The 56,466-nt window shown below is 66.7% G+C and carries 53 protein-coding genes (2 of these 53 only partly in view); 22 read left to right on the top strand and 31 right to left on the bottom strand.

The features are described 5' to 3' along the window. From xylB to BMW87_RS09530, 11 genes are all read right to left on the bottom strand, one after another. Positions 1-265: the 5' portion of a xylulokinase gene (xylB, locus tag BMW87_RS09480; protein WP_093075934.1), read on the bottom strand. The gene continues 1,208 nt to the left of window position 1, outside the view; only the first 265 of its 1,473 coding nucleotides appear in the window; its start codon is at positions 263-265; its stop codon lies beyond the left edge, outside the window. Between the two features lie 29 nt (positions 266-294). Continuing rightward, entirely contained in the window at positions 295-1,251 is a 957-nt protein-coding gene (locus tag BMW87_RS09485; RefSeq protein WP_093048397.1) for an AraC family transcriptional regulator, read from the bottom strand. Between the two features lie 14 nt (positions 1,252-1,265). After that, positions 1,266-2,240 (bottom strand): carbohydrate kinase family protein, encoded by a 975-nt coding sequence (locus BMW87_RS09490; protein ID WP_093075936.1) that lies wholly within the window; start codon positions 2,238-2,240, stop codon positions 1,266-1,268. A 17-nt stretch (positions 2,241-2,257) separates the two neighbouring features. Next, positions 2,258-2,929: a transaldolase family protein gene (locus tag BMW87_RS09495; protein ID WP_093075937.1), complete on the bottom strand. Its 672-nt coding sequence runs from the start codon at positions 2,927-2,929 to the stop codon at positions 2,258-2,260. A gap of 1 nt (position 2,930) precedes the next feature. Beyond that, positions 2,931-3,722, bottom strand: a complete 792-nt coding sequence (locus BMW87_RS09500) for an L-iditol 2-dehydrogenase (protein WP_093075939.1) — start codon at positions 3,720-3,722, stop codon at positions 2,931-2,933. After that, positions 3,719-5,107: a D-arabinitol 4-dehydrogenase gene (gene dalD, locus BMW87_RS09505; protein WP_093076085.1), complete on the bottom strand. Its 1,389-nt coding sequence runs from the start codon at positions 5,105-5,107 to the stop codon at positions 3,719-3,721. Before dalD ends, BMW87_RS09500 begins: the two co-directional genes overlap by 4 nt. An 82-nt stretch (positions 5,108-5,189) precedes the next feature. Then, on the bottom strand, positions 5,190-6,230 hold the full coding sequence (locus tag BMW87_RS09510; RefSeq protein WP_093048388.1) for an ABC transporter ATP-binding protein: 1,041 nt from the start codon (positions 6,228-6,230) through the stop codon (positions 5,190-5,192). Positions 6,231-6,247: 17 nt separating this feature from the next. Further along, positions 6,248-7,084 carry a carbohydrate ABC transporter permease gene (locus BMW87_RS09515; RefSeq protein ID WP_093075940.1) on the bottom strand — a complete coding sequence of 279 codons (837 nt, stop codon included), beginning with the start codon at positions 7,082-7,084 and terminating at the stop codon, positions 6,248-6,250. Positions 7,085-7,097: 13 nt separating this feature from the next. Then, complete coding sequence (locus tag BMW87_RS09520; protein ID WP_093048382.1) at positions 7,098-7,955, bottom strand: carbohydrate ABC transporter permease; 858 nt, start codon at positions 7,953-7,955, stop codon at positions 7,098-7,100. A gap of 147 nt (positions 7,956-8,102) precedes the next feature. After that, complete coding sequence (locus BMW87_RS09525) at positions 8,103-9,413, bottom strand: ABC transporter substrate-binding protein (protein ID WP_093048379.1); 1,311 nt, start codon at positions 9,411-9,413, stop codon at positions 8,103-8,105. 175 nt (positions 9,414-9,588) lie between these two features. Further along, positions 9,589-10,518 carry a LysR family transcriptional regulator gene (locus BMW87_RS09530; protein WP_176928685.1) on the bottom strand — a complete coding sequence of 310 codons (930 nt, stop codon included), beginning with the start codon at positions 10,516-10,518 and terminating at the stop codon, positions 9,589-9,591. A gap of 92 nt (positions 10,519-10,610) precedes the next feature. Here BMW87_RS09530 and BMW87_RS09535 point away from each other — a divergent pair, with 92 nt between their 5' ends. Together BMW87_RS09535 and BMW87_RS09540 are read left to right on the top strand one after the other, a co-directional pair. Continuing rightward, the gene (locus BMW87_RS09535; protein ID WP_093075942.1) at positions 10,611-11,588 is read left to right on the top strand and encodes a Bug family tripartite tricarboxylate transporter substrate binding protein; all 978 of its coding nucleotides are present in this window, start codon (positions 10,611-10,613) and stop codon (positions 11,586-11,588) included. Between the two features lie 44 nt (positions 11,589-11,632). Then, the gene (locus BMW87_RS09540; RefSeq protein WP_093076087.1) at positions 11,633-12,694 is read left to right on the top strand and encodes a 4-hydroxythreonine-4-phosphate dehydrogenase PdxA; all 1,062 of its coding nucleotides are present in this window, start codon (positions 11,633-11,635) and stop codon (positions 12,692-12,694) included. A gap of 55 nt (positions 12,695-12,749) precedes the next feature. Here the strand turns inward: BMW87_RS09540 and BMW87_RS09545 are convergent, their stop codons facing one another. The 3 genes from BMW87_RS09545 to tal all read right to left on the bottom strand — a co-directional run bounded on the left by BMW87_RS09545 (position 12,750) and on the right by tal (position 15,734). Beyond that, a complete protein-coding gene (locus BMW87_RS09545) occupies positions 12,750-13,082 on the bottom strand; it encodes a DUF805 domain-containing protein (protein WP_093048371.1) in 333 nt (110 codons plus the stop codon). A gap of 139 nt (positions 13,083-13,221) precedes the next feature. Continuing rightward, a complete protein-coding gene (pgi, locus tag BMW87_RS09550) occupies positions 13,222-14,775 on the bottom strand; it encodes a glucose-6-phosphate isomerase (RefSeq protein ID WP_093075943.1) in 1,554 nt (517 codons plus the stop codon). A gap of 2 nt (positions 14,776-14,777) precedes the next feature. Beyond that, positions 14,778-15,734, bottom strand: a complete 957-nt coding sequence (gene tal / locus BMW87_RS09555; RefSeq protein ID WP_093075945.1) for a transaldolase — start codon at positions 15,732-15,734, stop codon at positions 14,778-14,780. Between the two features lie 242 nt (positions 15,735-15,976). Here tal and BMW87_RS09560 point away from each other — a divergent pair, with 242 nt between their 5' ends. Next, entirely contained in the window at positions 15,977-16,645 is a 669-nt protein-coding gene (locus tag BMW87_RS09560; RefSeq protein ID WP_093075946.1) for a lipocalin family protein, read from the top strand. Here the strand turns inward: BMW87_RS09560 and BMW87_RS09565 are convergent. From BMW87_RS09565 to BMW87_RS09580, 4 genes are read right to left on the bottom strand one after another with little or no spacing between them, the layout of a single operon-like run. After that, a complete protein-coding gene (locus tag BMW87_RS09565) occupies positions 16,591-17,253 on the bottom strand; it encodes an HAD family hydrolase (protein ID WP_093075948.1) in 663 nt (220 codons plus the stop codon). The genes BMW87_RS09560 and BMW87_RS09565 overlap by 55 nt on opposite strands. Positions 17,254-17,265: 12 nt before the next feature. Further along, on the bottom strand, positions 17,266-18,315 hold the full coding sequence (locus BMW87_RS09570) for an ABC transporter ATP-binding protein (protein ID WP_093075949.1): 1,050 nt from the start codon (positions 18,313-18,315) through the stop codon (positions 17,266-17,268). Then, entirely contained in the window at positions 18,312-20,588 is a 2,277-nt protein-coding gene (locus tag BMW87_RS09575) for an ABC transporter permease (RefSeq protein WP_093075951.1), read from the bottom strand. The genes BMW87_RS09570 and BMW87_RS09575 overlap by 4 nt, the downstream gene beginning before the upstream one ends. Further along, positions 20,589-21,602, bottom strand: coding sequence for an ABC transporter substrate-binding protein (locus BMW87_RS09580; RefSeq protein ID WP_093075952.1), 1,014 nt, complete (start codon positions 21,600-21,602; stop codon positions 20,589-20,591). 165 nt (positions 21,603-21,767) lie between these two features. Here BMW87_RS09580 and zwf point away from each other — a divergent pair, with 165 nt between their 5' ends. Next, on the top strand, positions 21,768-23,240 hold the full coding sequence (gene zwf, locus BMW87_RS09585) for a glucose-6-phosphate dehydrogenase (RefSeq protein WP_093048351.1): 1,473 nt from the start codon (positions 21,768-21,770) through the stop codon (positions 23,238-23,240). An 18-nt stretch (positions 23,241-23,258) separates the two neighbouring features. Here zwf and ygiD read toward each other — a convergent pair whose 3' ends face one another. The 10 genes from ygiD to BMW87_RS09635 form a co-directional block, all read right to left on the bottom strand. After that, positions 23,259-24,179, bottom strand: coding sequence for a 4,5-DOPA-extradiol-dioxygenase (ygiD, locus tag BMW87_RS09590; protein WP_093076088.1), 921 nt, complete (start codon positions 24,177-24,179; stop codon positions 23,259-23,261). A gap of 75 nt (positions 24,180-24,254) precedes the next feature. Next, positions 24,255-25,760 (bottom strand): monocarboxylate uptake permease MctP, encoded by a 1,506-nt coding sequence (gene mctP / locus BMW87_RS09595; RefSeq protein WP_093050277.1) that lies wholly within the window; start codon positions 25,758-25,760, stop codon positions 24,255-24,257. Beyond that, complete coding sequence (locus tag BMW87_RS09600; protein ID WP_093075954.1) at positions 25,760-25,939, bottom strand: DUF3311 domain-containing protein; 180 nt, start codon at positions 25,937-25,939, stop codon at positions 25,760-25,762. The genes mctP and BMW87_RS09600 overlap by 1 nt, the downstream gene beginning before the upstream one ends. Positions 25,940-26,033: 94 nt before the next feature. Continuing rightward, positions 26,034-27,029: an ABC transporter ATP-binding protein gene (locus tag BMW87_RS09605; protein WP_093075955.1), complete on the bottom strand. Its 996-nt coding sequence runs from the start codon at positions 27,027-27,029 to the stop codon at positions 26,034-26,036. Next, entirely contained in the window at positions 27,026-28,096 is a 1,071-nt protein-coding gene (locus tag BMW87_RS09610) for an ABC transporter ATP-binding protein (protein ID WP_093075957.1), read from the bottom strand. Before BMW87_RS09610 ends, BMW87_RS09605 begins: the two co-directional genes overlap by 4 nt. 25 nt (positions 28,097-28,121) lie before the next feature. Beyond that, on the bottom strand, positions 28,122-29,033 hold the full coding sequence (locus tag BMW87_RS09615) for an ABC transporter permease (RefSeq protein WP_093075958.1): 912 nt from the start codon (positions 29,031-29,033) through the stop codon (positions 28,122-28,124). A 71-nt stretch (positions 29,034-29,104) separates the two neighbouring features. Next, entirely contained in the window at positions 29,105-30,688 is a 1,584-nt protein-coding gene (locus tag BMW87_RS09620; protein WP_093048336.1) for an ABC transporter substrate-binding protein, read from the bottom strand. Between the two features lie 31 nt (positions 30,689-30,719). Continuing rightward, positions 30,720-31,991, bottom strand: a complete 1,272-nt coding sequence (locus tag BMW87_RS09625) for a M20 aminoacylase family protein (protein ID WP_093075960.1) — start codon at positions 31,989-31,991, stop codon at positions 30,720-30,722. Position 31,992: 1 nt separating this feature from the next. Next, entirely contained in the window at positions 31,993-32,973 is a 981-nt protein-coding gene (locus BMW87_RS09630; protein WP_093048330.1) for an ABC transporter permease, read from the bottom strand. Between the two features lie 176 nt (positions 32,974-33,149). Then, a complete protein-coding gene (locus BMW87_RS09635; protein WP_093075961.1) occupies positions 33,150-34,412 on the bottom strand; it encodes a porin in 1,263 nt (420 codons plus the stop codon). 282 nt (positions 34,413-34,694) lie between these two features. Between BMW87_RS09635 and coq7 the strand changes: the two genes are divergently transcribed. Beyond that, positions 34,695-35,324, top strand: a complete 630-nt coding sequence (gene coq7 / locus BMW87_RS09640) for a 2-polyprenyl-3-methyl-6-methoxy-1,4-benzoquinone monooxygenase (RefSeq protein WP_093075963.1) — start codon at positions 34,695-34,697, stop codon at positions 35,322-35,324. A gap of 10 nt (positions 35,325-35,334) precedes the next feature. Here coq7 and BMW87_RS09645 read toward each other — a convergent pair whose 3' ends face one another. Next, complete coding sequence (locus BMW87_RS09645) at positions 35,335-35,784, bottom strand: OsmC family protein (RefSeq protein ID WP_007834112.1); 450 nt, start codon at positions 35,782-35,784, stop codon at positions 35,335-35,337. A gap of 271 nt (positions 35,785-36,055) precedes the next feature. On the opposite strand from BMW87_RS09645, the gene BMW87_RS09650 reads away from it, so the two are divergent. Next, positions 36,056-37,279, top strand: coding sequence for a porin (locus BMW87_RS09650; protein ID WP_093075964.1), 1,224 nt, complete (start codon positions 36,056-36,058; stop codon positions 37,277-37,279). 106 nt (positions 37,280-37,385) lie between these two features. Here BMW87_RS09650 and BMW87_RS09655 read toward each other — a convergent pair whose 3' ends face one another. Beyond that, entirely contained in the window at positions 37,386-38,516 is a 1,131-nt protein-coding gene (locus BMW87_RS09655) for a hypothetical protein (protein ID WP_093075966.1), read from the bottom strand. Positions 38,517-38,566: 50 nt separating this feature from the next. Between BMW87_RS09655 and ilvA the strand changes: the two genes are divergently transcribed. After that, positions 38,567-40,177 carry a threonine ammonia-lyase, biosynthetic gene (gene ilvA, locus BMW87_RS09660; protein WP_093048314.1) on the top strand — a complete coding sequence of 537 codons (1,611 nt, stop codon included), beginning with the start codon at positions 38,567-38,569 and terminating at the stop codon, positions 40,175-40,177. A 50-nt stretch (positions 40,178-40,227) separates the two neighbouring features. On the opposite strand, the gene BMW87_RS09665 is transcribed toward ilvA, so the two are convergent. Beyond that, complete coding sequence (locus tag BMW87_RS09665) at positions 40,228-40,860, bottom strand: type II secretion system protein N (RefSeq protein ID WP_093075967.1); 633 nt, start codon at positions 40,858-40,860, stop codon at positions 40,228-40,230. Positions 40,861-40,910: 50 nt separating this feature from the next. Here BMW87_RS09665 and gspG point away from each other — a divergent pair, with 50 nt between their 5' ends. The 15 genes from gspG to BMW87_RS09735 all read left to right on the top strand — a co-directional run. Beyond that, positions 40,911-41,351 (top strand): type II secretion system major pseudopilin GspG, encoded by a 441-nt coding sequence (gspG, locus tag BMW87_RS09670; protein ID WP_093048308.1) that lies wholly within the window; start codon positions 40,911-40,913, stop codon positions 41,349-41,351. Beyond that, positions 41,326-41,838 (top strand): prepilin-type N-terminal cleavage/methylation domain-containing protein, encoded by a 513-nt coding sequence (locus BMW87_RS09675; RefSeq protein ID WP_093048305.1) that lies wholly within the window; start codon positions 41,326-41,328, stop codon positions 41,836-41,838. Before gspG ends, BMW87_RS09675 begins: the two co-directional genes overlap by 26 nt. After that, positions 41,835-42,218, top strand: coding sequence for a type II secretion system minor pseudopilin GspI (gene gspI / locus BMW87_RS09680; protein ID WP_093048303.1), 384 nt, complete (start codon positions 41,835-41,837; stop codon positions 42,216-42,218). Before BMW87_RS09675 ends, gspI begins: the two co-directional genes overlap by 4 nt. After that, complete coding sequence (locus BMW87_RS09685; RefSeq protein ID WP_093048300.1) at positions 42,218-42,904, top strand: PulJ/GspJ family protein; 687 nt, start codon at positions 42,218-42,220, stop codon at positions 42,902-42,904. Before gspI ends, BMW87_RS09685 begins: the two co-directional genes overlap by 1 nt. Further along, a complete protein-coding gene (gspK, locus tag BMW87_RS09690; protein ID WP_093048298.1) occupies positions 42,901-43,887 on the top strand; it encodes a type II secretion system minor pseudopilin GspK in 987 nt (328 codons plus the stop codon). The genes BMW87_RS09685 and gspK overlap by 4 nt, the downstream gene beginning before the upstream one ends. A gap of 126 nt (positions 43,888-44,013) precedes the next feature. After that, positions 44,014-45,225 (top strand): type II secretion system protein GspL, encoded by a 1,212-nt coding sequence (gspL, locus tag BMW87_RS09695; protein WP_093048295.1) that lies wholly within the window; start codon positions 44,014-44,016, stop codon positions 45,223-45,225. Beyond that, positions 45,222-45,770, top strand: coding sequence for a type II secretion system protein GspM (gene gspM, locus BMW87_RS09700; RefSeq protein ID WP_093075969.1), 549 nt, complete (start codon positions 45,222-45,224; stop codon positions 45,768-45,770). The genes gspL and gspM overlap by 4 nt, the downstream gene beginning before the upstream one ends. Positions 45,771-45,792: 22 nt before the next feature. Continuing rightward, on the top strand, positions 45,793-46,593 hold the full coding sequence (gene gspN / locus BMW87_RS09705; protein ID WP_093048289.1) for a type II secretion system protein N: 801 nt from the start codon (positions 45,793-45,795) through the stop codon (positions 46,591-46,593). A 5-nt stretch (positions 46,594-46,598) separates the two neighbouring features. Further along, a complete protein-coding gene (gspD, locus tag BMW87_RS09710; RefSeq protein ID WP_093075970.1) occupies positions 46,599-48,899 on the top strand; it encodes a type II secretion system secretin GspD in 2,301 nt (766 codons plus the stop codon). 16 nt (positions 48,900-48,915) lie between these two features. After that, on the top strand, positions 48,916-50,307 hold the full coding sequence (locus BMW87_RS09715; RefSeq protein ID WP_093048284.1) for a GspE/PulE family protein: 1,392 nt from the start codon (positions 48,916-48,918) through the stop codon (positions 50,305-50,307). Between the two features lie 18 nt (positions 50,308-50,325). Continuing rightward, entirely contained in the window at positions 50,326-51,564 is a 1,239-nt protein-coding gene (gene gspF / locus BMW87_RS09720) for a type II secretion system inner membrane protein GspF (protein WP_093075972.1), read from the top strand. Positions 51,565-51,589: 25 nt separating this feature from the next. Further along, the gene (locus BMW87_RS09725) at positions 51,590-52,489 is read left to right on the top strand and encodes a 5'-nucleotidase (RefSeq protein ID WP_056509256.1); all 900 of its coding nucleotides are present in this window, start codon (positions 51,590-51,592) and stop codon (positions 52,487-52,489) included. Between the two features lie 202 nt (positions 52,490-52,691). Continuing rightward, a complete protein-coding gene (locus BMW87_RS35065) occupies positions 52,692-52,868 on the top strand; it encodes a hypothetical protein (protein ID WP_177142251.1) in 177 nt (58 codons plus the stop codon). 20 nt (positions 52,869-52,888) lie between these two features. Continuing rightward, positions 52,889-55,174: a phosphocholine-specific phospholipase C gene (locus BMW87_RS09730; RefSeq protein WP_093075973.1), complete on the top strand. Its 2,286-nt coding sequence runs from the start codon at positions 52,889-52,891 to the stop codon at positions 55,172-55,174. 108 nt (positions 55,175-55,282) lie between these two features. After that, a protein-coding gene (locus tag BMW87_RS09735; protein WP_093075975.1) for a phosphocholine-specific phospholipase C crosses the window boundary here: on the top strand, positions 55,283-56,466 show its 5' portion. It continues 1,060 nt past the right edge of the window; the window shows 1,184 of its 2,244 coding nt (coding positions 1-1,184); its start codon is at positions 55,283-55,285; its stop codon lies off the right edge, out of view.

A 56,466-nucleotide genomic window follows, 5' to 3' on the forward strand; every position in this document is an offset into this window, starting at 1 on the left:
CCGCTTCGTCGAGCAGCGTGGCGCCGTGCATCTGGCCCGACAGGCCGATTGCACGCACCGCCGCAAGCTCTTCGGGATGCGACTTGCCGAGCGTGCGCATTACCTCTTCGAGCGCATGCCACCACTGCTGCGGCGCCTGCTCCGACCACAACGGTTGCGGCCGTTCGACCGTGAGCGGTGCGCGGGCCACGCCCACGATGCGGTGGTCGTCGGCGAGCAAAAGCGCCTTGAGCTCGGACGTGCCGAGGTCGAGTCCCAGATACAAGATGAGCCCCCTGGTTTTCTGCTGCGTGCTCAGGAAGAGACGCCGCTGCCGAAGCGCGTGTCGGCCTGCCGGCGGAATTCGCTCGGCGTCATGCCCTTGATTTCAAGGAAGCGCCGGTTGAAGTTCGCCACGTTGTTGAAGCCCACCTGGTAACAGATGTCGGTCACGTAGTGATCGGTCTGCATCAGCAGGTGGCAGGCGCTGTTGATGCGCACGCGGTTGACGAAATCGGTAAAGCTGTTGCCGGTGGAGCGCCTGAAGAAGCGGCTGAAGCGGCTCTCGCTCATGCCCAGCTCGGCCGCCACGTCCGACATCGAGATCGGGTCGGCCATGTTGTTGGTGATGCGGTTGACGATGCCGTTGATCTGGTCGACCTGCGCGTCGCCGTCTGCGCCCTGTGCGCCCTGCATCTGCACGCTCGACAGCAGCCGGTAGTCGGTGCATTGCGCCAGGTCGGCCATGAAGTCGAGGAACAGGCTCAGGCGCCGCACGCCGCGCGCGGCCTTGATGCTGTCCCAGTGCGCCTGCGCGTTCTCCGACATGCCGAAGAATTCGATGCCGTGGCGCGCCCGCTCCAGCAGGTGCATTACCTCGCGCAGCTCGGGAATCTGGGATGCCGCGTGCTCGATGGGCTCGTGTCGGAACTGGATCACCCGGTCGCGTCCCGCGGCGCCGCCTTCGGGCACGTCGAGCGAGATCCAGTTGTGCGGCAGCCGCGGCCCGCACAGCACCAGGTGCCCGGGCTGGAACGGCCCGATCCAGTCGCCGATGAAGGCCTTGCCCGATGTCTCGGTGATCAGGTGCAGCTCGTAGTCTTCATGGAAGTGCCATCGCACCAGCGGGCTCGGAAAGCCGTGCGCGAGGCAGCGCACCAGGCCGGTTTCTTCGGGGGTCTCGTAACCCAGCGAGGGGGAACGCGTGAAGTCGCGCTCCAGCTCGGGCTGGCGCTGACGGGGAATCGAACGCTTTCGGGTGGACGTCGTCATGATGGCAGCCCGGCTCAGGGCCGGGAAGCAGCAGCAACAGCGGTATTTTGTGCCTTCGCCAGCGCGGCGTGAACCGCCTCCAGCGTCGGTGGATCGGCACCCTCGCGGGTGCAGTTGAGGGCGGCGGCGGTGGCGGCAAAGCTCATCACTTCGCGCCATGCGTCGTCGCCCAGCTCGCCGAGCTGCGCCGGCCGCTCCACGCCATGCGCGAGCAGCGACACGGACAACCCGGCCGTGAAGGTGTCTCCCGCGCCGATGGTGTCGACCACCGTGACGCGCGGCGCGGCCACGGTCAACGGCTCGTGCCCCGTGCGCCAGAGCGTTGCGCCGTCGCCGCCGCGCGTGACGATCACGGCGCGCGCGCCGGCCTTCAGGCACTCGGCGGCCAGCGCGTCGACCTGCTGGCCGGGCGCGAGCAGCGCAGCGTCTTCGTCGCTGAGCTTGACCAGGTCGGCCATGGTGAACCAGCCGGTGACGCGCGCGCGGTACGCCGCCATGTCAGTGATCAGGCTGGGCCGTACGTTGGGGTCGAACACGATCACGCAACGCTCCCTGTTCGCGGCGACCAGGTCGGTGATGCGCGTGGCGGCCGGGTCCTGCAGCAGCGAGATCGAGCCGAAGTGCAGAAAGCGGCATTCCGCCGGCAACTGCGGCAGCGGCTCGGGCGCCCAGGTGGCGTCGGCGCTGCCGCGTGTATAGAAGGCGTAGCGGTTGGTCTGCGGCGTGCGCTCGACAAAGGCCAGCGTCGAGGGTGCGTTGCTTCGCAGAATGAAGCTGGTGTCCACGCCGTTGCGCTGCAGGAAGCCCATCAGCCGTTCGCCAAAGAGGTCGGTCGACAGCTGCGTGAGAAAACCGGTCGGCTGCCCGAGCCGCGCGCAGGCCACTGCGGTGTTGAGCGGCGAGCCGCCCTCGTGCCCGAGGAAAGCCAGGGTGCCCGCCTCGCTGGCGGTGAAATCGATGAGGGCTTCGCCCGTGAGTGCAATGCGCATGGTGTCTGGATTCTGGATCACGGCAAGGCGCGCGCATCGGCCAGGAAGCCGCGTTCGGCGGCCAGCGTGGCGGGATGGTCGAGCAGTTCGGCAAAAAGGCGCGGCGGGACGGTGATGGCCCCCACGCCGAGCCCCAGCAATGAAAGATAAGCCTCGCGCGAGCGGATGCTTGCTACCAGCAGCCGCGTGCCCGACGAGGGCCGCCGTGCGACCAGCGACTGCATCTGCCCGATCAGCGCCAGGCCGTTGATGCCGGAGTCATCGAGCCGCCCGAGGTATGGCGCTGCGTAGGCCGCACCCAGTTGCGCCGCGAAGTGCGCCTGCTCTGGCGCGTACACGGCTGTGAAGGTGACGGGTACGCCTTGCGCGATGAGCCGCGCACCGGCATCGAGGCCCTGGCGCGTGGCGGGAATCTTGATGACCAGTTGGCCGCTGTCGAATTGCGGAAGCAGTGCTTGTGCGTCTTCGAGCATGGCGTCGACTTCGCTCGAATACACCTGCGCCTGCACCTGGCGCGCGCCCAGTTCGATGCAGCGCTTGAGCAGGCCTGGCACTTCGGCGCGGCCGATGCCTGCGCGTTGCAGCAACGTCGGGTTCGTTGTCACGCCGTGCACTACGGGGTGCGGCAGGCAGGCCTTCAGCTCTGTCAGGTCGGCGCTGTCGAGGTACAGGTGGAAGTCTTCGCTCATCTCAGCTCATCACGTTACCGCCATCGACATTCAAAGTCTGCGCAGTGATGTAGCGCGCCTCGTCGCTGGCAAGAAATACCGCCGCCCCCGCGATGTCGCTCGGCACGCCCATGCGCCCGAGAGGCACCGCCAGCCCGACCTGCCGCTTCTTCTCTCCGGGCGGCAGCCCTTCGGCCTTGGCGAACAGGCTGTCGACATGGTCCCACATCGGCGTATCGACCACACCGGGTGCAATGCCATTGACGCGGATGCCGTGCGGCGCCATGGCCAGCGCAGCGCTCTGCGTGTAGCTGATGACGGCCGCCTTGGTCGCGCAGTAGTGCGACACCAGCGCCTCGCCGCGGCGCCCTGCCTGCGATGCCATGTTGATGACCGATGCACCCTGCGTGCCGGCTTCGACCATGTGGCGCAGCACGGCCTGCATCACGAAGAACATGCCCTTCACGTTGACCGCGAAGAGCCTGTCGAATGACGCTTCATCGCTGTCGAGCAGCGGCGCCAGGTCGAACACTGCCGCGTTGTTGAACAGCGTGTGGATGGGTCCGAAGGCCACCTGCGCCTCGGCCAGCATGTGCGCAATGGCCTGGGTGTCGGTGACGTCGGCCGCGATGTAGGCGAGCTTGTCGGGGTGCTCTTGCTGCAGCACGCGCACGGCTTCCGGCGCGGCGGTGGCGCGGTCGATCACGGTGCAGCGCGCGCCTTCGGCGATACAGGCCTGCGCCACGGCCAGGCCGATGCCGCCGCCCGCGCCGGTCAGCAGCACATGCCGGTCCTGCAGGCGCCCGCTCGTCATGGTCGGCTTTCCGCAGCGACGAAGCGCGCAACGCGTTCGGCGGCCCGGCGCACGGCATCGATCAGCCGGGCGTCGGCGGCGATGTTTCCCCACAGGCCCGCGTCCGAGCACAGTGCAGCGACCGGGTCGGCCGCATCGCAGATCGCGTGAGCCACGGCCTCGTCCATGCCCTGGTCCTGATAGACGTAGGGCAGCGCGCCCTTGTGCCAGCGCTGCAGGAACGCGAGGAACAGCGCCGGCAGCATCGCCACGCTGTCGACGGGCTGGCCCGCCGCCAGGCGCTCGCGCACGGTCGGTGCGATGAAGCCCGGGATCTTCGAGAAGCCGTCCGCCGCCACGCGCTGGTTGGTGTCGCGGATGGCGGGGTTGCCGAAGCGGTCGAGCACCACGTCGCGGTACGCCGCGAGGTCGATCGGGCTCGGGCTCAGGCAGGGAATGACGTCGTCGGTGACGTAGTCGAACGCCATCTTGCGAATGGCCGCGTTGTGCGTGCCTTCGTGGATGAAGTTCAGCCCCACCAGCGTGCCCGCCCAGGCGATGCAACTGTGCGTGGCGTTGAGGATGCGGATCTTGGCCTCTTCGTAAGGCTGCACCGATTCGACCAGCTCCACGCCCACGCGGCCCCAATCAGGGCGCCCGGCCGCGAAGTTGTCTTCGATGACCCACTGGATGAAGCTCTCGCCGGTAACGGCTGCCGCATCGTCGCGGCTCGTGGCGGCCTTCACACGTGCGCGCAGTTCGGGCGGCGGGCGCGGGGTGATGCGGTCGACCATTGCGTTCGGGCAGCGCGTGTTCGCGTTGACCCATGCCAGCAGATCCGCATCGCCCGCCAGTTCGATGAACTCCAGCAGCCCGGCGCGGAAGCGGTCGCCGTTGTGGCGCAGGTTGTCGCAGTTCAGCAGCGTGACCGCGCCGGCATTGGCGGCCTTGCGCGCGCGCAGGATCGCGCAGACGGCGCCGTAGATGGTCACTCCGTCGCCGCCGGACTCGCCACGGCGCGCACGTTCGACATCGGCTGCCAGGTCGCCGAATGACAGGTCGAGCTTGCCCTTGTCGTCGAGGTAGTAGCCCGCCTCGGTCACGGTGAACGACACGATGCGTGTTGACGGCGCCGCACCGCGCGCGATCACGCCGACCAGCGAGCGCTCCCACGGCAGCACTTCGCGGATGGCTTCGATCTCTTCGTAGCGGTACTCGCCTGCCGGCGACACGGTTTCGAGCGTGTAGCGCCCGCCCTGCGCCTGCAATGCAGCAACCACATCGGCCATGTCCGGCCGGATGTTGGCGCCCGAGAGCGACCAGCGGGTGTCGCCCGCGTCGATCAGCCTCTGCAGGTACACCGCCTGATGAGCGCGGTGGAATGAGCCAAGGCCCAGGTGAAGCACCGTGAACTCCGTGAGAGCCGGTGGAATTTGCGCGATGGTCACGGGAATGTCCGTTGAAAAGACGGTAGAAGAAAAATGAAGGTCACGCGGCGACCGAACGGCCTTCGCGGTTGAAGAGATGCAGCACCGACGGGTCGAGCTCCACGGCCACGTCGTCGCCGGCCTGCAGCGGCGTGCGGTCGTTCTGCCGCGCGATGAGCGGCACGCCGCCCACGTCGACGTGGATGAGCGTGTCGGCGCCCAGCGCCTCGATCAGCTCGACGCGGCCCTGCACGTCGCTCACCGGCGCGCCCTGCTTCGGATGCACGCGCAGGCCCTCGGGCCGCACGCCCAGGAAGCCGTCGGCTGGCAGCTTGCCGCCGGTGGCGGCCGAGAAGCTGGGAATGGCATTGGCGGCCACCATGTTCATCGACGGCATGCCGATGAACTGCGCGACGAACTGGTTGGCTGGGTGGTCGTACAGCTCCAGCGGCGTGCCGACCTGCTCGATGAGCCCGTCTTTCAGCACCACCACGCGGTCGGCCAGCGTCATGGCCTCGACCTGGTCGTGCGTCACGTAGATGGTGGTCGCACCGAGTGCGCGGTGAAGCTTGTGGATTTCGACCCGCGTGTTGCCGCGCAGTGCCGCGTCGAGGTTCGACAGCGGCTCGTCGAACAGGAACACCTTGGGCGCGCGCACGATGGCGCGGCCGATGGCCACGCGCTGGCGCTGGCCGCCCGACAGGTCCTTGGGCGTGCGGTCGAGGTACTGAGTGAGGTTGAGCGTCTTCGCCGCATGATCGACCTTGGTCTTGATCTCGCTCTTGGACACACCCGCGAGCTTCAGCGCGAACGACATGTTGTCGTACACGCTCATGTGCGGATAGAGCGCATAGCTCTGGAACACCATCGCAAGGTCGCGCTTGCCAGAAGGCGCCCAGGTGATGTCCTTGCCGTCGAGCAGCAGGTTGCCGCTGGTGATGGGCTCGAGCCCGGCAATCAGCCGCAGCAGCGTCGACTTGCCGCAGCCCGAAGGCCCGACGAAGACGATGAACTCGCCCTTCTGGATCTGCAGGTCGACGCCCTTGATGATGTTGACTTCACCAAAGCTCTTCTTGATGTTCTTGAGTTCGAGGTAGGCCATGAGATGTCTCCCTTTCTTTACTTGACGGCGCCGAAGGTCAGGCCTTGGACGAGTTGCTTCTGGCTGAACCAGCCGAACACGACGATGGGCGCAATGGCCATCAGCGAGGCGGCCGACAACTTGGCCCAGAACAGGCCCTCGGGGCTGGAGTACGAGGCGATCAGCGTGGCCAGCGTGCCGGCCTTGGCGGAGGTGAGGTTCAACGCCCAGAAGGCCTCGTTCCAGCTCAGCACCAGGCACAGAAGGCCGGTCGATGCGAGCCCACCCACCGACAGCGGCATCACGACGTGGCGGAACTCGGTCCAGAGGTTGGCGCCGTCCATGCGCGCGGCCTCCAGGATCTCGGGCGGGATGTCCTTGTAGGCGCTGTAGAGCATCCACACCATGATCGGCAGGTTCGACAGCGTGAACACGATGGTCAGCGCGGTGAGCGAATCCAGCATGCCCGCGGTCTGCGCGATCACGTAGATGGGCACCAGCGCGCCCACGGCCGGCATCATCTTGGTGGAGAGCATCCACATCAGGATGTCGCGCGTCTTCTTCGTGCGGAAGAAGGCCATCGAGTACGCGGCAGGCGCCGCGATCAGCAGGCCGAGGATGGTCGAGCCCAGGCTGGTGATGAGCGAGTTGCGCGCGTACAGCAGGTAGTCGCTGCGGCGCTGCACTTCGCTGAAGTTGCCGAGCGTGGGCTCGAAGATGAACAGCGGCGGCACGTGGATGGCCTGCAGCTCAGTCTTGAAGGCCGTGAGAAACAGCCAGCCGAGCGGAAAGAACAGCAGCAGCGTGACGGCCCACGCGCCCACGGTGCGAATGGCCTGGGGCAGGAAGTTGCTGGGGGCTTGTTGTTGTTGCATGGCGTGTTGCTCCTCAGTCGAGGTTCTTGCCGATGATCCGGATGAGGAACACGGCCACGATGTTGGCCAGCACCACCGCGAACAGCGCGCCGGCCGAGGCCACGCCCACGTCGAAGTTCATGAGCGACTGCTTGAAGATCATGTAGGTCATGTTCGTGCTCTCGTTGCCCGGGCCGCCGTTGGTGGTGATGGCAATCTCGGCGAACACGCTGAGCAGGAAGATCATCTCGATCATGATCACCACCGCCATGGGGCGCGCGAGGTGCGGAATGGTGAGATAGAAGAAGCGCTGGAACGAACTCGCGCCGTCCATGCGCGCGGCTTCCATCTGCTCGCGGTCGAGCGACTGCAGCGAAGTGATGAAGATCAGGCAGGCAAAAGGCAGCCACTGCCAGGCCACCATGATGATCACCGACAGCAGCGGCACGTCGGTGAGCCAGTCGACCGGCTGTGCGCCGAAGGCGCGCCACACGTCGGCCAGCACGCCATAGATGGGGTTCATCATCATGTGCTTCCACAGCAGCGCATTGACCGCGGGCATGACGAAGAACGGCGAGATCAGCAGCACCCGCACGATGCCGCGCCCCGGAAAGGGCTCGTTCACCAGCAGTGCGAGCAGCACGCCGAACACCACCGTGATGACGATCACGCTGCCGATCAGCAGCAGCGTGTTCCACGTGGCCGGCCAGAAGTCCGGGTCGGTGATGAAGTAGTGAAAGTTCTCGATGCCCGCGAAGGTGCGTTCACCGGGCTGCATGAGGTTGTAGTTGACGAACGAGAAGTACAACGTCATCACGAGCGGCACGATCATCCAGAGGAAGAGCGTGAGCACCGCGGGCGCCATGAGGGCGCGGGGCAGGAGTCTTTTCATGAGGTATCCCTTCTTGTGGTCCCTGGCTCCTTCCCCCGCTGGGGGAAAGCTGGGATGGGGGCTGCCCGATCAGGCGCGGCACCGAACGATGCGCCGCGAGCCCCCACCCCTACCCTCCCCAGCGGGGGAGGGAGCAAGCCCGAAGACTTACTTGTAGTACCCGGCCTTCTTCATCTCACGCTCGGCGGCCGTCTGCGAAGTCTTCAGCGCCTGGTCCACGGTGACCTTGCCCGACAGCGCCGCGCTCATCTGCTGGCCCACCGCCACGCCGATGGCCTGGAACTCAGGAATGGCCGCGTACTGCACGCCGACGTACGGCGACTTCGGCAAGGTGCTGTCGGTGAGGTTCGCGCTGTCGATCGCCTTCTTCTCTGCAGCAGCGAACTTGGCGACCTTCTGGAACTCGGGGTTCGCATAGGTCGACTTGCGCGTGCCTGTCGGCACCGAGGCCCAGCCGGTTTCCTTGGCCACGAGGTTGATGTATTCCTTGGAGGTGGCCCACTTGATGAACTTCTGCGCCGCGTCGTCCTTGGTCGAGCTGGCCGGAATGGCGAGGTTCCACGACCACAGCCAGTTGGCGCCCTTCGGCGTGGAGGCGGTCGGTGCCTGCGCGAAGGCCACCTTGTCGGCCACCTTCGACTGCTTCGGGTCGCTGATGAACGAGGCCGCGATGGTCGCGTCGACCCAGGCCGCGCATTTGCCTTCATTGAAGAGAGCGAGGTTCTCGTTGAAGCTGTTGGCCGATGCGCCCGGAGGGCCGTCCTTCTTCATCATGTCGACGTAGAAGGTGATCGCGTCCTTCCAGGCCTTGGTGTCGATCTGCGGCTTCCACTGCATGTCGAACCACTGGCCGCCATTGGTGTTGACCAGCGTGGTCAGGAAGGCCATGTTGTCGCCCCAGCCCGGCTTGCCGCGCAGGCACATGCCGTACACGCCCGCCTTCGGGTCGTTGGCCTTGTCGGCGAACTCCTTCACCTGCGCCCAGGTCGGCTGGTCGGAGAACTTCACGCCCACCTTGTCGGCCAGGTCCTTGCGGTACATGAGCATCGAGCTCTCGCCGTAGAAAGGCGCGGCGTAGAGCTTGCCGTCGGTCGACAGGCCGTCGCGGATGGCGGGCAGCAGGTCGTCGATGTCATAGGCGGCATCGGTGGCAATGGGCTTGAGCCAGCCCTTCTTCGACCAGATCGGCGTTTCGTACAGGCCGATGGTCATCACGTCGAACTGGCCGCCCTTGGTGGCGATGTCGGTGGTCACGCGCTGGCGCAGCGTGCCTTCTTCCAGCGTGACCCACTTGAGCTTGATGTCGGGGTTCGCTTTTTCGAAGAAGGGCGTGAGCTTCTGCATCTCGATCATGTGGCCGTTGTTCACGGTCGCGATCACGAGTTCGGTGGCGGCCTGGGACACGACGCCCGAGCCGATGAGTGCGAGGACGAGGCCCGCTTTCAGAAAACGCTTCATGTTGTCTCCTAGAGGTGAGCGACGCCCTCTTGTCGGGTCGCCGTGGCCGGATTCTGGAGAAACGCGCTTGCAGTTTTGGTACTTCGACAGCCACCACCAGTACTTTCATGCGCCAGTTGGCTAGTGAATTCCCTAGTTGATGCAATACAGCATGGAAAACGGCATCCCAAAGGCCTCAGGCGCCGCCCAGCAGCTGACGGCGGAACTGCGCGGCCGCCGGCGACAGCGCCCGGTCTTCCCGCGTGATCAGGCAGATCGGCGGCACGCGCACCGGCAGCTCCACCGGCACGGTGCGCAGCACGCCCAATCGGGCATAGTGGTTGGCCTGCGAGGCGGGCATCACGGCCGCCATATCGGAGTTCTCGAGCAAGGCGGTAATGGCGATGGGCGATGCCGTTTCGATGATGTCGAGCCGCGCCTGGATACCGGCCTCGCGCATCGCCGCCTCGAAGCGCCCGCGCTGCGGCGAGCCCGGCGGCTGCAGCACCCACGACCAGTTCGCCATGCCGGCCAGCGTGACGGTGGCGCGCTCGAACACCGGGTGCGCGGTGCGCACCACGACCACCATCGACTCGCCCAGCAGCGGCACGCTCGCGTACTTCGCCTCGTCATGGCTCTCGGTGAGACGGCCCAGCACGAGATCGACATCGCCCTGCTCCAGCTGCGCCTGAATCACGTCGCTGGTCTCCACCACCACCGACACGGCCACCTGCGGGTGGCGGCGGCGGTACTCCACCAGCGCCGGCGCCAGCAGTTCGGGCACAGCACCCGGCACGCTGCCCACGCGCAGGGCGCCGCTCAGGCCCGAGCGCAGGGCCAGCATCTCCTCGCGGGCGGTGCCGAAGTCGCTGAGCACGCGGCGCGCGTAGCGGATGAGGATGTCGCCGTAGGGCGTGGGCTCCATGCCGCGCGCCAGGCGCTCGAAGAGCTTCTCGCCCAGTGAATCTTCCAGCTGCTGCAGCAGCTTGGTGGCGGCAGGCTGGCTGATGTTCATGGCCTCGGCCGCCCGGCCAAGGTGGCGATGGGCATCGAGCCGGGCCAGCAGCAACAGCTGGCGCGGCCGCACGTGGAGCATCAGCGAGGCATCGGTCAGTCCAGAAGTCATATGCAAAAGTATATGGAGCTTCGGGCTTTTACGATTGGATCGCGAGGGAGAAGCTCCGTACGCTCGGGCTCATTACAAGCAGGAGACACCCGATGAAATTTCCCTCTCTCGCCCGCGCGGCGGGGCTGGCTGCAGCCGCCCTGCTGGCCGTGTCAGCGGCCGGTGCGCAGTCGAGCTACCCCGACAAGCCGATGCGCATCATGGTCGGCGCCTCTCCCGGCGGCGGCACCGACATCCTGGCGCGCGTGCTGGCCGACAAGTTCTCGCCCGCGCTCAAGCAAACCGTGGTGGTCGAGAACCGGCCCGGCGCCTCCAACACCATCGCCGGCGAACTCACCGCCCGCGCGCCGGCCGACGGCGCCACGCTGCTGCTGGCCACCAACACGGCGCAGGCGGTGGCGCCGCACATCCTCAAGCTCAAGTACGACCCGCTGAAAGACCTGCAGCCCGTGGGCCTGGTGGCCGTGATGCCCAACGTGCTGGTGGTGTCGGCCAGCTCGCCCTACAAGTCGGTGAAGGACCTGGTGACGGCCATGGCGGCCAAGCCGGGCGGATTCAAGTACGCCTCGTCGGGCATCGGCAGCACGCAGCACGTGGGCGGCGAGGCCTTCAACCTGGCCACCGGCATGAAGTCGATCCACGTGCCCTACAAGGGCAGCTCGCAGGCGCACATCGACATCATCGCGGGCGAAGTCGACATGATGTTCGACAGCACCTCCTCGGCCATGGGCCAGATCAAGGCCGGCAAGTTCCGCGCATTGGCCGTGAGTGCGCCGCAGCGCTCGCCCGAGCTGCCCGACGTGCCCACGCTGGCCGAGCAGGGCGTCAAGGGCGCCGACGTGTCCACCTGGTACGGCCTCTACGTCACGGCCGGCACGCCGCGCCCCGCGGTCGAGCGGCTGAGCGCCGAGCTCACGCGCACGCTGAAGCTGGCCGACGTGCAGACGCGCATCAAGGCCCTGGGCGGCGAGCCCGGCGCGCTCACCGGCGAGCCCTTCGCGGCAATGAACAAGCAGGAATTCGACCACTACGGCCAGCTCGTGCGCGACGCCAATATCAAGGCCGAATGAACCGGCCCGCTCCCTTTTCATTCAACTCGCATCCGAGCCACACCATGTCCACCACTACCAAGACCTCGAGCGTGATCTCCGCCAAACCCCGCATCGTCGTGCTGCTGGGCGACCCCAGCGGCGTCGGCCCCGAAATGGCCGTGAAGCTGCTGGGGCGCCAGCGCAACCTGGACGCCGCGCGCGTGCTGCTGATTGCCGACCCGATCGTGCTGGCCGCCGGCGAGCGCGCGGCGGGCGTGAAGCTGGACCCGCTGCAGGTCGAGAACCTCGACGCGCTGCGCTTCGAAGACGGCCGCCCCAGCCTGCTCACGCGCGACTGGATGGAGGGCCTTGAGCCGGTGCTGGGTGAGTCGAATGAACAGTCTGGCCGGGCCTCGTTCGAGGCGCTGGAGCTGGCCACGCTGGCGGTGCGGCGCGGGCAGGCCGAAGGCATTCTCTTTGCGCCGCTCAACAAGCATTCGCTGCGCCTGGGCGGCCTCGTGCATGAAGACGAGCTGCGCTACATGCAGGAGCGCTTTGCGGTGACGGGCTTCGTCTGCGAGTTCAATCTCACAGGATCGCTCTGGACCTCGCGCGTGACCTCGCACATTCCGCTGAAGGACGTGGCGAGCCACATCACCGTGGGAGGCGTGAGCGACGCTGTGAAGATCATCGCGTCGGCGCTGCGCCGCGCGGGCGTGGCGCATCCGCGCATCGCGGTGACGGGGCTCAACCCGCACGCGGGCGACGGGGGCTCCATCGGCATGGAAGAAATCGAGATCATCGCGCCCGCCGTCGAACAGCTGCGCGCCGAGGGCTTCGACGCGCGCGGCCCGTTCTCGCCCGACACGGTGTTCATCGGCGCGCGGCGCGGCGACGTCGATGCGGTGGTGTCGATGTACCACGACCAGGGCCAAATCGCGATGAAGCTCATGGGCTTCGAGCAGGGCGTAACGCTGCACGGCGGCCTGCCGGTGCCGGTGGCCACGTCGGCCAGCGGCAGTGCCTTCGACATCGCGGGCCAGGGCATTGCGAAGATCGAAGGGCTGCAGCAGGCCTTCGACCTGTGCGTGCGCATGGCGAGCGGCGCGCCGGTGCGCACGGCCGCACAGGCAGTAACTGCGTGAGTCTCTCGGCAGGACCAAACAAAAAGGGCCGCTTGCGCGGCCCTTTTTTAAAAACTCAGGCGGTCGGTGGTTCGCCGTAGCTGTTCGACTCGGGTTGCGTCGGCTGCACGTAGAAATAGATCAGCACGAGGTTGACGAGCGGGATGAGCGCCAGCAGCAGAAACCAGCCGCTCTTGCCGATGTCGTGCAGGCGGCGCGCTCCCACGGCCAGCGCGGGCAGCAGCAGGGCCAGAGCCGCGATGCCGTACACGAACCGATGGATCAGGCTTGCCACGATGAGAATGACCAGCTGTCCAAGCACGAACCACCAGAACTCCGAGCGCGAGGCGCGCCCGCTGAAATCCACGTACTTGTTCAGACAGGTCTTGACCGCTGTTTGAAAATTCATTGATCGACTCCTCTTGATTGGTCCCAGGGAAATTTCCCCGGGCCATCATATAGATGCGTCTTTCAACGGCAAACTCGGCTAGAAGCGATAGCCGGCCTGCAAACAAACGGGTTATGAATTGGCTTGCCAGCGGCCCGATTCAGCTGCCCAGCCGCTTCAGCAGGCCCGCGGTCGATGCATCGAGCCCCATGACATCGCCCGATGCGAGGCGCGGTTCGATGTCCTTTGCGAGCACCTTGCCGAGCTCCACGCCCCACTGGTCGAAACTGTTGATACCCCACAGCGCACCGCTGGTGAACACACGGTGCTCGTACATCGCGAGGAAGGCACCCAGCGATTCGGGCGTGAGCTTTTCGAACACGAAGAAGGTGCTCGGCCGGTTGCCCGGAAAGTTCTTGTGGCCGCCCTCGTCGAGCTTGCCCACCATCAGCGCCTGCGCCTGCGCGAGCGCATTGGCCAGCAGCTTGGGGTGATGGCCTTCGAGGTCGTGCGAGGCATCGCGTACCGCCACGAACTCGAGCGGGATCACGTCGGTACCCTGGTGCAGCATCTGGAAGTAGGCGTGCTGCCCATTGGTGCCGGGCTCGCCCCACAGCACAGGTGAAGTGCCGAAGGCCACCGGCTTGCCGCTGGCATCGACCTGCTTGCCGTTGCTTTCCATCTCGAGCTGCTGCAGGTAGGCCGGCACACGCTTCAGTGCGCTGTGGTACGGCGCGATGCTGCGGCTCGTGAACTTGTGGAAGTTGCGATACCAGACGTCGAGCAGGCCCAGCCGCACCGGAAGGTTCTGCGCGAGCGGTGCCGCGCGGAAGTGCTCGTCCATTGCATGCGCGCCCGCCAGCAGCCGGCGGAAGCCGTCGGCGCCGATGGCCAGCGCAATCGGCAGGCCGATGGCCGACCACAGCGAATAGCGGCCGCCCACCCAGTCCCAGAAGCCGAAGGTGGTGTCGATGCCGAACTTCTTCGCCGCTTCCACATTGGTGGTGAGCGCCGCGAAGTGGCCCGCGATGTCGGTGCCGCCCGATTGCTCGTACCAGCGCTTGGCAGAAAGCGCATTGGTCATCGTCTCGGCCGTGGTGAAGGTCTTCGAGGCAATGAGGAACAGCGTGTGCTCGGGCGCGAGGCCCTGCAGCACGCCCGCCAGCTCATGGCCGTCGACGTTCGAGACGAAGTGAAAGCGCTTGCCCGGCGCGGCGAATTCGGCCAGCGCCAGCACCGCCATCTGCGGGCCGAGGTCGGAGCCGCCGATACCGATGTTGACCACGTCGGTGATCGTGTGGTCGGCGCGCACCCTCTCGGCATAGGCCAGCATCGCGTCGAGCGTGGCGTGCACTTCGCGCAGCTCGTGCGCGGTCTTCGGGCCGGTCTGCGCATCGGCCGGCGCGCGCAGCAGCGTGTGCAGCACGGCGCGGTCTTCGGTGTTGTTGATGTGCTCGCCGGCGAACATGGCGTCGCGGTGAGCCTCGAGGCCGCACTCGCGGGCCAGCTCGAGCAGCACCTCTTCGGTACGCGCGTCGATCAGGTTCTTCGACAGGTCGGCGAAGACGTACGGCGCCTCCTGGCTGAAGCGTGCGAAGCGGCCCGCGTCGTCCACGAAGGCATGGCGCACGTCGAACTGGCGGCCTGCGGTTTCGAAGCTGGACTGCAATTGCGCCCAGGCCGGCGCGCGATCGCAGCGAAGGGTCATGGCCATGTTTACTTGCCGCTTTCCTGCATGAGCTTTTCGAGCTTCACGGCGTCGGCCGCGAAGGCGCGGATGCCTTCGGCGAGCTTCTCGGTGGCCATGGCGTCTTCGTTCAGGGCAAAGCGGAAGCCCGCCTCGTCGTAGCTGACCTTGGCGACGTCGCCGCCGGCTGCCGCCTTGGCGTCGAGCGCGTGCTGCAGCGGCTCGTTGCTGGCGGCCAGCTCGGCCAGCAGCTCGGGGCTGATGGTCAGCAGGTCGCAGCCGGCGAGCGCCTGGATCTGTCCCACATTGCGGAAGCTCGCGCCCATGACTTCAGTCTTGATGCCGTGCTGCTTGTAGTAGTTGAAGATTTCGCGCACCGACTTCACGCCGGGGTCGTTCGCGCCAGCGCTCGCGGCCTCGTCCCACTTGGCGCCGGCCGACTTCTTGTACCAGTCGTAGATGCGGCCCACGAAGGGCGAGATGAGCTGCACGCCCGCAGCGCCGCAGGCCACGGCCTGCGCGAACGAGAACAGCAGCGTGAGGTTGGTGCGAATGCCCTTCTGCTCCAGGGCACGCGCCGCCTCGATGCCTTCCCAGGTGGAGGCCACCTTGATCAGCAGGCGTTTTTCGGTGTCGATGCCTTCGGCCTTGTAGAGCGCCACGATGCGCTCGCCGCGCGCAATGGTCGCGGCCGTGTCGAAGGACAGGCGGGCGTCGACTTCAGTGGACACGCGGCCCGGGATGATCGAGAGGATTTCGGTGCCGAAGCGCACCAGCAGGCGGTCGATGACCTCGTCGAGCGGCTTGCCCGCGTGCTTCTTCACTGTCTCGTCGAGCAGCGGCCGGTATTCGGGCTTCTGCACGGCCTTGAGGATCAGCGAGGGATTGGTGGTCGCGTCCTGTGGCTTGGAAACGCTGAGCTGCTTGAAGTCACCGGTGTCGGCGACGACGGTGGTCCATTGGCGGAGGGCATCGAGTTGGTTCATGAAATCATTATCCAGTGCGGGTTGTGACAAGTCCTGCACGCAGTTGCGCGTCGGCCGATGTTTTCATGCGCACCGTAGCACGGGTTTTCACGCGGCTCCATCGGCCTGATGCCCGTGTGGTTGTCGCCGCTCTCTGGCCTCCCCGCCCTACACCGCCTGTGGTCCGTGGCTGACGGGCGCGTGCCCTGCCCTTGGCTAGCCTGAGTTTTACGCCGAATGTCTTCATCCCTCAGGAGTGCCTCATGACCCCTCGCACGCGCGCCGACGCCACCACCGTCCGGCCTTTCGACGACCGCCGCACCAGCAATGCGATCGGCGCAATGGCCACGGCCTTCGTCGTGGGCGGCGTGGCCACCTGGTTCGCCATGGACGCGGCGCGCACCGCACGCGCCCGGCCGGCCGGACCGGCTGACGGCGCACCGCTGATGCCCGCGCCGCTGCAGGTGGTGGCGCCGGTCGATCTGCAGCGCTATGCGGGCATCTGGCACGAGCAGGCCCGTCTGCCGAACCGCTTCCAGAAACAATGCGCCGGCCCCGTGGTCGCCGAATACACCCCGCAGCCTGGGGGCGCCGTGCAGGTGCTCAATCGCTGCGTGCGGGAAGACGGCAACTTCGACGAGGCCGTCGGCGCTGCCCGCGTGGTGCCGGTGGCAGGCCAGCCTGGCGCAGGGCGCCTCCAGGTGCGATTTGCGCCAGCGTGGCTCGGCTGGCTGCCGATGGTCTGGGGCGACTACTGGATCCTGAAGCTCGACCGCGACTATCAGGTTTCGCTGGTCGGCACGCCCGACCGCCAATACCTGTGGGTGCTGTCGCGCGCGCCACGCCTCGACGAGGCCGTGCTGCGCGCGGAACTGGACTACGCCCGCAGCCTGGGGTTCGACACCGACAAGGTGGTGCTCACCGGCAGGTAGCGCTGCAGCTGCGAAGGCAGCACGGCCGGCGCGGTGCAGTGGATGGCGTGCCAGCCGAAGGCGCGCGCCGCCTCCACGTTGGCGGCCGAATCGTCGATGAACACGGTCTGTGCCGGATCGAGGCGGTAGCGCATCGCCAGCACTTCGTAGATCTCGCGTTCGGGCTTGAGGAACTTCACGTCCCCCGAGAACACGCCGCCGTCGAAGCGCTGCATGAAGGCGTGCTTGCGCTCGATGGCGCGGGCGTACGGCGCGGGCATGTTCGACAGGTAATACAGGCGCAGCGGCTGGCCGGCTTCGCGGTGGGCAATCAGCTGTTCGAGCATGTCGACCGTGACGCCGATGGGCTCCAGCCGCTCGCCCAGCCCTTCGAGCATGGCGTGCAGCGGCTCGGCCGGCAGCGAAAGCCGCGCCGTCATGCGGGCGATGGCGTCGTCCAGCGTGCGGGTGCCGCAGTCGAAACCCGTCCAGTCGTCGTGATGGAAAAGCGCCCTGCCCAGGGCTGCCGCGGCGGCTTCAGTGGGTGCGTGTTGGGAGAGATGGGCCTGTACCAGCCGTGTGGGCTCCCATGCGAACAGCACGGCGCCCAAGTCGAAAACCACGTTCATGGCGCCATTGTTTCATGCGCCGGGCACCACGCTCACGCCATGGGCTCCCAGGGACAGCGTGGCCTGCGCGCCGGCAGCCAGCGGCCGGGACAAGTCGGTCGACACCACGAAGACCGGCCCCAGGGTGGTGTCGAAGCCGTATTCGTAGAAGCTGCCGAGGTAGGCGGCCTTGCGCAGCGTGGCCGGAAGGCCGTCCGCCGCACCGCTGGCGCCGATCTGCCAGGCTTCGGGCCGCACCGCCACCTTCACCGTGCCGGGCGCCACCGCGTAGCGCGGCTGCAGGCGCAGCGGGCCGAGCGCCACGCTGCCGTCGGCTTGCGCCGTGGCGGGAAACACCATCGCCTCGCCCATGAAACCGGCGACGAACTCGCTCTCGGGCCGCCCGTAGAGCTGCTCGGGCGTGCCGCGCTGGGCGATCACGCCGTGGTCCATCACGATGATCTGGTCGCTCACGGCCAGCGCCTCGCTCTGGTCGTGCGTGACGTAGGCCACCGTGAGCTTCAGCCGTTGCTGCAGCGAGCGGATTTCCTCGCGCATCTCGCGGCGCAGCCGGGCATCGAGGTTCGACAGCGGCTCGTCGAACAGCAGCACCGCCGGTTCGAGCACCAGCGCACGCGCCAGCGCCACGCGCTGCTGCTGGCCGCCCGAAAGCTCGCTGGGCAGCCGCTCGTCGAAGCCGACCAGCCCCACGCCCCGCAGCGCCTCGCGCGCCCGCGACGTGGCCTCGTCTTTCTTCACACCGCTCATGCGCAGGCCGTAGCTCACGTTCTCGATCACGTTCATGTGCGGGAACAGCGCGTAGCTCTGGAACATCATGCTGACGTTGCGCTCGGCCGGGCCGAGCGTGGTGACGTCTCGCCCGCCCATGAAGATCGAGCCCGAGGTCGGCGATTCGAGCCCCGCGATCATCCGCAGCGTGGTCGTCTTGCCGCAGCCCGAGGGCCCGAGGATGGTGGTGAGCGTGCCGACCGGCACCTCGAAGCTGATGCCCTTGACGGCCAGCGGTGCATTCTTGTCGGTGCCGTAGCGCTTGGTGACGTTGCGGAATTCGATGCCGTTCATGGTGCCAAGCTTTCCATTTTGTGATGCCCCTGGTGTCCGGGCGTCGCCCCGCGTCTGCCCAGCTTGCGCTCCCCCACCACCCATTGCACCAGCGCAATCGCCAGCGACATCAGGATCATGAGCACCGTGCAGTAAGCCAGCGCGATGCCGTAGTCGCCGTTGCCGACGCGGCCGATGATGTAGGTGGTGGCCAACTCGTTCTCCGCCGTGACCAGGAAGATCACCGCGCTCACCGTCGTCATGGCGCGCACGAAGCTGTAGACCAGCGCGGCCACCAGCGCGGGCTTGAGCAGCGGCAGCACCACCTTGAAGAGCGTCTGCGAGGTCGAGGCGCGCAGCATCAGCGAAGCCTCGTCGAGCGAGCGGTCGAGCTGCTTGAAGGCCGCCGTGCCGGCCCGCACGCCCACCGGCAGGTTCCGGAACATGAAGCACAGCACGATGATGAGCCCCGTGCCCGTGAGCTCGAAAGGCGGCACGTTGAAAGCCAGGATGTAGCTCACGCCCAGCACCGTGCCCGGAATCGCAAAGGCCAGCAGCGCGCCGAACTCGAACAGCCCCTGCCCCCTGAACTCGTTGCGCGCCAGCAGCCATGCAATCAGCAGGCCCAGCGCCGCGGTAATGGGCGCCGAGATGCCCGCCAGCTTGAGCGTGGTGATCAGCGAGTTCCACGCCGTACCCGCCCACACCAGCCCGAACTGCCCCCACTCGAGCGCAAAGGCACTCTTGAAGTGGTTCAGCGTGAAGCTGTAGTCGCGTCCCCAGGTCTGCACGAAGCCGCCCGCGAAGGCGAACAGGTACACCACGGCGGTGAACGCGATCCACGGCAAGGCGATGCAGTAGATGGTGCGGCGCACGCCGTCAGGCAGCGCCATCGCGATGCCGGCGTCGCCCTTGCCGCTCACGGTGGTGTAGTTCTGCTTGCCCAGCACGCCGCGCTGCAGCGCGAACACGCCGAGCGCGAACAGCGTGAGCACCCAGGCCAGCGAGGCCGCGCGGCCCTGGTCGTACTGCGCGCCGACGATGGCAAAGAAGATGTCGGTCGACAGCACCGAGAACTGCCCGCCCACCACCACCGGGTTGCCGAAGTCGGCAATGCTCTCGATGAAGCCCACCAGGAAGGCGTTGGCCAGCCCCGGCTTCAAGAGCGGCAGCGTGATGGTGAAGAAGGTGCGGCGGCGGTCGGCGCGCAGCATCTGCGCGGCTTCCTCGAGGCTGGGCGCAATGCCCTGCACCACGCCGCGCATGATCATGAAGGCGATGGGCGTGAACGCGAACAGCTGCGCCACCAGCACGCCCGGCATGCCGTAGAACCAGCGCGTGGGCTCGATGCCGAACACGTTCTCCAGCACCTGGTTGACGATGCCGGCGCGGCCGAACAGCAAGATGAGCCCGAGGCCCACCACGAAGGGCGGCGTGATGATCGGCAGCAGCGCCAGCACCCGCAGCGCGCCCTGCCCGCGCTTGCTGCCGCGCTCGGCCATCAGCGCCATCAGCGTGCCGAGGAAGGTGGTGCCGGCCGCCGCGAGCAGGGCCAGCACCAGCGTGTTCCACGCCACGCCGCAGCGCACGCCGCCGGAGAGGCAGCCAAGGCCCCAGATGCGCTCGGTGAACACGCGCGCGACGAACGCGGTGATCGACCACTGCCCGTCCTCATTGAAGAACGCACCGGACAACGCCTTGCTCACCGGGTAGGCAATGAACAGCGCCATCAGCACGCCGCAGCCGACGACCGCGGCAGACACGAACAGGTCGCCCTTGAAGAGGCCCAGCCGCGCAATGCCGAAGGCCGCCAGCAGCACCAGCGCGGTGAGCGCCACGAAGCCACCCGCGCCGATGCCGAACTGGTTGATGGCCAGCTCGCCGAACTGCGCGTTGAGCGCCGCAAAGCTCCAGCCCCGCGCGCCGATGGCAAAGCCCGTGACGGCAAGCCCGATGGCACCGATCGCGCCGCCCGCCAGCAGCCAGCGCCCCTGCGCACGGCCTGCTGGCAGCCACGCGCCCACGGCGCACATCACCAGCCCCGCAAGGCCGATGAAGAGCCAGCTGCGGCCCTGCGTAGCCGCCTGCATGAGGCCGTTGGCACCCTCCGCCTGACCGAAGACCTGCGGAACGGCCTCGTACCAGGTGGCATCCTGGATCGCATACCAGGGCAGCAGCAGGTACGCCGCAAAGCCCAGCACGACCCACGCCCAGATCCAGCGCCGCGAGCGCCGGATGGCAGCCAGCGACGCCGGATTGACCGGCGCGCCTTCAGCGACTGAACGCGCTTCCACTTAGCGCGGCAGCGAATTGACGTCTTTTTCCCAGCGCGCAATCAGGCGGCGGCGCTCGGCGCTGGCACCGTACTTGGCGTAGTCGTAGTTGATGAACTTGATCTTCTTGAAGTCCGGGATGCGCGGGTCGAGCTTGGCGTTGATGTTGCTCGGCAACTGGAACTGCTTGTTGGCGGCGCCCAGCTCCTGCGCGGCGGGCGTCAGTGCCCATTCGTAGAACTTCTTGGCGGCGTCGAGGTTGCGCGCGCCCTTGATGATGCTCATGGAGCCGATCTCGGCGCCCGTGCCATCACTCGGCGTGATGGTCTCGACCGGAAAGCCCTGCATCTTCTCGCCAGGGCCGTCGTGCACGAAGCTGATGGAGATCGCGGTTTCACCACGCGCCACCGCCTTGATCGGGCCGGTACCCGAGCGGGTGTACTGGCCCACGTTCTTGTGCAGCGCCTTGAGGTAGTCGAAGGCCTTGTCCTCGCCCATCATCTGAACCAGCGTGGCGATCATGGTGTAGGCCGTGCCGCTCGATGCGGGGTTGGCCACCTGGATGTCGCCCTTGTACTCGGGCTTGAGCAGGTCGGCCCAGGTCTTGGGCACCGGCAGCTTCTTCTTGGCCAGCAGCTCGGGGTTGTAGCCGAAGCCCAGCGGGCCCGAATAGATGCCGACCGTCTTGTAGCCCGACTGCTTGGCCTGCTGCTGGGCCCAGGGGTGCAGCTGCGACAGCGTGGGCGACTTGTATTCGAGCGTGAGCCCCTGCTCGGCCGCCTGCAGGTGCGGATCGCCGGTGCCGCCGAACCAGATGTCGGTCTTGGGGTTGTCCTTCTCGGCAATCAGCTGGGCCAGCGCCTCGCCCGAGCCCTTGAGCGCCATGTTGATGCGCACGCCGGTGGTACGGGCATAGACGGTGGAGATCACGTTGCACCACTCGGCCTGGACCGAGCAGATCACGTTGACGGTCTGGGCCGACGCGGCGGCCGACAGGCCGAGCAGCGCGGCTGCGGTGAGAATCTTGCTCTTCATTGGGTCCCTCCACCTCTGTGCAATAAAAAAAGGCCTCGCGGCCATGGGGCAGCGTAGCTTTAGTACAGGTCTCTCGAATCGGTACAAGTACCATCGCGACTGGCGCATGTCGCATCAGCGACGCATGCAGCCTGCCTCGGCACTCAGACAAAGGAAAGTTTTCTCATGAGCTTCGATCTCGTTCTGTTCGGCGGTACTGGCGATCTCGCGTGGCGCAAGCTGATGCCCGCGCTGTTCCAGGCATTCCGGCACGGCAGTCTGCCACCTGACGGCCGCATCGTCGGCGTGGCGCGGGACGACCTGTCGGACGACCAGTACCGGGAGCTGATCCAGTCGCGCTTCAAGGCGGTCGAAGGCGCCAAGCGGCCTTCACCGGAGGAGTTCGAGAAGTTCGCCTCGATGCTGCACTACCTGCGCATGGACCTCTCGAAGCCCGACGACTATGCCCGCCTGGCGAGCCTGCTCAACCAGCGCGACGCCAAGACGGTGGTGATGTACGTGGCCACGGCGCCCGCGCTCTTCACCCAGGTGGTCGAGCAGATCGCGGCGGCCGGGCTCAATGGCTCCAGGACCCGCATCGTGCTGGAGAAACCGCTGGGCCACGACCTGGCTTCCAACCGCGCCATCAACTCCGCCGTTGGCAAGGTGCTCGAAGAAAAGCAGGTCTTTCGCATCGACCACTACCTCGGCAAGCCTTCGGTGCAGAACCTGTTCGCCATGCGCTTCGGCAATGCGCTGTTCGAGCCCATCTGGCGCCGCGAGCACATCTCCAACATCCAGATCACCATTGCCGAAGACCTGGGCGTGGAAAAGCGCGGCGCCTTCTACGACCAGACCGGCGCACTGCGCGACATGGTGCAAAACCACGCGCTGCAGCTGCTGTGCGCCGTGGCCATGGAGCCGCCGATCAACTCGCACGCCGACGCCATCCGCGACGAAAAGCTCAAGGTGCTGCGCGCCCTCAAGCCCTGGACGCCCGAGAGCCTGGGCCTGCACACGGTGCGCGGCCAGTACACGGCCGGCACGGCCTACGGCGAGCGGGTGCAGGGCTACCGCGACGAGCCGGGCGTGAACCCCGACAGCCGCACCGAGACCTTCGTGGCGCTGCGCACCGAAATCGCCAACTGGCGCTGGGCCGGCGTGCCTTTCTACATCCGCACCGGCAAGCGGCTGGCTTCGCGCGACGCGCGCATCGAGGTCAACTTCAGGCCCACGCCGCATGCCATCTACCGGGCACCGGCGGGCAACGTCAACAAGCTGGTGATCAACCTGCAGCCCAAGGACGGGCTGGAGCTTCACATGCTCGCGCAGGCGCAGGACAACCGCCAGCGCACCAACGGCAACCAGAGCGCGGCCGCGCAACTGGCGCCGGTGCAGCTCGACCTCGACTTCGACAAGCGCTTCGGCGCCGAACGCGTGGGCGCCTACGAGCGCCTGCTGCTTGACGTGATCGACGGCCGCCTGAACCTGTTCGTGCGCAGCGACGAGCAGGAAGAAGCATGGCGCTGGGTCGAGCCGCTGATCGACAGCTGGGAATCGGACGGCGGCCCGCGCCCCTATGCGGCTGGCACCTGGGGCCCGAGCGCGTCCAGCGCGATGATTGCGCGCGACGGCTTCGCCTGGGGCGAAGAGCAGTAACGCCCGCTTCGGTCGCGCTCAGCCGAACTGCAGGCAACGCATGCTGAGCGTGCCCGACTGGAATCCCTCGTAGATCGTCTTCGCGCGCTCGCCACTCCCGGCGGCGCCGAGGGCGTAGAGAAACGGGTAGTAGTGATCGGGCATCGCCACGGCGGTCGATGCGCCTTCCAGCTTCGCGTAGTCGACCAGTGCGCGGTCGTCACGGCCCGCAAGTGCAGACTTCACCGCATCGTCGAACGACTGCGCCCATGGCCGGCTTGCGCTGGGCCCGTCGGGCGTTCCACGGTCGGTGGCGCGCAGGTTGTGCACCACGTTGCCGCTGCCCATCACCAGCACGCCCTTGTCGCGCAGCGCGGCGAGGTCGCGGCCCACCGCGTAGTGGAAGGCGGCCGGCTTGTCGTAGTCGATGCTGAGCTGGAACACGGGAATGTCGGCCTTGGGGTACAGGTGCTTCAGCACCGACCACGTGCCGTGGTCGAGGCCCCATTGCTCGGTGGCGATCACCGGCGTCTGCTTCACCACGCCGACGGTCTCCTGGGCAAGCGCGGGGTGACCCGGCGCCGGGTATTCGATGTCGAACAACGCCTGCGGGAAGCCGCCGAAATCGTGGATCGTCTTCGGCTTCGCCTGCATGCCGACACCGGTGGCGCCGCGGCTGAGCCAGTGCGCCGACACGCTGAGGATGGCCGAGGGCCGGGGCAGCTCGCGGCCCCATGCCGAGAGCCGACGCGTGAAGGCGTTGTCGCTGATGGCGTTCATCGGCGAGCCATGGCCGATGAAGATCACCGGCATGCGGCGAGAAGCTCCACCAGCAGGTGCGTCGGCGGCTTGCACGCTGCAGGCCAGCGAGGCCAGCACCGCAGTCGCGCCAAGGGCGGTGCCCATCAGGAAGCCGCGGCGGCCCAGTTCGGAGGTTGCAAGCGTTGTCGTCGTTGGCATGGCGGCACTCTGCAACAGTTTTCGGCGCAAGGCGGTGCCTTTGCGCACACTTTTTCGAGGATCGGCGGTTCTGGCCTACTTCCTCGCGAGCACCGGTGCCTCGCGCAGCGGCGCTCCCTTGACCACGAGTTGCACCACCACCGCGACCACGATGTTCAACACCAGTGCCGCCAGCCCGGTGTAGAGCGTGTAGCTGCCATCGCCGATCACGAAGGTGTGCACCGGCTTGATGCCGTCCGAGAACGCCAGCCAGCTGCCGCCGAGCAGCCCCACGGCCCAGCCCGCCAGCAGCGCCGGTGCGCGGAACCAGCCGAAGAACAGGCCGAACACCACCGCCGGGAAGGTCTGCAGGATCCACAGGCCGCCCAGCAATTGCAGGTCGAGCGCGAACTGCGTGGGCAGGAACAGGATGAACACCAGCGCCCCCAGCTTGACCACCAGCGACACGATCTTCGCGACCTTGGCCTCGCCCGCCGGCGTGACGTCGGGCCGCACGTAGGCTTTCCAGAAGTTGCGCGTGAACAGGTTGGCCGCGCCGATCGACATCACCGCCGCCGGCACCAGCGCGCCGATGGCGATGGCCGCGAACGCGAAGCCCGCGAACCACGACGGGAACAGCGCATTGAAGAGCGCCGGCACCACGTCGTTGTTGCTCTTCACTGTGAGATGGGCCGCATAGGCCATGTAGCCCAGCAGCGCGATGAGCCCCAGCAGCACCGTGTACGCCGGCAGGAAGACGGCGTTCTTGCGGATGGTGTTGGCGCTCTTGGCCGCGAAGATGCCGGTGAGCGTGTGCGGGTACATGAAGGCCGCGAGCGCCGAGCCCAGCGCCAGGCTCGCGTACGGCAGGTACTGCGCCGGCTTGAGCGTGAGCCCCGTCGCGCCGCCCTTGGCCGCGAAGGCATCGCCGGCCGCGTGGAACACGCTGCCGTAGCCGCCGAGCTTCATGGGCACAAGCACCACCGCCACCAGCACCACGATGTAGATCATCAGGTCCTTCACGAACGCGATGAGCGCCGGCGCGCGCAGCCCCGCCGAGTAGGTGTAGAGCGCCAGGATCACGAAGGCGGCCGCCAGCGGCAGCTCGCCAGTGAGCCCCAGCGCCTTGATGACCACCTCCATGCCGACCAGCTGCAGCGCGATGTAGGGCATCGTCGCGACCACGCCGGTCACGGCAATGGCCAGCTCCAGCGCGCGCGAGCCGTAGCGCCCGTACACCACGTCGGCGGCAGTCACGTGCCCGGCCTTGTGCGCGGCATGCCAGAGCTTCGGCATGATGATGAAGACGATGGGGTACACGAGGATGGTGTACGGCAGCGCGAAGAAGCCGTAGGCACCCACGGCGTACACCAGCGCGGGCACGGCGATCACCGTGTAGGCGGTGTAGAAGTCGCCGCCCACCAGGAACCAGGTGATCCAGGTGCCGAAGTTGCGCCCGCCCAGGCCCCATTCGTCGAGATGCGCGCCCTTGCCCTTGGCGCCGCCGCTCTGCCAGCGCGAGGCCCAGAAGCCCATCACGGTGACCAGCACGAAGAAGAAGACGAAGACCGACAGCGCGGTCCAGTTGATCTGGCCGCCCATCATTCGTCTCCCTCTTCATACCCGCTGCGGTAGACGATCCAGATCAGCAGCGCGGTGATCGGCACCCACAGCAGCTGGTACCAGTAGAAGAAGGGAAAGCCGAACAGCTCCGGCAAGGGGCTGTTGTAGAACGGCAGCCACAGAAGCCCGATGAAGGGCAACAAGAGCAAGGCCCACATGTGCTGTTCTCCTTGGTGTGATTTTTACGAAAGCACCAAGGAGTTATAGACCTGAAGCCGAACACGCGGCGCCGACCCGGATTAAGCGGCCGTGCTAGATGCGGCCCTCCTCGGCCGCATGGCAAGCGACTTGCACGCCCTTGATGCTCAGCAGCTTCGGGCGCTCGGAAGAACAGCGCGCATTCGCATGCGGGCAGCGCGGATGAAAGGCGCAGCCCGTGGGCGGGTTCAGCGGGTTCGGCACTTCGCCCTGCACTGGCGTGCGCTGGCGCCCCGTGTGCTTCATCTGCGGAATGGCATCGAGCAGCATGCGGGTGTATGGATGCTGCGGCGCCGAGAACAGCTTCTGCTTGTCGGCCACCTCGACCAGCCGGCCCAGGTACATCACGCCGACCTGGTCGGCCACGTGGCGCACCACGGCGAGGTTGTGCGAGATGAAGAGGTACGTCAGGCCCTGCTCGCGCTGCAGGTCCTTCATGATGTTGAGCACCTGCGCCTGCACGCTCACGTCGAGCGCCGAGGTGGGCTCGTCGCACACCAGGAACTCGGGCTGCGTGGCAAGCGCGCGCGCAATCGAGATGCGCTGGCGCTGGCCGCCCGAGAACTGGTGCGGGTACTTGCTCATGTCCAGCGGCGAGAGGCCGACCGACTTGAGCAGTTCGCCCACGCGCTCGCGCAACGCGGCCTTGTCGCTGATGATGTCGTGCTCGCGCAGCGGCTCGCCGATGATGTCCTCGACGATCCAGCGCGGGTTGAGGCTCGCGTAGGGGTCTTGGAAGATCATCTGGATGCGGCGGCGCAGCTTGCGGCCCTCGGGGGTCTTGAACGCGGCGTGCGCGTCCTGCCCGTCGAACTGCAGGCCGCCGCGCGTGGGCGCGTAGAGGCCCACCAGCAGGCGCGCCACGGTGCTCTTGCCGCAGCCCGATTCGCCCACCAGCGCCAGCGTCTTGCCGCGCTCGATGGAAAAGCTCACGCCGTCGACCGCGTGCAGCAGCACGCGCGGCTTGCGTTCGAGCACGCGGTTGAGCCAGGGCGGCGAGACGTCGAAGGTGCGGGCGAGGTCGTGTGCGACCACGAGCGGTTCGCTCATCGCGTCACCTCCACGATGGGTTCGGCCGCTTCGGGCGTGGCGCGTTCGCCGGCAGCCAATGCGTCGTGATGCCTTGCCGCAATCTCGGCCTGGCCGGCATGCGGATCGGCGGCATCGTGCAGCCAGCAGGCAGCGCGCGTGGCGCCGGCATGCATGAGCTCGGGCCGCTCGACGAGGCATCGCGCAAAGGTGCGCGGGCAACGCGGGTTATAGGCACAGCCGGTGGGAATGGCGTTGAGCCGCGGCATTGCACCGTCGATCTGGTTGAGCCGCTCGCGGTCGCTCGTCATGTCGGGAATCGACGCCATCAGGCCCGAGGTGTAGGGGTGCGCAGGCTGGTGGATCACTTCGTGCACCGGGCCGATTTCGGCAATGCGGCCGGCATACATCACGGCCACGCGGTCGCAGGTTTCAGCGATCACGCCCATGTCGTGCGTGATCAGCATCACCGCCGCGCCGCGGTCTTTGCAGACCTGCTTGAGCAGCTGAATGATCTGCGCCTGGATCGACACATCGAGCGCGGTGGTCGGCTCGTCGGCCACGATGAGCTTGGGCTCGGCCGCAAGCGCCAACGCAATCACCACGCGCTGCCGCATGCCACCCGAAAACTGGTGCGGGAAGTGGTCGATGCGCTGCTCGGCGGCGGGAATGCCGGTGTCCTGCAGCAGGCCGATAGCCCGCTTGCGCGCTTCGCTCTCGGTCACGGGCAAGTGGGCGCGAATGGTTTCTATCAGCTGCCGGCCCACGGTGTAGAGCGGGTTCAGCGAAGTCAGCGGGTCCTGGAAGATCGCGCCGATCTTGCGGCCGCGAATGGGCCGCATCGCGTCGAAGCCGAGGTTGTCGATGCGCTGGCCCTCCAGCAGGATCTCGCCACCGGCCACACGGCCCGGCGGTTCGAGCAGGCCGATGATGGCCGCGCCGGTGAGCGACTTGCCAGCGCCCGATTCGCCCACCACGCCGAGGATTTCGCCGGGCGCGATGTCGAATGAAATGCGGTCGAGCGCACGCAGCGTGCCGCGGCGGTGCGGAAATTCGACGACGAGGTCTTTGACCTGGAGCAGCGTCATGGTGGCGTTCTCCTTATCTTTCTCTTCAGCGCAGACGCGGGTTGAGCGCGTCGCGCAGCCAGTCGCCAAGCAGGTTCACGCTGAGTGCGATCAGCACCAGCATCAGGCCCGGAAACACCGTGATCCACCATTCGCCCGAGAACAGGTATTGGTTGCCGATGCTGATGAGCGTGCCCAGCGAAGGCGAAGTCGGCGGCACGCCGACGCCGAGGAACGACAGCGTGGCCTCGGTGATGATGGCCGTGGCCACCTGGATCGTGGCCAGCACCATCACCGGCCCCATCACGTTGGGCAGCACGTGGCGCAGCATGATGCGCATAGGCGCCACGCCGGTGACGCGCGCGGCCTGCACGTATTCCTTGTTGCGCTCCACCAGCGTGGAACCGCGCACCGTGCGCGCGTACTGAACCCAGCCGGTCAGCGAGATGGAAATGATCAGCACGCCGAAGGCGAGAGACTCGTGCGCGCCGGGAAAGAGCGCGCGGCCGACGCCGGCAATGAGCAGCGCCACCAGGATGGGCGGAAACGACAGCATCACGTCGCACACGCGCATGAGGAAGGAGTCGAGCCAGCCGCCGAAGAAGCCGGCGAGCAGGCCCAGCACCACGCCGACCACCACCGACAGCACCACCGACACCAGGCCGACGATCAGCGAGATGCGTGCGCCGTAGATGACGGCCGAGAGAATGTCGCGGCCCTGGTCATCGGTGCCCAGCAGGTACTTGGACGAACCTTCGGCGCTCCATGCGGGCGGCAGGCGCGCATCGCCGAGTTCGAGGGTGGCGAGGTCGAAGGGGTTGTGCGGCGACACCCATCCGGCGAACACCGCGCAGACCACGCAGACCAGCGCGATCAGCGCCGCGCCAATGGCCACGGGCGACGTGCGAAAGCTGTAGCCGACATCGCTGTCGAGCCAACGGGCGAGTGTTTTTTTCATCGTGAGGCAAAAGGAATGGGCCCGCAAGAAGCGGGCCCATGGTCAGGCCGCCTTGCGGGTGGCCAGCGGGATCACGGCTTGATGCTCATCCACTTGAAGTACATGAAGTTGTCGGCCAGCTGCACCAGCTCGACCTTCTTGCTCACGCCCCAGGCCAGCGACTGCTGATGCAGCGGCAGGTGGCCGATGTCGTCGGCGTGCATCTTGAACGCCTCCTTGATCAGCTCGTTGCGCTTGGCCTTGTCGCTCTCGGACTGGATCTTCTTGGTCAGCTCGTCGAGCTTGGGGTTGCAGTACGCACCCAGGTTGAACTGGCCGGTGCCCTTGTCATCGGGGCAGGAGGTGAGCGAGCTCAGCGCATTGTGCGAGTCGTAGGTGGTCGGGGTCCAGCCCAGCATGTAGAAGCTGGTGTCGCGGCGCAGCACCTTCGGGAAGTAGGTGCCCTTGGTTTCAGCCACGAGGTTGATCTTGACGCCGATCTTCGCGAGGTTGGAGGCAACGCTCTGGCAGATCTGGCCGTCGTTCACGTAGCGGTCGTTCGGGCAGTTCAGCGACACCTCGAAGCCGTTGGGGTAGCCGGCTTCGGTCAGCAGCTTCTTGGCGGCCTCGACGTCGTAGGGCAAGCGCTTGTCCTGCTCGGCAGTCCAGCCGTTGATGCCGGGGCCGACCAGGAGGCCGGTGGGCTTGGAGGCGCCGCGCATCACGGTCTTCTGGATGCCGACGATGTCGATGGCCTGGTAGAAGGCTTGGCGAACGCGCTTGTCCTTGAACGGGTTCTTGCCCTTGATGTTCGAGTACTGCAGCTCGTCGCGCTTCTGGTCCATGCCCAGGAAGATGGTGCGCATCTCGGGGCCGGTGATGACGCGGGCGTTGGGCGCGGCGTTGATGCGGGCGATGTCCTGCACCGGCACGGGCTCCATCACGTCGACTTCGCCAGAAACCAATGCGGCCACGCGGGTAGCCGGGTTGGCGATGGGCGTGAAGATGATCTCCTGCGCGTTGCCGTCGATCTTGCCCCAGTAGGTGCCGTTGCGCGTGAACACGGTGCGCACGTTGGGCTGGCGCTCACGCACACGGAACGGGCCGGTGCCGTTGGCCTTGAACGAGGCGGTGTTCTCGATGCCCTTGCGGCGATCCACCGGCTTGGTCGCCTGGTTTTCCTCGCACCACTTCTTGCTCATGATCATGGTGAGCGAGATCACGTCGGGCAGGATCGGGAAGGGGCCGTTGGTCTCGATCTCGACGGCGAGGTCGCCGACCTTGCGCACGGCCTTGATGTCGCTCAGCGTGGCACGCAAGTCGGAGCCGTCGCCCTGGGCGCGCGCAAAGCTGAACACCACGTCGTCGGCGGAGAACGGGGTGCCGTCGTGGAAGGTCACGCCCTTGCGCAGTTCGAAGCGCCAGACGTTCGGCGAGGTCTGCTTCCAGCTGGTGGCCAGCAGCGGTGCAAGGCTCAGGTCCTTGTTGCGGCCCACGAGGGTTTCATAGACGTTGGCGGTCACGCTCAGCTGTAGCGATTCGTTGAGCGAGTGCGGGTCCAGCGATAGCGCGTCCCCCTGGTTCGCGATGCGGATGGTCTGCGCGCCGGCGACCATGCTGACGGCGCTCAGGGCGCACAAAACGGCGGCCGCAGCCACACTTTTCTTGAAACTCATGGGAACACTCCTCGGGTTGGAATCAAACACATCACGTCGCCGCGGTAGCGGCGGCTCTCCCTGGCTGCGCACCGCGGGTAACGGCAAGCGGCATGCCCTGCTCGATCAGGCCGGCATGCAGCGCGGCGCCGAGCGGCAGGATCTCGTCATTGAAGTCGTAGCGGCTGTTGTGCAGGTAGGCGCCGTCGCGCACGTCCTGGCCGATGCGCAGGTAGGCGCCGGCTTTCTTCTGCAACATGAAAGAGAAGTCTTCGGCGCCCATGCTGGGCTCCATGCTGCGCTCGACATTCTTCGCGCCGACCAGCGACTCGGCCACGTCGGCCGCGAACATGGCCTCGGGCGCGGTGTTGATGGTGGCGGGGTAGATGCGCTCATATTTGATGCTGGCGCTGGCGCCGAAGCCCGAGGCAATGGCCGCGCACAGCTCGTTCAGCCGCTGCTCGATCTGCGCCTGCACGCGCGCGCTGAAGGTGCGCACGGTGCCGACCAGCGTGGCCTCGCCCGGCACCACGCTCATCGCGCCGAGATCGCCGGCCTGCATCGCGCAGATGCTGATGACGGCGGCGTCGATCGGGCGCACGTTGCGCGAAACGATGGTCTGTGCGGCCGTAATGATGTGCGCCGCGACGATCACGGGGTCGACGGTCTGGTAGGCGTGCGCGCCATGGCCGCCCTTGCCCTTGATGCTGATGGTGATGCGGTCGGCCGCGGCCATCATCGCGCCGCGGTTGATGCCGACGGTGCCGGCCGGCATGGCGGGCCAGTTGTGCATCGCGTAGACGGCGTTGACCGGGAAGCGGTCGAACAGGCCGTCCTCGATCATCACGCGCGCGCCGGCGCAGCCCTCTTCGCCGGGCTGGAAGATGAGCACGGCGGTGCCGTCGAAGTCGCGCGTCTCGGCCAGGTAGCGCGCGGCGCCGACCAGCATGGCAGTGTGGCCGTCGTGGCCGCAGCCGTGCATGAGGCCCTCGCTGGCGGAGCGCCAGCCGAAGTCGTTGTCTTCGCGCATGGGCAGCGCGTCCATGTCGGCGCGCAGGCCGATCATGCGGCCGCTGGCCGTCGAACGACCGCGGATGACGCCGACCACGCCGGTCTTGCCGATGCCCTCGTGGATCTCGTCGACACCGCAGGCGCGCAGGGCCTCGCGCACGCGGCCGGAGGTGTAGATCTCCTCGAAGCCGAGCTCGGGGTGCGCATGCAGGTCGCGGCGGAAGGCCGTGATCTCGGGATAGAAGTTCGCGATGTGCGCGAATGCGCGGCCGGAGGCCTTGAGGCGCGGGGCCTCTGCTGTCGCTGTCGTCATGTCAGTGCCCTCCCGCCTTGCCGACGCGCAATCGCGGATCGACCACGAAGTACAGCAGGTCGACCACGAGGTTGATCACCACGAAGATCAGGGCGATGAGGCACAGGTAGGCGGCCATCACCGGAATGTCGGCGAAGGTCACGGCCTGGATGAACAGCAGCCCCATGCCGGGCCACTGGAACACCGACTCGGTGATGATCGCGAAGGCAATCAGGCCGCCGAGCTGCAGGCCGGTGATGGTCATCACGGGCACCAGCGTGTTCTTGAGCGCATGGCCGAAGTGGATGGCGCGGTTCGTCAGGCCCCGCGCGCGCGCGAACTTGATGTAGTCGGTGCGCAGCACCTCGAGCATCTCGGCGCGCACCAGCCGCATGATCAGCGTGAGCTGGAAGATCGCCAGCGTCACCGCCGGCAACACGATGTGCTGCCAGCCGTCGGCACTGAAGAGGCCGCTGGTCCACCAGCCGAGCTTCACGGTCTCGCCGCGCCCGAAGCTCGGGAACCACCCCAGCGTCACGGCGAAGACGAGGATCAGCAGGATGCCGATCAGGAAGGTGGGCAAGGACACGCCGAGCAGCGACACGGTCATGAACACCTGGCTCATGAAGGTGCCGCGGCGCAACGCGGTGTAGACGCCCATCGGAATGCCGATGAACAGCGCCAGCACGGCCGCGACGAGCGCGAGTTCAAGCGTGGCGGGGAAGCGCTCGCCGATGAGTCGCGACACCTTCGCGCCTTGGCGCAGGCTCAGGCCGAACTCGCCTTGTGCTGCATTGACGAGAAAGTGCCAGAACTGCACGAAGAAGGGCTGGTCGAGCCCCAATGCGGCGCGCAGTTCGCGGATCTGCTCAGGCTTGGCGTCCTGCCCCAACAGGAACACGACGGGGTCGCCGACGTATTGGAAGAGGAGAAAGGCGATGAACGCGACCGCGATCATCACGATCACGGCCTGGATCAGGCGGCGCAGTACAAAGGCAATCATTCATCGAGCGAAGTGAACGGGGCATGCTAGCAGTGCAAGGTGCGTGCCCGCACGGTGGTTCCCCGGGGGTGCGCCTCGTGGTTTCCCCAAGAGTGTCCAGACGAAAAAAAGCCACTCGACTTTCGTCGAGTGGCTTTCGAGCTTTTGATTCGAAGCTGGCTTACGCCAGCGTCAAATTAGAAAGCGTGACGGATACCGAAGTCGTAGCCGGTGGAGCTCTTCGGGGTGAAGGCGCCAGCTGCGTTGTTGTAGAAGGCCGGGCCGCCAACCGTCAGGCCAGCACCGTTCTTGTTGCTGACACGAGCGATCGTTGCGTACAGAGCCGTGCGCTTCGACAGGTTGTGCACGTAGCCCAGAGCGATCTTGTTGGCCTTGGGATCAGGCGTGTTCAGAGCGAACGGGTTGTTCGGCAGGTTCTGGTCGTACTTGACATGCGACCACGAAGCGCGGATCAGGCCAGCACCGACCGGCACGGTAGCGCCGAGCAGGTAACCGGTCACGTCGATGTCAGGACGGCCACCAGCCAGCGGGGTGACTTCGTAGTCGATCTTGTTCTTGACGCGCGACAGTTCACCGAACAGCTTCACGGGACCGAAGTCATACGAAGCGCCCAGGTTCAGCGTGTTGACCTTGGTGGTCGTGCCGGCGTAGTAGTCGTCACCCACGGTGCTGCTGCCATAAGCCAGCGCAACGTCCAGAGGACCGTTGGCGTAGCCGAAGCGACCACCGACGTAACGACCTTGACGCTGGCTGTTGGCCACGTTAGGCGTGAAGATGCCCGAGTCGTACTTGGTCTTTTCAGCAAAGCCGTACTGCACTTGACCGTAGAAACCACCCAGGTTCGGCGGCAGGAAGTAGCCAACGACATTGCTTGCGCGGACGTAGTTGCTGGTGCCGGTGTTGCTGAACACGCCGGTCGACGCTGCGGGGGTGCCGAAGGCGCCGATCGCATTGCTGGCCGAGAAGATCAGGTTGGTGCCAACGCCGTTGGTGCCGAACGGATCGAACACGGTGTCGTTCCAGAACGTAGCGGTGTAGTCACGACCCAGGCGGAGTTCACCGAAACCACCCGACAGGCTCACGGTCGAACGACGGGCGAACGTCGCGACACCTTGGCTGCCGTCGTCATTGCTGATCGGAGCTTCGAGCCAGAAGCTGGCTGCCAGGCCACCACCGAGGTCTTCCGTACCACGGAAGCCCAGGCGGCTCGAGTTGTAGTTCGAGTTAGACAGCTCACGGCGGCTGGTCTTGACCGAACCTTGGTTCAGGTACGTGGGGATACCGAAAGCGTTGGGGAACACGGTCGCGCGGTTGTCGCGGGCGGTGTTCGAATAGCCGCTGATCGACGCGTCGACCACACCAAACAGCGTGACGGACGACTGAGCCGAGGCAACACCGGCAACAGCCAGGGCAGCCAGAGCAACTAGAGATTTTTTCATTGCAAGTTTCTCCAAGGTTAAACATAGGGCTCCGGTGCGAAGGGCTCACCGTGACTGGCACTTTTGTGCTCCCACCGGACCCCGGGCCAACCTCCTTTTGGGAAGTTGATGCTATTGCACCAGAGCCGCTGCGGCAGGGCAAAACAATTCGCCCGAAATCTTGGATGGCTCGCGCGTTTCGTTGCACGCTTGCAACAAAGGACTTAGACCCCTCTGCGCACCACCATGTGAAATATGACGAGGCTCCGGCATGGCATTTCGCATGTGCGTTCAAATAGCCACATGACGCTCATGATCGACCCTGTTCTGACCGCGGCAGACGCGGCATTGCGCACGCTTTTTGCCCGCCCCCATGCCACGCGGGCGACGCCCGTCCCCTCACAGGCACCGGGTGAAATGAGTGAAGCGGAACGTCGGGAAGCCGGCGCGCTGATGCGGGTGAATCATGTGGGTGAAGTCTGCGCACAGGCGCTTTACACAGCCCAGGCAGCGGTGACACGCGATCCTGCGCTGCGCGCCCATTTCCTCGAAGCGGCGCACGAGGAAACCGATCACCTGGCCTGGACCCGGCAACGGCTTGACGAGTTGGGGGCGCGCCCGTCGATCCTGAATCCTCTCTGGTACGCAGGCGCTTTCGGCCTCGGCCTCGTCGCGGGCCGCCTCGGAGACCCATTGAGTCTGGGATTCGTCGCAGAGACGGAGCGTCAGGTGGAGGCCCACCTGGACAGCCACCTCGATCGCCTTCCGTCCGGAGACAGCGCATCCAAGGCAGTGGTCGAGCAGATGAAGCTAGACGAAGCCCGCCATGCGTCGCAGGCTGTCGACGCCGGCGCGGCGGAGCTCCCGGCACCGGCCAAGGCCCTGATGCGCGTGGCTTCCCGCGTGATGACCACGCTGGCGCACCGCATCTAGGCCACTTGGCTCAGGTTTCGATCAGGTCGAAACTGGTGGTGATTTCGGCTGTCTTCGCCAGCATGATGCTGGCGGAGCAATACGTTTCGTGACTCAGTGCGATTGCGCGCTCCACGGCTGAGGCCGGAATTCCCTTGCCCGCCACGGTGAAGTGCATGTGGATCTTCGTGAAGACCTTGGGGTCCTTTTCGGCGCGCTCGCTGGTCAGCTTGACGCTGCAGCGCTCGACGCGATGGCGTCCGCGCTTCAGTATGAGCACGACATCGTAGGCAGTGCATCCCCCGGTGCCGGCAAGAACGGTTTCCATCGGCCGCGCCGCGAGGTTTTGTCCGCCGTTCTCGGGCTTCGCGGCATCCGGTGCGCCATCCATCATCAGGACATGGCCGCTGCCCGTCTCGGCAACGAAGCCCATGGCCGATCGCGTGCCTGCGTCACCGGTCCAACTTACTGTGCATTCCATGGTTTTCGGAGTTCCAGGTCTGGGATGTCGGGCAAAAATGCACGCCGACATCCATTTGTGTGTGGGAAAAGCATCACTCGCTTGTTGCAACGCAACAAACAGTCGATATACTTTATTTCATTGCGCAAACGTATGCGCACCCAGTTGTCTCCTCCACCCTTCCAATTGGTGGATTTAGCCCCGAGCTGCAAAGCTCGGGGCTTTTTTCTTTCCAGGCCACCCTCACCGGCCTTGCCGCCACTCTAGTTTTCGCACAGAAAGGGCAGTTGCTCTGGCTGCCCTGGCTGTTGCCGGTGTTGCCTCGGCTCAGTCGTCCGTCACGCTGTTTGGTGTGGTCGACGCATCGATCAGCGGTTACTCGTCCAGTTCGCGCGACCAGAAGCCTACCGTTCTGCGCAACAGCTTCGGCATTCCCACGTACACGAACCAGGGCAGCGTGAAGGTCAGTCGCACGGCGCTGGCCAACTCTGGCTACAACACCAGCCGCCTGGGCTTCCGAGGTACGGAAGACCTGGGGGGCGGCCTGGCAGCCAGCTTCTGGCTCGAAGCCCCCATCACCAATGACGACGGCGCCACCGGCCTCGCAACCTTCGTTCGTCGCTCGACCGTGAGTCTGTCGGGTGGTTTCGGCGAACTCCGCCTGGGTCGCGACTACACCCCGACGTTCTGGAACGACACCGTCTTCGATCCGTTCGGCACCAACGGCGTTGGCTCCAACCTGATCAACACGGCCAACGGCTTCAACGCCGTGACCTACGGCGCCAAGGACACCGGCGGCTTCGGCGGCAACCAGAACTACTCTCGCGCCAGCAATTCGATCGGCTACTTCCTGCCACCGAACCTTGGCGGCTTTTACGGCCAGGTGATGTATGCGTTCCACGAGAACGACAAGTACAGCAACGGCGGCTTCACCCCGGCGGACAGCTCAACCTCGAAGAGCCGCGCAGGCCGTTACATCGGTGGTCGCTTCGGCTACGCAAACGGTCCTCTGGACGTCGCAGTGGCCTACGGCAACAGCACGGTTGGCGATCAGTACTACGCTGGCACCACTGACTCGGTAAACATCTTCAACCTGGGTGCCTCGTATGACTTCGGCCCCGTGAAGCTGTTCGGCGAACTTTCGCGTGCCGAGAACTCGCGTGACTACAAAAACCGGCCGATCGCCGGCGGTCGTCCCGACGTCGATCTGAACGGCTATCTACTTGGCCTGACTGTGCCAGTTGGTGCAGGCCTGATCCGAGCGTCCTACTCGGCTGTCAAGTACGACGACAACCTGTCGGCCACCCGACGCGACCCGAAGGCCAACAAGCTGGCACTTGGTTACGTGCACAACCTGTCGAAGCGCACGGCCCTTTACGCCACGGTTGCTCGCGTGAGCAACAAGAACGGCGCGGCATTGACCGTGGGTGGCCCGGCTTTCTACAACGCGGCTGCTGGCGTGTTCACGCCGAAGACCTCGACGGGCTACGACTTCGGCATCCGTCACGCGTTCTGATCTTCCTCGTTTGATCCCGATGCTGGCTCTTGCCAGTTCGAATCAGCAAAGCCTCAAGTCGCCCGGCTCACGCCGGGCGGCTTTTTGTCCTTTCTCTCTCTTTCTCTCAGCTCGCCCGGCTACGCCGGCTTTGCAGCAGCCCCACATTCATTTCTCCGCTCAACACCGATGCGTAGAAACGCTCGACCATATTGACGCTCGTGCGCGCATTGCGTGCCAAGGTCAGCATGTCGATCCCTTGCCCGTACAAGAGCCGCAGCGTGATCGCGGTATGACGCAGGCAGTAGAGCGTCCTCGACTGGCCCAGTGGCCCTTTCTCAAGCCCTGCCTTTTCGAGCACCCAGTGAAAGAAGAAGTTGAGCACCGCCAGCGCATGCTCGCGGTTCTTCAACTGCGGCAGGAAGATGTAGTCCTCCGCTCCGCCATACCCATGCTCGCCACGATAAGCGAGCAAGCATTCATAGACCCGCACCGCAGGACACAGACTCACGATGGGCTGACTGTGCCGCTTGGTCTCCGGCAGGTTCATCCGAAGATAGACGTGCTTGCCGCGCACGACCTCGATGTGCCTGTGCTTCATGAGCTTGATGTCGCTCGGACGCACGAAGGTGTTCACCATCCAGCGGATCAGCCAGGGCAACTCGTCCGGCATGACGAGCAGCTCGCGCGCAATCCAGAAACGTTCTCCGGCCGCGAGTTGATCGAGCACCGGATGCGAGTGTCCTCGCAAGCTGCGCGCGGTCTTGATGATCGTCCGGTACTCCGCAACGCTGAAGCTGCCGCGCGGCTGGCTGCGCACCTTGACCTTCGGAAAAGGAGGCGCATCGCGAAGTACACCGATGTGCACGCCGTGCATCACCACCTTGCGCAACAGCACCAGGTACTGGGCAATCGTCGTGCTGGTGAAGCCCTGCTCTCCGAGGTGATCGATCAAGCGTTGCGCGTCGGCGGTTGCAAACGACTGCGCCGACACGTCGCCGAGCAACGGAACGATGTGCGCACGCAATCTGTTGCCCATCACCTGCCATGTGGCACGCCCAATTTCTTTTCGCTGAACGCGCGCAGCCTCCGCCTGCATCAGCCCTTTCGAAAGGTCACTGACAGAAATTGATAACAGATTCTGCTCATTTTTAAATTGATTGGCGGTCGGATGAATCGCGGGATAGGTGCGTCCAAAAAATCCCGAATCATTTGCAGCTGGGGCTTTGCCGAAGAGGTTTATGACATTTGTGTCCATGTCATATCTCGCATGCAATCCCGATGCCTCTTATCATCAACAGTTAGCAAATGAAAACTCCCATGGAAAAAATCGTGCGCAATGCGCCTGTTAATCCGGCGCTCACGCCCGCCGACTATCTCAGAAAAATACTTAATGCTCGGGTCTATGACGTTGCCGTCGAATCCGCGCTCGAGAAGGCGCGCGCGCTCAGCGAACGGCTCGGCAACACCGTGCTGCTCAAGCGCGAAGACCAGCAACCGGTCTTCAGCTTCAAACTGCGCGGCGCCTATAACAAGATGGCGCATCTGAGTGCTGCTCAATTGGCAAGCGGCGTAATTTGCGCATCGGCTGGAAATCACGCGCAAGGCGTTGCATTGGGTGCGCGCAAGCTCGGTACGCGCGCGGTGATCGTGATGCCGGTGACCACGCCCAAACTGAAAATCGATGCGGTGCGTGGTTTTGGCGGCGAAATCGTGTTGCATGGCGACAGCTATTCGGATGCCTATCTGCACGCACTCGAATTGCAGGCGCAGCAAAACCTGACCTTCGTGCATCCCTTCGACGACCCCGATGTCATCGCAGGCCAGGGCACCATCGCAATGGAAATCCTGCGACAGCACCAGGGCCCGCTCGATGCAGTGTTCGTCGCAATCGGTGGCGGCGGGTTGATCTCCGGCGTGGCCAACTACATCAAGGCCGTGCGACCCGAGATCAAGGTGATCGGCGTGCAGATGAACGACTCCGACGCAATGATGCAATCGGTCGCGGCTCATCAGCGCGTGAACCTGCCCGACGTTGGCCTGTTCTCCGACGGCACGGCGGTCAAGCTGGTCGGCGAGGAAACCTTCCGCATCGCCAGCGAGCTGGTCGACGAATACATCGCCGTCGACACCGACGCCGTGTGCGCCGCCATCAAGGACATCTTCGTGGACACGCGCAGCATCGTCGAGCCGGCCGGTGCGCTGGCGGTCGCGGCCATCAAGGAATACGTTGCCCAGCACGGTCGCCACGGCGAGACCTATGCAGCCATTCTGTGCGGCGCCAACATGAATTTCGACCGGCTGCGTTTCGTCGCCGAACGCGCCGAAGTCGGTGAAGAGCGCGAGGCGTTGTTCGCCGTCACCATGCCCGAAGAGCGCGGCAGCTTCCGCCGCTTCTGCGAGCTGATCGGCGAGATGCCCGCGAGCGACGCCGAAGCCACGGGCGGCGGCGCACCTCGCAACGTGACCGAGTTCAACTACCGCATAAGCGATGCAGCCAAGGCGCATGTGTTCGTCGGTCTCACGACCTCGGCGCGCGGCGAGTCGGCCTTCATCGCGCGGACCTTCGACGAGCACGGATTCAACACGCTCGACCTCACCCATGACGAGCTTGCGAAGGAGCATCTGCGGCACCTCGTGGGCGGACGCACTGGCCTCGCGCATGACGAGCGCCTGCTGCGCTTCGTGTTTCCCGAGCGTCCCGGCGCGCTGCTCAAGTTCCTGAGCCTGATGCAGCCGAACTGGAACATCAGCCTGTTCCATTACCGCAACCAGGGCGCCGACTACGGCCGCATCCTCGTGGGCCTGCAGGTGCCTGCCGGCGAAGGTGCCGAGTTCGACGCCTTCCTCGAAACGCTGGGCTATCCCTACGTCGAGGAAACGGCCAACCCGGCGTACCGGCTCTTTCTGCAGGCCTGAAAAAGCAGAAGCCGGCTCAAGGCCGGCTTCGATCGTTCAACTGTCCACTGCTACTGCGCGGGCGCCTGTTGCGGCGGCGGTGCCATAGCAGCAGGTTGCGACAGCGGGCCACCCGGTTGCTGCTGTTGCTGCGGCAACTGCGGCGGAGCCACCACGGCCGGCATCGTCGCAGGCAGCGGCCCTGGCGGCGCGGACATCGGCACCGCCGGCAACCCGGGGCTGGAAACGCTGATCGGCGCACGCACCGGCAATTGCAGCGTGAACGCCGCCGGGCCGTCGGCCTGCGTGCCGATGGTCGCCGAGCGCAGGCCCACCGACTGCAGCACATAGTTGTCGCCGACCGACGAACCGACACGGAACGGCCGCGGCGGCTTGCCGTCGATGGAGATCAACGCGGCCCCCTGCTTCGAAGGGTCGGCCACCACACCCGACAGCGCAAAGCGGCTGGCCGCCTCGGGCGCCACCTGGGCCGTGCGTGACGCGGGCAGCACGCCCAGCAGCCGCGCCACCGCATCCGAATCGGCCGTCACCGAAGGCCGCGGCATCGTCGCGGCTGCCGCCACGGCGTCGGCCGGTGAAGCCAGGCGCAGCGCCCAGAACACCGCGGCACCGGCCGCCAGCGCCCAAAGCCCCGTCGTTGCAAGTGGGGCATGCCAGCGAGCGGCTGAGTAGGGACTTGTCATGGCTGCGGATTATCATGCAGCGCGCTTTCCGAATCATGTCCGCCCAAGCTATGAACAAATTCCTCCGTGCCGCCACCCGCACCGCCCAACGCGGCTTCACGCTGATCGAACTGATGGTCGTGCTGGTCATCATCGGCGTGCTGGCGGCGCTCATCGTGCCGAACGTGATCGAGCGCGCCGACGACGCCCGCGTGACGGCCGCCCGCACCGACATCAACAACCTGATGCAGGCGCTCAAGCTCTACCGCCTGGACAACCAGCGCTACCCCACCGCCGAGCAGGGTCTGCAGGCGCTGCTCACGCGCCCGACCACCGGTCCGGCCGCACCCAACTGGAAGGCCTACGTCGAGAAGCTGCCCAACGACCCCTGGGGCCATCCGTACCAGTACATGAACCCGGGCATCAAGGGCGAGATCGACGTGCTCTCGTTCGGCGCCGACGGCCAAAGCGGCGGCGAGGGCAAGAATGCCGACATCGGCAGCTGGCAATAGCGGCTCGGGCGCGCTGCGCCGCAACCGGTATCCACGCCCCCACATCCACCCGGCCCGCGGCTTCACGCTGCTGGAGCTGATCGTGGTGATCGCCATCATCGCGATCGCCACCGCCGCCGTCAGCTTCGCGATACGCGACACCAACGCCGCCAAGCTCGACCGCGAAGCCGACCGGCTCGCCGCCCTGCTCGAATCGGCCCGTGCCCAGTCGCGCGCCAGCGGCATCGTGGTGCGGTGGCGGCCCGTCGAAGGCAGCTTCGTGTTCGACGGCCTCCCGCCTGGCGCATTGCCCGCCAACTGGGCCGCCGAGGGCATCACAGCTCAGGCCTCTCTCGCCAACGGCACGCTGGTTCCCGCGCTGCAGCTCGGGCCCGATCCGATCATCGCGGCGCAGCAGGTCATGCTCTATTCCGCCGGCCCGCCCGCGCGCGCGTTGCGCATCGCGACCGACGGGGTGCGCCCCTTCACCGTATCGGCCGTGCAATGAGCGCGCGACGCCCTGCCCCGTCCTCTCGCATCGCCGGCTTCACGCTGATCGAAGTGCTGATCGCGCTCGGCATCGTCGCGCTGGCGCTGGCCGCGGGTTCGCAGGCCACGATGTCGCTCACGCGCAATGCGCAGCGCCAGTCCGATCTCGTGCTGGCCGACCTGTGCGCCGAGAACGAACTCGCCAAGGCCCGCCTGTCGCGGCAAATGCCGGCAATCGGCGACTCGGGCTCCATCTGCCTGCAGGCCGGCGTCTCGTTCAACGTGACCACTTCGACCACGTCCACGCTGAACCCGAATTTCCGGCGCGTCGACGTGCAGGTGCGCGACGAAGCCGACGCGCCGATCCTGCGCATCTCCACCATCGTGGGGAGGTACTGATGCTCGTCTCCAGGTCCCGCGGCTTCACGCTGATCGAACTGCTCGTCGCCATCGCGGTGATGGCCCTGCTCTCGCTCATCAGCTGGCGCGGGCTGGACAGCATGTCCCGCGCCACCACGCAGAACCAGCAGCGCGCCGACGCCGTCCTCACGCTGCAGGCCACGCTCGCGCAGTGGAGCGCCGACCTCGACGCCGTGACCACGCTCGCGCAGACCCGCCCGATCGACTGGGACGGCCGCGTGCTGCGGCTCACGCGCCGTGGCAGTGACGACGCGGCGCCTTCGGTGCAGGTTGTGGCCTGGATGCTGAAGTCCGGCTCCGACGGCGTGCGCTGGCGGCGCTGGCAATCGCAGCCCTTCACCACGCGCGGCGAATGGCAGCAGGCCTGGAACTTCGCAGCCGCCTGGGCACAGGACGGCGGCGCGAGCGCGGCCGGAGGCGGCTACAGCGACGTGCCGCTGGTGCCAGCCAGCAACTGGCAGCTCTATTTCTTCCGCGACAACACCTGGGTGCCGGCCAGCCAGTTGCCCACCGTCGTGCCCAACCCCAACAACCCCGCGGGCCCCGTCGTCGCCATGCCCGACGGCGTGCGCCTCGTCATCACGCTGCCGCCCGGAGACGGCCTCTCGGGCACGCTCACGCGCGACTGGGTCAAGCCGACCGTCGGATCGGCGAAATCATCATGACGGCAACAAAGAAGCGCCAGTCCGGCGCCGCCCTGCTCGCCGCGATGCTGACCGTGATGCTCGTGGCCACCTTCGCCGCCGCGGCGCTGTGGCAGCAATGGCGCGCGGCCGAGGTCGAAGGCGCCGAGCGCGCGCGCGTGCAGGCTGCCTGGGTGCTGGTCGGCGCGCTCGACTGGTCGCGCCTGATCCTCAGCGAAGACGGCCGCACCGGCGGCCCCGACAACCTGGCAGAGCCCTGGGCCGTGCCGCTCGAGGAAGCGCGGCTCACGAGCTTCCTGGCCGCCGACAAGAACGTGTCTAGCGACAGTCTCGAAGGACTGCCCGATGCCTTCCTCTCGGGCCGCATCGTCGATGCGCAGTCCAAGCTCAACGTGCTGTCGCTGGTCGACAACGGCAAGCCGGTGCCCGCCAGCGTCGCCACCTTCACCCGGCTGTTCAACCTGCTGGGCCTGCCGGCGTCGGAGCTCAGCCGGATGACCACGGGCCTGGTGGCCGCCCTTGCCACGGGCACCGCGACCGACGGCAGCGACGGCGGCGATCCCAGCGCCGCGCCGCTGATGCCGCAGCAGGTCTCGCAACTGGTGTGGCTGGGCCTGTCGCCGTCGACCGCCGCCGCGCTCGAACCGTACGTGACGATCCTGCCGGTGAAGACCACGCTCAACCTCAACACCGCGAGCGCCGAAGCCATCAGCGCCAGCATGGAGTCGCTCAATATCGCCAGCGCGCGCCAACTTGTGGAGCGCCGCACGCGCGCCTTCTTCAAGGACATTGCCGCCGCCAACGCCGCGCTGCCCAGCGGCAGCGCGCCCTTCAATGCAGCGCAGCACGGCGTGGGCACGCAGTACTTCGAGGTCTACGGCAGGCTGCGGCTGGAGCGCACCTACGTCGAGGAGCGCTCGCTTCTACAGCGCAACGGTGTCACGGTAACGACGATCTGGCGCACCCGCGGCGCCGGCGCAACAGACACTACGGTCAAACCCTGATTTCGATGCCCTATTTGTAGACAAAAAGCCTTCGAACGCGCATGGCGTCTGCGCAACACGCTATCGAAACAAGAGCGTCAGCCTGTCAGACGCGCACCTACAATCACCGGCTTTTCCAAGATCCACATGACTCCCCTGCTGCTCATTGCCCCCCTCCCTCCGGCCGATGCCGCGGGCGAGTACGACTGGGCCCAGGCAGGCGACGACGGCATTGCATTGCGCAACCAGGGCCGTGCGTTGCTGGCGCTCCTGCCCTCGAGCGCCGAGGTCATGCTCGGCATTCCTTCCGTCGCGCTCTCGTGGCACCGCGTCACGCTGCCCAAGGGCAGCATGGGCAGCGCGTCGAAGCTGCGCGCGGTGCTCGACGGCCTGCTCGAAGAACACCTGCTCGACGAACCCGAAGCCCTGCACTTCGCGCTCGAACCCGACGCCAAGGCCGGCGCGCCCGTGTGGGTCGCGGCCTGCAATCGCATCTGGCTGCGCAGCGTCGTGCAAGGGCTCGAAGCGGCCGGCCGTCGCGTGGTGCGCATCGTCCCTGAATTCGCGCCGCAGCCGGTCGACGGCCCGCCGCTGCTGCTGGTCACGGGCGAGCCCGAGGCGCCGCAGCTCACGGTGTGCGACGCCGACGGCGTGGTCTCGCTGCCGCTGGCCGGCGCGGGGCTGGCCCTGTCGGGCGGCCTGCCGCTGGACACCGCCGTCATCACCACCGAACCCGCCGTGGCCGAAGCGGCCGAGCAGCTGCTCGAGCGCCGCGTGCCCATCGTGCAATCGCCGCAGCGCTGGCTGCAGGCCGCGCGCACGCCCTGGGAGCTCGCGCAGTTCGACCTCGCCGCAACCGGCCGCGCACGCGCCGGCAAGAAATTCGCATCAGTCCTGCAAACGCTGCGCTATGCGCCCGAGTGGCGCGCCGCGCGCTGGGGCGTGGTCGTGCTGCTGCTGACCCAGCTGATCGGACTCAACGCCTGGGCCTGGAAGGAACGCAGTGCGCTCGAATCGAAACGGCAGGCCGCCAAGGCCATGCTGACCCAGACCTTCCCCTCGGTGAAGATCGTGGTCGACGCGCCGGTGCAGATGCAGCGCGAAGTTGCTGCATTGCAGCAGGCCGTGGGCGACGTGGCGGGCAGCGACTTCGAACCCATGGTCGGCGCACTCGCCGCCAACCTGCCGCCCGGCAAGGTGCCGAGCGCGGTCGACTACGGCGCCGGGCAGCTGCGCCTGCGCGGCCTCGGGCTGCAGCCGTCGGAGGTCTCGCAGATCACCGGCGCGCTGGCGCCGCGTGGCTACAACGTGCGTACAGAAGGCGACCTCCTGCTGGTGCAGGCCGAGGCCAACCGATGAATTTCAGCGAACAGCTCAAGGCCCACTGGGCCACCCTGGAGGTGCGCGAGCGCCGCATGGTCTACGCCGCCGCCGCGCTCGTGGCACTGGCCTTGCTTTGGTGGATTGCGCTCGCCCCCGCGCTGCGCACGCTGGCCGCGGCACCGGCCGAACATGCGCAACTCGATGCGCAGTTGCAGCAGATGGCCACCTTGCAGAACCGCGCGAAGGCACTGCAATCGCAGCCGCGCCTGAACCGCGACGACGCGCTGCGCGCGCTCGAGACCTCGGTGCGCGACAGCTTCGGCGCCGGCAACGCGCAGCTCGTGACGACCGGCGGCGATGGTGCTGCCGCCGTCTCGCTGCGGTCCGCGCCCGCTGCCACCGTCGCCCAATGGCTCGGCCAGGCCCGCGGCAACGCGCATGCCGTGCCGCGCGAAGTCCATCTGACCCGCGCGCCGACCGCAGCGCCGGCCACACCGTCGCCCGGCGCAAAGGACGCGCCGAAGACGCCGCAGGTCCGCTGGGACGGCACCGTCGTCATGGCGCTGCCCGCGGCGCGATGAGCGCGATGAGCAACAGGCCCGCATGCTGACCCGCCCTCCGATCTCCGAACCCCGGCCGCACCGCGGCTGGCGCTGGGCCCTGCTCGGCATCACGGTCGGCGCGCTGCTGGCGGTGGTGCTGTTCGCGCCGGCGCGCTGGCTCGCGGCGGCGCTGTCGAACTGGAGCCATGGCCGCCTCGTGCTGGCCAACCCGCGCGGCACCGTCTGGAACGGTACGGCCGCCGTGGTCTTCGCCAGCGGCGCCGGCGGCGCGCAGGCGGTGTCGCTGCCCGGCCTGCTGCACTGGCGCATGCGCCCGGGCTGGAGCGGCATCGCCGCCAGCCTCGACCTGCCCTGCTGCGCCGCGCAGCCGCTCGAACTCAAGGCCAGCCCGCGCGCCGGCGGCATGCAGCTCGCATGGCAGGACAGCCGCTCGCGCTGGCCCGCCACCCTGCTCACCGGCCTGGGCGCGCCCTGGAACACGCTCAAGCTCGAAGGCGCGCTCGACCTGTCCACCAAGGCCTTCTCCATGCAGTGGGACGGCCCCGCGCTGCGCGTTGCAGGCCAGGCCACGCTCGACGCCACCGATGTTTCCTCCAGCCTGTCGACCCTGCGGCCGATGGGCAGCTACCGGCTCTCACTCGAAGGCGGCACCCGCCCCACGCTGCTGCTCAGCACGCGCGAGGGCAGCCTCGAACTGAACGGCAGCGGCAGCTGGAACGGCACTTCCTTCCGCTTCAACGGCGAAGCCAGTGCCGCCCCCGGCCGCGAAGACGCGCTTTCCAATTTGTTGAACATCATCGGACGGCGCGAGAACGCACGTTCGATCATCACCCTGGGTTGATCCTCATGATGAAGCCACTGTTTTCGACCGGCACCGTCGCACTCGCCGTACGCGTGCTGATCGCCGCCACGTTCCTGCAGGGTGCCCCCGCTGCGTTCGCGCAGGCCGGCGATGCGCCGCGCCGCGGCGAGCCGATCACGCTGAACTTCTCCAACGCCGACATCGAGGCCGTGGCCCGCACCATGGCGGTGGTCACGGGCCGCGATGTGGTGGTCGACCCGCGCGTCAAGGGCACGATGAACCTCGTCACCGACCGCGCCATCCAGCCAGCCGCCGCCTTCAACCAGTTCGCCTCGGCGCTGCGCCTGCAGGGCTTCGCGGTGGTGGAAGCCGACGGCCTCTACAAGGTGGTGCCCGAGGCCGACGCCAAGCTGCAGAGCAGCACCGTCAACACCTCCATCAGCGCCACGGCGTCCAGCGGCAGCAACCAGATCGTCACGCAGATCTTCCGGCTCAACTACGAGTCGCCGAACAACCTGCTGCCGGTGCTGCGCCCGCTGATTCCGCCGAACAACACCATCAACGTGAACCCGGGCAACAACTCGCTCGTGATCACCGACTACGCCGACAACATGCGCCGGCTGGCGCGCATCATCGCGTCGCTCGACGTGCCGAATGCGTCCGACATCGAGGTCATCCAGCTCAGGCACTCGGTTGCCACCGACATGGTGCCGCTGGTGCAGCGCCTGGTCGACGGCGGCGGCTCCGGCGCCCCGGGCGGCGCCGCACCCGGTGCGACCGATGCGTCGTTCCGCACCACGCTCATGGCCGACCCGCGCAGCAACTCGCTGATCTTGCGCGCGGCCAACCCGGCACGCGTGGCGCTGGTGCGCACGCTGGTCGAGAAGCTCGACCGCCCGCCGACGGAAAGCAGCAATGGCCTGGCCGGCAACATCTACGTGGTCTACCTGAAGAACGCCGACGCGGTGCGCCTCGCGGCCACGCTGCGCGCCGCGATGGCGGCGAACCAGCAGAACACCACGCCAGGCGCTGCCGGTGCTGCGGGTGGCGGCGCGGCGCCCCAGCAGAGCGCGCCGCAGGCCATGCAGGTGAACCTGAACAGCGGCGGCAACCAGAGCGGTGGCTCGGCCGCCGCCAACGCGCCGCTCAACAACGCCAACCAGCCCTCGACCGGCGGCCAGATCCAGGCCGACCCGACGACCAACTCGCTGATCATCACCGCGCCCGAGCCGCAGTACCGCCAGATGCGCGCCGTGATCGACAAGCTCGACGGCCGGCGCGCGCAGGTCATGATCGAGGCGCTGATCGTCGAGGTCAACGCCACCAAGGCGGCCAAGTTCGGCGTGCAGTGGCAAAGCGCGCTGGGCAACAACGCCGTCATCGGCACCAACTCCACCCTCAACGGCGGCAACATCCTGGCGCTGACCCAGGCGCTGGCCACCAAGGATGCCTCCGGCCTTGCAACGTCGATCCAGCCCGGCCTGAACCTCGGCATTGCCGGCAAGATCGGTGGCCAGTACATCCTGGGCGCGGTGGCGAATTTCTTCAGCAACGACAACGACGCCAACGTGCTCTCGACGCCCAACCTGCTGACGCTGGACAACGAAGAAGCCAAGATCGTCATCGGCCAGAACGTGCCGTTCCCGACCGGCTCCTACGCCAGCACCTCGGGCTCGGTGGGCGTGAACCCGTTCACCACCGTCGAGCGCAAGGACGTCGGCCTCACCCTGCGCGTGCGTCCGACCATCAACGAGAACGGTACCGTGAAGATGACGATCTTCCAGGAGATCTCGAACGTCGCGCCCGGCACCACCACCGACCCCAACGGCCCGACCACCAACAAGCGCTCGCTCGAATCCAGCGTGCTGGTGGAAGACGGCGGGCTCGTCATGCTCGGCGGCCTGCTGTCGGACACCTACGGCACCAACACTGAAAAGGTGCCGTTCGCCGGCGACATCCCGGTGGTCGGCAACCTGTTCAAGAGCGAGAACCGCTCGCGCGTCAAGAACAACCTGATGATGTTCCTGCGCCCGGTGGTGATGCGCGACGCCACGGCGACCGAAGCCTTCGCATTCGATCGCTACGACCAGATCCGTGGCCTGCAGCAGGCGACCCAGCCCAACACCGACAACGTGATGCTGCGCAACGTGAATGCCGCGCCCGTGCTACCGGAGTCGCCGCCGTTGGGCACCAGCAGCAACAGCCGGGGCGGCCTGCGCGAGCAAGGCACCCAACTGATCCCGCCGCCCGCGCTGCCCGCCGACAACCGCAAGCTGGCGCCAAGCGCCCTGCGCGGCGCCCTGCCGCCGACCGCCGACCCCGTGAGCACGCGCGAACTGCCTTGATACTGCCTTGATGTCCATGCGCTACCCCCTGCCCTACGCCTTCGCACGCAGCCAGCAGCTTTTGCTCGAGGAGACCGACGACGGCCGCTACACGCTGTGGATGTCGAGCCACCCGGCACGCAGCGCGGTCGGCGAGGTGTCGCGCAAGTACGGCGTGCAGGCCTTCGAGGTGCTGGCCGACGGCGCGCTGGCGCAGCGCATCAGCGCGGCCTATGCGCAGGGCGAGTCGAGCGCCGCCGCGGTGGTGAGCGAGGTGCAGAACGACGCCGACCTCTCGCGCATGATGCAGGAGCTGCCCGCGGTCGAAGACTTGCTGGCAAGCGCTGGCGACGCGCCCATCATCCGCATGCTGAACGCGCTGCTCACGCAGGCCGCGCGCGACGGTGCGAGCGACATCCACATCGAGCCCTACGAGCGCACCTCGTCCGTGCGTTTTCGCATCGACGGCACGCTGCGCGAGGTGGTGCAGCCCAATCGCGCGCTGCACGCCGCGCTGATCTCGCGCCTGAAGATCATGGCCGACCTCGACATCTCCGAAAAGCGGCTGCCGCAGGACGGACGCATCTCCTTGCGCATCGGCACGCGCGCGGTCGACGTGCGGGTGTCGACGCTGCCGAGTGCGCATGGCGAACGCGCAGTGCTGCGTCTCCTGGACAAGAGCGAATCGAAGCTCACGCTCGAATCGGTGGGCATGCAGGGCGACACGCTGGAGCGCTTCGAGAAGCTCATCTCGCAGCCGCACGGCATCATTCTCGTGACCGGCCCCACGGGCTCGGGCAAGACCACCACGCTGTACGCCGCGCTGGCCCGGCTCGATGCGAGCCGCAGCAACATCATGACGGTGGAAGACCCCATCGAGTACGAGCTGCCGGGCGTGGGCCAGACGCAGATCAACGCCAAGATCGAACTCACCTTCGCCAAGGCCCTGCGCGCGATCCTGCGGCAGGACCCTGACGTCATCATGATCGGTGAAATCCGCGACTTCGAGACCGCGCAGATCGCCATCCAGGCCTCGCTGACCGGTCACCTGGTGCTGGCCACGCTGCACACCAACGACTCGGTCAGCGCCGTCACGCGCCTGACCGACATGGGCGTGGAGCCTTTTCTTCTGAGCTCGTCTCTGCTCGGCGTGCTCGCGCAGCGCCTCGTGCGCAAGGTGTGCACGGTGTGCGCCGGCGCGGGCTGCGAAGTGTGCGGCCAGACCGGCTATCAGGGCCGCACCGGCATCTTCGAGCTGCTGGTGGCGGACGAAACCGTGCAGGGCCTGATCCACAGCAAGGCGGCCGAGAGCGAACTGCTCAAGGCCGGCGCGCGCGGCGGCCTGCGCCTGATGCGCGAAGACGGCGAACGGCTGGTGCAGGCTGGCGTCACTTCGCGCGCCGAGTTGCTGCGCGTCACGCGAGACTAAGCCGCCCCGGCGCTCCCCATGCCCGCCTATTCCTTCGAAGCCATCGACGCCAGCGGCCAGAGCCGCGAAGGCGTGCTCGAGGCCGACACCGCACGCAGCGCGCGCAGCCTGCTGCGGGCGCAGGCGCTCATTCCGCTGTCGGTCAAGCCGGTCGGAAGCGACCACGTCAACGGCACCGGCCAGCGCAGCACCCTCAGCCGCTGGCTCGGCGGCGGCAAGCGCGTCTTCAATTCCACCGGCCTCGCGGTGTGGACGCGGCAGCTCGCGGGCCTCGTCTCGTCGGGCCTGCCGCTGGAACGCGCGCTCACGGCACTCACCGACGAAGCCGAGTCAGAGCAGCAGCGCAACCTTGTCGCGTCGCTGCGCGCCGAAGTCAACGCGGGCTCGCCGTTCGCGCGTGCGCTGTCGGCACATCCGCGCGAGTTCTCGCCCATCTACACGGCCGTGATCGGCGCCGGCGAACAGAGCGGCAACCTCGGCCTCGTGCTCGACCGCCTTGCCGACGACCTCGAAGAACGCCAGGCGCTGCAGCAGAAGCTGATCGGCGCGGCGCTGTACCCGGCCATCGTCACGCTGGTGGCGATCGTGATCGTGATCTTCCTCGTGAGCTACGTGGTGCCGCAGGTGGCGCAGGTTTTTGCGGGCACCAAGCGCTCGCTGCCCTTTCTCACCACCGTGATGCTGTCGCTGAGCGCGGGCGTGCGCAACTATGGCTGGTGGATGCTGTGCGCCGTCGTGCTCGCGGCCATCGGCGCGCGGGTGGCGCTGGCACAAGAGGCCTTCCGCCTGAAGTTCGACGCGGTCTGGCTCAAGCTGCCGCTGGTCGGCAAGCTCGCGCGCGGCTACAACGCGGCGCGCTTCGCGAGCACGCTCGCCATGCTGGCCACGGCCGGCGTGCCGATCCTGCGTGCGCTGCAGGCGGCTTCCGAGACGCTGAGCAACCGCGCGATGCGCGCCGACGCGCTCGACGCGCTGGTGCTGGTGCGCGAAGGCGCGCCGCTGGCCTCAGCGCTGGCGCAGAAGAAGCGCTTTCCGGGCCTGGTGTCGATGTTCGCGCGCCTCGGCGAGCAGACCGGCACCCTGCCGCTGATGTTGCAACGCGCGGCCAATCAGCTCAGCGCCGAAGTGCAGCGCCGCGCAATGCACCTGGCGACCATCCTCGAGCCGCTGCTGATCGTGGCCATGGGCGGGGTGGTGATGCTGATTGTTCTGGCGGTGATGCTGCCTATCATCCAGCTGAACCAGTTCGTCAAGTAACAACGGCCAGCCAGCAAGGCGCACCATGCCCGTAACGCTCGAAGACAAGCTCGTGGTCGCGATCTCCTCGCGTGCCCTGTTCAACCTCGAAGAAGAAAACAAGATCTTCGAGGCCGGGGACAACGAGGGCTACATGAAGCTGCAGCTCGATCGCATCGACGTGCCGGCCGCGCCGGGCATTGCGTATTCGCTGATCCGCAAGCTGCTGCGCTTCAACGAAGACGGCGTGCAGCGCGTCGAGGTCGTGATTCTTTCGCGCAACGACCCGGTCTCGGGCATGCGCATCTTCAAGTCGAGCGCGGCCGCCGACATCAAACTGCAGCGCGGCGTGTTCACACAGGGCCGACCGCCCTTCGGCTACCTGCGCCCACTGCGCGCGCACCTGTTTCTCTCGGTCAACGCGCAGGACGTGCGCGAGGCGCTCATCGCGGGCTTTCCGGCTGCGCGCGTGCTGGTCGAATCGGTAAAGGCCAGCGACGCCTGGCCGAACGAAGTGCGCATTGCCTTCGACGGCGATGCGGTGCTGTTCTCGGACGAGGCCGAGCGCGTGTTCCAGGCCGAGGGACTCGACGCCTTCCAGGCCCACGAACTCAGCAAGGCCGACCTGCCCTTGCCCGAAGGGCCGTTCAAGCCGCTGCTGATGGCGCTGCACCGGCTGCAGATGGCCGGCAATGCGCAGATGCGCATTCGCACCGCGCTCGTCACCGCGCGCAGCGCACCGGCGCACGAGCGCGCCATCCGCACGCTCATGAAGTGGAACATCCGCGTCGACGAGGCCATGTTCCTCGGCGGCCTGCCCAAGGGCGAGTTCCTGCGCGAGTTCGAGCCCGACTTCTTCTTCGACGACCAGACCGGTCATGTCGATGCGGCCTCGCGCCACGTGCCCGCCGGGCATGTATCGAGCGGTATCAGCAACGAGCCCTGAGCGCTGCGCTTGAACGCGGCGCCAGGCCGCGCCACGCCGTCATTTCGCCGATCCTGACGCTGCCTTGGGCAGTGCGTTGTCACGCGCCTGACTTCTCTGCGTCATCCCAAGTTAACCAGTCGGTAACGGGTTATCCCTAGTCTCGTGGCCCAGGTGCGCCCCCTCACGCACCTTCCAGAACCACATAACAAAGGACCGATCCATGCGACTTCTTTTTCTCCGCACGCGGCTTGCGCCCGTGCTGTTCCTGGCCTGCGTGCTCTCTGCGTGCGGTGGTGGCAGCGGTGGCGGCGGCTTCTTCGGCGGCACGCCGACGACGCCGACCACACCCACCCCGCCCGACAACACTCCGAAGCCCGAGATGCGCTGCGCGCCCTGAGCGCCGCCAGGAACTACTCAATGACCTCCCGCCGCAAATTCCTCACGGGCACAGCCACGACTGGCGCCGCCGCCCTCGCGCTCTCGGCCTTTCCGCCGAGCATCCGCCGCGCGCTCGCCATTCCGGCCAACAACAAGACCGGCACCATCCAGGACGTCGAGCACGTCGTGATCCTGATGCAGGAGAACCGTTCGTTCGACCACTACTTCGGCATGCTCATGGGCGTGCGCGGCTTCGGCGACCGCTTCGCTATTCCGCTGATCGGCGGGCGCCGCGTGTGGGAACAGAGCGACGCCGACGGCAAGGTGGTGCTGCCGTATCACCTCGACCAGACCCTGGGCAACGCGCAACGCGTCAGCGGCACGCCGCACAGCTGGCTCGACGCGCAGAACGCCTGGGACGGCGGGCGCCTCAACCAATGGCCGAAGTACAAGGCCACCGGCACGGCGCCCTTCACGCAATCGATGGGCTATCTGCAAGAGGCTGAACTGCAGTTCCAGTACGCACTGGCCAACGCCTTCACCGTGTGCGACAGCTACCACTGCGGCATGCACACCGGCACCAACTCCAACCGCCTGTTCCACTGGAGCGGCACCAACGGCCCCTCGGGCCAGACCAGTGCCGGCGTGGCGGGCGTCGCCTCGGTGGACAACACCTGGGAGAACCTGCGGTTTCCATGGGACCCCACCGACAACCCCGGCGTCGATTCGACCACCTTCGGCTGCAACTGGAAGACCTACCCGGAGCGCCTGCAGGACGCCAAGGTCAGCTGGATCGTCTACCAGAACCTGCCCGACAACTTCACCGACAACCCGCTGGCCGGCTTCCAGCAATACCGGGTGGCCAACAAGGCTTCAGGCAAGAACAACGAGCGCTACGACGGCGACGCCAGCCCGCCGGTGGGCACGACGCTGCCGGCCTACGACCCCGCCAGCGACGACGCGGGCAACCCGCTCTACAAGGGCATCGCCAACACCATGCCCGACGGCGGCCTGCTCGGCGCGTTCAAGCAGGACGTGGCCAGCGGCAAGCTCGCGCAGGTGTCGTGGATCGTCGCTCCCGCCGATTACTCCGAGCACCCCGGACCTTCGAGCCCCGTGCAGGGCGCCTGGTACATCCAGCAGGTGCTTGATGCGCTCACCGCATCGCCCGACGTGTGGAGCAAGACGGTGTTCATCGTCAACTTCGACGAGAACGATGGCTACTTCGACCACGTGCCGTCGCCTTCCGCGCCGTCGATCAACCCCGACAAGAGCGCGGCGGGCAAGACCACGCTCGGCGACTCCGATGTCGCGTTCGAGCGCTACAACCACCCGCTGGTACCCGGCACGCCCAGCGGCGTGCCCCAGCCGGACGGCCGCGTCTACGGCCCCGGCCCGCGCGTGCCGATGTACGTCATCTCGCCATGGAGCCGCGGCGGCTGGGTCAACTCGCAGGTGTTCGACCACACCTCGGTGCTGCGTTTTCTTGAAGCGCGATTCGGCGTGAAGGAAACGAACATCTCGCCGTTCCGCCGCGCGATTGCCGGCGACCTGACCAGCGCCTTCAACTTCGCAACGCCCAACAGCGAAGTGCTGCCCACGCTCGCGGGACGCAAGACCCAGGCCGAAGCAGATCAGTTGCGCCTCGACCAAGAAGCACTGGCGCAGGTGCCGCTGCCCTCCACGCCCGCGCTGCCGCGCCAGCCCACCGGCACCCGCCCCTCGCGCGCCCTGCCGTACGAACTGCACACCAGCGCCAAGGCCGACGTGGTCAACGGCAAGCTGCAGCTGCTGTTCTCCAACACCGGCAAGGCCGCGGCCGTGTTCCATGTGTACGACAAGCTGCATCTCGATCGCCTGCCGCGCCGCTACATGGTCGAGGCCGGCAAGATGCTCGACGACACCTGGGCCGCGATGACCGATGACGGCGGCGCCTACGACCTGTGGGTGCTCGGGCCCAACGGCTTCCATCGCCACTTCAAGGGCAACCTCAACGCACTGCGCACCAGCAATGCGACGCCCGAGGTGCGCGTGTGCTACGACATCGCCAACGGCAATGTCTACCTGAGCATGCGCAACGACGGCAAGACGGCGTGCCGGTTCACCATCAACGCCAAGGCCTATCGCAACGATGGGCCATGGACCGCGACGGTGAACGGCGGCGCCAGCGTCGACCAGCACTGGGAGCTTGCGAGCAGCGGCCAGTGGTACGACTTCGCAGTCACGTGCGATGCAGATCCGGCCTACTACCGCCGCTTCGCAGGCCGTGTCGAAACGGGCAAGCACACGGTGAGCGACCCGGCCATGGGCATGGCCGACCTCTGAGCGCCGATACATTCCGATGAGAGGATGAGCGCAAGCACCTCGTGCCTGCGCTCATCATCACGGCCTGTACCCCTGACCCCGTCCATGAAGAACCACAACAACACACCCATGACATCACGCCGCAAATTTCTCACCAGCACCGCCACCACGGGCGCCGCCGCCCTCGCGCTCAGCGCGTTCCCACCCAGCATTCGCCGCGCGCTGGCCATACCGGCCAACAACGCCACTGGCACCATCAAGGACGTCGAGCACATCGTCATCCTGATGCAGGAGAACCGCGCCTTCGACCACTACTTCGGCACGCTCATGGGCGTGCGCGGCTTCGGCGACCGCTTCACCATTCCGCTTCCTGCTGACCGCAAGGTCTGGCAGCAGCTCGACGACGCCGGCAACGTGGTGCTGCCCTATTACCTCGACAGCACGAAGGGCAGCGCCCAGCGCGTGTCGAGCACGCCGCACACCTGGGTCGATGCGCACAACGCCTGGGATGGCGGGCGCATGTACCAGTGGCCGCGCTACAAGAAGGCCGGCAAGACACCCTACCTGCAGTCGATGGGCTACCTGAAGGAAGCCGAATTGCCGTTCCAGTTCGCGCTGGCCAATGCCTTCACGATCTGCGACGACTACCACTGCGCGATGCACACCGGCACGCACGCCAACCGCTCCTTCCACTGGACCGGCACCAACGGCCCCACCGGCGCCAACGTGGCCTACGTGAACAACGTCAATGCCTGGAGCTCGACCGGCCCGTCGACCGAAGGCTACGAATGGAAGACCTACGCCGAGCGGTTGCAGGAGGCCAACGTCAGCTGGATGGTCTACCAGAACATTCCCAACAACTACGGCTGCAACCCGCTGCTGGGCTTCAAGCCCTACCGCAAGGCGAACGAAGCTTCGGGCAAGCCGGTGAGCACCTCGCTGCCGCAAGGCGCGTCGCCGGCCTACGCGCCCGGCGACGACGTGGGCAACCCGCTCTACAAGGGCACGGCCAACACGCTGCCGGTGGCCGATCAGGCCGCCTTCGACGCGGGTGCGATCATGGATGCGTTCCGCGCCGACGTGAAGAACGGCCGGCTGCCGCAGGTGTCGTGGGTGATTCCGCCCGACGTGTACTCCGAGCACCCCGGGCCTTCGAGCCCGGTGCAGGGCGCCTGGTACGTCCAGCAGGTGCTGGACGCGCTCACCGCAGTGCCCGAGGTGTGGAGCAAGACGGTGCTCTTCGTGAACTTCGACGAGAACGACGGCTACTTCGACCACGTGCCCTCGCCCTCCGCGCCTTCGCCCAACCCCGA

The sequence above is a fragment of the Variovorax sp. OV084 genome, assembly GCF_900111625.1.
In the GTDB taxonomy this organism is placed as follows: Bacteria; Pseudomonadota; Gammaproteobacteria; order Burkholderiales; family Burkholderiaceae_C; genus Variovorax.

Bases quoted from the DNA above. Each gene is read 5' to 3' on its own strand.
- BMW87_RS09485 (WP_093048397.1), bottom strand. From the start codon at position 1,251: ATGACGACGTCCACCCGAAAGCGTTCGATTCCCCGTCAGCGCCAGCCC.
- BMW87_RS09490 (WP_093075936.1), bottom strand. From the start codon at position 2,240: ATGCGCATTGCACTCACGGGCGAAGCCCTCATCGATTTCACCGCCAGC.
- BMW87_RS09495 (WP_093075937.1), bottom strand. From the start codon at position 2,929: ATGAGCGAAGACTTCCACCTGTACCTCGACAGCGCCGACCTGACAGAG.
- BMW87_RS09500 (WP_093075939.1), bottom strand. From the start codon at position 3,722: ATGACGAGCGGGCGCCTGCAGGACCGGCATGTGCTGCTGACCGGCGCG.
- BMW87_RS09510 (WP_093048388.1), bottom strand. From the start codon at position 6,230: ATGGCCTACCTCGAACTCAAGAACATCAAGAAGAGCTTTGGTGAAGTC.
- BMW87_RS09515 (WP_093075940.1), bottom strand. From the start codon at position 7,084: ATGCAACAACAACAAGCCCCCAGCAACTTCCTGCCCCAGGCCATTCGC.
- BMW87_RS09520 (WP_093048382.1), bottom strand. From the start codon at position 7,955: ATGAAAAGACTCCTGCCCCGCGCCCTCATGGCGCCCGCGGTGCTCACG.
- BMW87_RS09525 (WP_093048379.1), bottom strand. From the start codon at position 9,413: ATGAAGCGTTTTCTGAAAGCGGGCCTCGTCCTCGCACTCATCGGCTCG.
- BMW87_RS09530 (WP_176928685.1), bottom strand. From the start codon at position 10,518: ATGACTTCTGGACTGACCGATGCCTCGCTGATGCTCCACGTGCGGCCG.
- BMW87_RS09535 (WP_093075942.1), top strand. From the start codon at position 10,611: ATGAAATTTCCCTCTCTCGCCCGCGCGGCGGGGCTGGCTGCAGCCGCC.
- BMW87_RS09540 (WP_093076087.1), top strand. From the start codon at position 11,633: ATGTCCACCACTACCAAGACCTCGAGCGTGATCTCCGCCAAACCCCGC.
- BMW87_RS09545 (WP_093048371.1), bottom strand. From the start codon at position 13,082: ATGAATTTTCAAACAGCGGTCAAGACCTGTCTGAACAAGTACGTGGAT.
- pgi (WP_093075943.1), bottom strand. From the start codon at position 14,775: ATGGCCATGACCCTTCGCTGCGATCGCGCGCCGGCCTGGGCGCAATTG.
- tal (WP_093075945.1), bottom strand. From the start codon at position 15,734: ATGAACCAACTCGATGCCCTCCGCCAATGGACCACCGTCGTCGCCGAC.
- BMW87_RS09560 (WP_093075946.1), top strand. From the start codon at position 15,977: ATGACCCCTCGCACGCGCGCCGACGCCACCACCGTCCGGCCTTTCGAC.
- BMW87_RS09565 (WP_093075948.1), bottom strand. From the start codon at position 17,253: ATGAACGTGGTTTTCGACTTGGGCGCCGTGCTGTTCGCATGGGAGCCC.
- BMW87_RS09570 (WP_093075949.1), bottom strand. From the start codon at position 18,315: ATGAACGGCATCGAATTCCGCAACGTCACCAAGCGCTACGGCACCGAC.
- BMW87_RS09580 (WP_093075952.1), bottom strand. From the start codon at position 21,602: ATGAAGAGCAAGATTCTCACCGCAGCCGCGCTGCTCGGCCTGTCGGCC.
- zwf (WP_093048351.1), top strand. From the start codon at position 21,768: ATGAGCTTCGATCTCGTTCTGTTCGGCGGTACTGGCGATCTCGCGTGG.
- ygiD (WP_093076088.1), bottom strand. From the start codon at position 24,179: ATGCCAACGACGACAACGCTTGCAACCTCCGAACTGGGCCGCCGCGGC.
- mctP (WP_093050277.1), bottom strand. From the start codon at position 25,760: ATGGGCGGCCAGATCAACTGGACCGCGCTGTCGGTCTTCGTCTTCTTC.
- BMW87_RS09600 (WP_093075954.1), bottom strand. From the start codon at position 25,939: ATGTGGGCCTTGCTCTTGTTGCCCTTCATCGGGCTTCTGTGGCTGCCG.
- BMW87_RS09605 (WP_093075955.1), bottom strand. From the start codon at position 27,029: ATGAGCGAACCGCTCGTGGTCGCACACGACCTCGCCCGCACCTTCGAC.
- BMW87_RS09610 (WP_093075957.1), bottom strand. From the start codon at position 28,096: ATGACGCTGCTCCAGGTCAAAGACCTCGTCGTCGAATTTCCGCACCGC.
- BMW87_RS09615 (WP_093075958.1), bottom strand. From the start codon at position 29,033: ATGAAAAAAACACTCGCCCGTTGGCTCGACAGCGATGTCGGCTACAGC.
- BMW87_RS09620 (WP_093048336.1), bottom strand. From the start codon at position 30,688: ATGAGTTTCAAGAAAAGTGTGGCTGCGGCCGCCGTTTTGTGCGCCCTG.
- BMW87_RS09625 (WP_093075960.1), bottom strand. From the start codon at position 31,991: ATGACGACAGCGACAGCAGAGGCCCCGCGCCTCAAGGCCTCCGGCCGC.
- BMW87_RS09630 (WP_093048330.1), bottom strand. From the start codon at position 32,973: ATGATTGCCTTTGTACTGCGCCGCCTGATCCAGGCCGTGATCGTGATG.
- BMW87_RS09635 (WP_093075961.1), bottom strand. From the start codon at position 34,412: ATGAAAAAATCTCTAGTTGCTCTGGCTGCCCTGGCTGTTGCCGGTGTT.
- coq7 (WP_093075963.1), top strand. From the start codon at position 34,695: ATGACGCTCATGATCGACCCTGTTCTGACCGCGGCAGACGCGGCATTG.
- BMW87_RS09645 (WP_007834112.1), bottom strand. From the start codon at position 35,784: ATGGAATGCACAGTAAGTTGGACCGGTGACGCAGGCACGCGATCGGCC.
- BMW87_RS09655 (WP_093075966.1), bottom strand. From the start codon at position 38,516: ATGGACACAAATGTCATAAACCTCTTCGGCAAAGCCCCAGCTGCAAAT.
- ilvA (WP_093048314.1), top strand. From the start codon at position 38,567: ATGAAAACTCCCATGGAAAAAATCGTGCGCAATGCGCCTGTTAATCCG.
- BMW87_RS09665 (WP_093075967.1), bottom strand. From the start codon at position 40,860: ATGACAAGTCCCTACTCAGCCGCTCGCTGGCATGCCCCACTTGCAACG.
- gspG (WP_093048308.1), top strand. From the start codon at position 40,911: ATGAACAAATTCCTCCGTGCCGCCACCCGCACCGCCCAACGCGGCTTC.
- BMW87_RS09675 (WP_093048305.1), top strand. From the start codon at position 41,326: ATGCCGACATCGGCAGCTGGCAATAGCGGCTCGGGCGCGCTGCGCCGC.
- gspI (WP_093048303.1), top strand. From the start codon at position 41,835: ATGAGCGCGCGACGCCCTGCCCCGTCCTCTCGCATCGCCGGCTTCACG.
- BMW87_RS09685 (WP_093048300.1), top strand. From the start codon at position 42,218: ATGCTCGTCTCCAGGTCCCGCGGCTTCACGCTGATCGAACTGCTCGTC.
- gspK (WP_093048298.1), top strand. From the start codon at position 42,901: ATGACGGCAACAAAGAAGCGCCAGTCCGGCGCCGCCCTGCTCGCCGCG.
- gspL (WP_093048295.1), top strand. From the start codon at position 44,014: ATGACTCCCCTGCTGCTCATTGCCCCCCTCCCTCCGGCCGATGCCGCG.
- gspM (WP_093075969.1), top strand. From the start codon at position 45,222: ATGAATTTCAGCGAACAGCTCAAGGCCCACTGGGCCACCCTGGAGGTG.
- gspN (WP_093048289.1), top strand. From the start codon at position 45,793: ATGCTGACCCGCCCTCCGATCTCCGAACCCCGGCCGCACCGCGGCTGG.
- gspD (WP_093075970.1), top strand. From the start codon at position 46,599: ATGATGAAGCCACTGTTTTCGACCGGCACCGTCGCACTCGCCGTACGC.
- BMW87_RS09715 (WP_093048284.1), top strand. From the start codon at position 48,916: ATGCGCTACCCCCTGCCCTACGCCTTCGCACGCAGCCAGCAGCTTTTG.
- gspF (WP_093075972.1), top strand. From the start codon at position 50,326: ATGCCCGCCTATTCCTTCGAAGCCATCGACGCCAGCGGCCAGAGCCGC.
- BMW87_RS09725 (WP_056509256.1), top strand. From the start codon at position 51,590: ATGCCCGTAACGCTCGAAGACAAGCTCGTGGTCGCGATCTCCTCGCGT.
- BMW87_RS35065 (WP_177142251.1), top strand. From the start codon at position 52,692: ATGCGACTTCTTTTTCTCCGCACGCGGCTTGCGCCCGTGCTGTTCCTG.
- BMW87_RS09730 (WP_093075973.1), top strand. From the start codon at position 52,889: ATGACCTCCCGCCGCAAATTCCTCACGGGCACAGCCACGACTGGCGCC.